At 57.8% G+C, this 48,272-nt stretch carries 36 protein-coding genes; 15 read left to right on the plus strand and 21 right to left on the minus strand.

Features of this window, described 5'->3' with window-relative positions; genetic code table 11:
* The first annotated feature begins 54 nt into the window (after positions 1–54).
* From AC1Q7H_RS34640 to AC1Q7H_RS34655, 4 genes are all read left to right on the plus strand, one after another.
* Entirely contained in the window at positions 55–1,491 is a 1,437-nt protein-coding gene (locus AC1Q7H_RS34640; RefSeq protein ID WP_492382245.1) for a glycosyltransferase family 39 protein, read from the plus strand.
* Positions 1,488–1,859: a GtrA family protein gene (locus AC1Q7H_RS34645; protein ID WP_025586280.1), complete on the plus strand. Its 372-nt coding sequence runs from the start codon at positions 1,488–1,490 to the stop codon at positions 1,857–1,859. The genes AC1Q7H_RS34640 and AC1Q7H_RS34645 overlap by 4 nt, the downstream gene beginning before the upstream one ends.
* Positions 1,856–2,980: a glycosyltransferase family 2 protein gene (locus AC1Q7H_RS34650; protein ID WP_492382246.1), complete on the plus strand. Its 1,125-nt coding sequence runs from the start codon at positions 1,856–1,858 to the stop codon at positions 2,978–2,980. Before AC1Q7H_RS34645 ends, AC1Q7H_RS34650 begins: the two co-directional genes overlap by 4 nt.
* 363 nt (positions 2,981–3,343) lie before the next feature.
* Positions 3,344–3,499, plus strand: a complete 156-nt coding sequence (locus tag AC1Q7H_RS34655) for a double zinc ribbon domain-containing protein (protein WP_277342456.1) — start codon at positions 3,344–3,346, stop codon at positions 3,497–3,499.
* Positions 3,500–3,986: 487 nt separating this feature from the next.
* Here the strand turns inward: AC1Q7H_RS34655 and flgB are convergent, their stop codons facing one another.
* Entirely contained in the window at positions 3,987–4,409 is a 423-nt protein-coding gene (flgB, locus tag AC1Q7H_RS34660) for a flagellar basal body rod protein FlgB (RefSeq protein ID WP_492382247.1), read from the minus strand.
* A 296-nt stretch (positions 4,410–4,705) separates the two neighbouring features.
* On the opposite strand from flgB, the gene AC1Q7H_RS34665 reads away from it, so the two are divergent.
* Positions 4,706–5,770 (plus strand): porin, encoded by a 1,065-nt coding sequence (locus AC1Q7H_RS34665; RefSeq protein ID WP_025586285.1) that lies wholly within the window; start codon positions 4,706–4,708, stop codon positions 5,768–5,770.
* Positions 5,771–5,959: 189 nt separating this feature from the next.
* Complete coding sequence (locus AC1Q7H_RS34670; RefSeq protein ID WP_492382248.1) at positions 5,960–6,250, plus strand: hypothetical protein; 291 nt, start codon at positions 5,960–5,962, stop codon at positions 6,248–6,250.
* A gap of 171 nt (positions 6,251–6,421) precedes the next feature.
* On the opposite strand, the gene AC1Q7H_RS34675 is transcribed toward AC1Q7H_RS34670, so the two are convergent.
* The 9 genes from AC1Q7H_RS34675 to czcI form a co-directional block, all read right to left on the minus strand.
* Positions 6,422–7,468: a bifunctional UDP-4-keto-pentose/UDP-xylose synthase gene (locus AC1Q7H_RS34675; RefSeq protein ID WP_492382249.1), complete on the minus strand. Its 1,047-nt coding sequence runs from the start codon at positions 7,466–7,468 to the stop codon at positions 6,422–6,424.
* Positions 7,469–7,671: 203 nt separating this feature from the next.
* Positions 7,672–8,064 (minus strand): CzcE family metal-binding protein, encoded by a 393-nt coding sequence (locus AC1Q7H_RS34680; RefSeq protein ID WP_492382250.1) that lies wholly within the window; start codon positions 8,062–8,064, stop codon positions 7,672–7,674.
* A gap of 117 nt (positions 8,065–8,181) precedes the next feature.
* Positions 8,182–9,555 (minus strand): heavy metal sensor histidine kinase, encoded by a 1,374-nt coding sequence (locus AC1Q7H_RS34685; RefSeq protein ID WP_492382251.1) that lies wholly within the window; start codon positions 9,553–9,555, stop codon positions 8,182–8,184.
* A 24-nt stretch (positions 9,556–9,579) separates the two neighbouring features.
* Entirely contained in the window at positions 9,580–10,257 is a 678-nt protein-coding gene (locus AC1Q7H_RS34690; RefSeq protein ID WP_025586292.1) for a heavy metal response regulator transcription factor, read from the minus strand.
* Between the two features lies 1 nt (position 10,258).
* Entirely contained in the window at positions 10,259–11,209 is a 951-nt protein-coding gene (locus AC1Q7H_RS34695) for a cation diffusion facilitator family transporter (RefSeq protein ID WP_492382252.1), read from the minus strand.
* 47 nt (positions 11,210–11,256) lie between these two features.
* A complete protein-coding gene (locus AC1Q7H_RS34700) occupies positions 11,257–14,454 on the minus strand; it encodes an efflux RND transporter permease subunit (RefSeq protein WP_492382253.1) in 3,198 nt (1,065 codons plus the stop codon).
* A gap of 13 nt (positions 14,455–14,467) precedes the next feature.
* On the minus strand, positions 14,468–16,024 hold the full coding sequence (locus AC1Q7H_RS34705; RefSeq protein ID WP_492382254.1) for an efflux RND transporter periplasmic adaptor subunit: 1,557 nt from the start codon (positions 16,022–16,024) through the stop codon (positions 14,468–14,470).
* Between the two features lie 16 nt (positions 16,025–16,040).
* Positions 16,041–17,297 carry a TolC family protein gene (locus AC1Q7H_RS34710; RefSeq protein ID WP_435384467.1) on the minus strand — a complete coding sequence of 419 codons (1,257 nt, stop codon included), beginning with the start codon at positions 17,295–17,297 and terminating at the stop codon, positions 16,041–16,043.
* A 69-nt stretch (positions 17,298–17,366) separates the two neighbouring features.
* Positions 17,367–17,714, minus strand: coding sequence for a cation efflux protein, CzcI family (gene czcI, locus AC1Q7H_RS34715; RefSeq protein WP_435384468.1), 348 nt, complete (start codon positions 17,712–17,714; stop codon positions 17,367–17,369).
* A 781-nt stretch (positions 17,715–18,495) separates the two neighbouring features.
* On the opposite strand from czcI, the gene AC1Q7H_RS34720 reads away from it, so the two are divergent.
* Together AC1Q7H_RS34720 and AC1Q7H_RS34725 are read left to right on the plus strand one after the other, a co-directional pair.
* The gene (locus AC1Q7H_RS34720) at positions 18,496–19,056 is read left to right on the plus strand and encodes a phasin family protein (RefSeq protein WP_492382255.1); all 561 of its coding nucleotides are present in this window, start codon (positions 18,496–18,498) and stop codon (positions 19,054–19,056) included.
* Positions 19,057–19,385: 329 nt separating this feature from the next.
* Entirely contained in the window at positions 19,386–19,871 is a 486-nt protein-coding gene (locus tag AC1Q7H_RS34725; RefSeq protein WP_081712755.1) for an MgtC/SapB family protein, read from the plus strand.
* Positions 19,872–19,972: 101 nt separating this feature from the next.
* On the opposite strand, the gene AC1Q7H_RS34730 is transcribed toward AC1Q7H_RS34725, so the two are convergent.
* From AC1Q7H_RS34730 to AC1Q7H_RS34760, 7 genes are all read right to left on the minus strand, one after another.
* Positions 19,973–20,179 (minus strand): hypothetical protein, encoded by a 207-nt coding sequence (locus tag AC1Q7H_RS34730; protein WP_492382256.1) that lies wholly within the window; start codon positions 20,177–20,179, stop codon positions 19,973–19,975.
* 377 nt (positions 20,180–20,556) lie between these two features.
* On the minus strand, positions 20,557–20,853 hold the full coding sequence (locus tag AC1Q7H_RS34735; protein ID WP_116345931.1) for a DUF4148 domain-containing protein: 297 nt from the start codon (positions 20,851–20,853) through the stop codon (positions 20,557–20,559).
* 307 nt (positions 20,854–21,160) lie between these two features.
* Entirely contained in the window at positions 21,161–23,641 is a 2,481-nt protein-coding gene (locus tag AC1Q7H_RS34740) for a heavy metal translocating P-type ATPase (RefSeq protein WP_492382257.1), read from the minus strand.
* Between the two features lie 388 nt (positions 23,642–24,029).
* A complete protein-coding gene (locus AC1Q7H_RS34745) occupies positions 24,030–25,163 on the minus strand; it encodes an acyltransferase family protein (RefSeq protein WP_492382258.1) in 1,134 nt (377 codons plus the stop codon).
* A gap of 2,401 nt (positions 25,164–27,564) precedes the next feature.
* The gene (locus AC1Q7H_RS34750; RefSeq protein WP_492382259.1) at positions 27,565–28,560 is read right to left on the minus strand and encodes an ATP-binding protein; all 996 of its coding nucleotides are present in this window, start codon (positions 28,558–28,560) and stop codon (positions 27,565–27,567) included.
* On the minus strand, positions 28,547–30,508 hold the full coding sequence (locus AC1Q7H_RS34755; protein ID WP_492382260.1) for a helix-turn-helix domain-containing protein: 1,962 nt from the start codon (positions 30,506–30,508) through the stop codon (positions 28,547–28,549). The genes AC1Q7H_RS34750 and AC1Q7H_RS34755 overlap by 14 nt, the downstream gene beginning before the upstream one ends.
* Positions 30,505–31,134, minus strand: a complete 630-nt coding sequence (locus AC1Q7H_RS34760; RefSeq protein WP_492382261.1) for a hypothetical protein — start codon at positions 31,132–31,134, stop codon at positions 30,505–30,507. The genes AC1Q7H_RS34755 and AC1Q7H_RS34760 overlap by 4 nt, the downstream gene beginning before the upstream one ends.
* A gap of 902 nt (positions 31,135–32,036) precedes the next feature.
* Here AC1Q7H_RS34760 and AC1Q7H_RS34765 point away from each other — a divergent pair.
* The 3 genes from AC1Q7H_RS34765 to AC1Q7H_RS34775 are packed head-to-tail and all read left to right on the plus strand — an operon-like array spanning position 32,037 to position 39,456.
* The gene (locus AC1Q7H_RS34765) at positions 32,037–33,248 is read left to right on the plus strand and encodes a restriction endonuclease-related protein (protein WP_492382262.1); all 1,212 of its coding nucleotides are present in this window, start codon (positions 32,037–32,039) and stop codon (positions 33,246–33,248) included.
* Positions 33,245–36,703, plus strand: coding sequence for an ATP-binding protein (locus AC1Q7H_RS34770; protein WP_492382263.1), 3,459 nt, complete (start codon positions 33,245–33,247; stop codon positions 36,701–36,703). Before AC1Q7H_RS34765 ends, AC1Q7H_RS34770 begins: the two co-directional genes overlap by 4 nt.
* Complete coding sequence (locus AC1Q7H_RS34775; protein WP_492382264.1) at positions 36,700–39,456, plus strand: RNaseH domain-containing protein; 2,757 nt, start codon at positions 36,700–36,702, stop codon at positions 39,454–39,456. Before AC1Q7H_RS34770 ends, AC1Q7H_RS34775 begins: the two co-directional genes overlap by 4 nt.
* Positions 39,457–39,991: 535 nt before the next feature.
* Here the strand turns inward: AC1Q7H_RS34775 and AC1Q7H_RS34780 are convergent.
* Positions 39,992–40,282, minus strand: a complete 291-nt coding sequence (locus tag AC1Q7H_RS34780) for a class I SAM-dependent methyltransferase (protein ID WP_492382265.1) — start codon at positions 40,280–40,282, stop codon at positions 39,992–39,994.
* An 89-nt stretch (positions 40,283–40,371) separates the two neighbouring features.
* Positions 40,372–41,007: a hypothetical protein gene (locus AC1Q7H_RS34785; protein ID WP_025586305.1), complete on the minus strand. Its 636-nt coding sequence runs from the start codon at positions 41,005–41,007 to the stop codon at positions 40,372–40,374.
* Between the two features lie 861 nt (positions 41,008–41,868).
* Here AC1Q7H_RS34785 and relB point away from each other — a divergent pair.
* Entirely contained in the window at positions 41,869–42,165 is a 297-nt protein-coding gene (relB, locus tag AC1Q7H_RS34790; protein ID WP_022540171.1) for a type II toxin-antitoxin system RelB family antitoxin, read from the plus strand.
* Positions 42,152–42,436 (plus strand): type II toxin-antitoxin system RelE/ParE family toxin, encoded by a 285-nt coding sequence (locus AC1Q7H_RS34795; RefSeq protein ID WP_135706445.1) that lies wholly within the window; start codon positions 42,152–42,154, stop codon positions 42,434–42,436. The genes relB and AC1Q7H_RS34795 overlap by 14 nt, the downstream gene beginning before the upstream one ends.
* A 230-nt stretch (positions 42,437–42,666) precedes the next feature.
* Here the strand turns inward: AC1Q7H_RS34795 and AC1Q7H_RS34800 are convergent, their stop codons facing one another.
* Together AC1Q7H_RS34800 and AC1Q7H_RS34805 are read right to left on the minus strand one after the other, a co-directional pair.
* Positions 42,667–44,670: a GSU2403 family nucleotidyltransferase fold protein gene (locus tag AC1Q7H_RS34800; RefSeq protein ID WP_492382266.1), complete on the minus strand. Its 2,004-nt coding sequence runs from the start codon at positions 44,668–44,670 to the stop codon at positions 42,667–42,669.
* An 883-nt stretch (positions 44,671–45,553) separates the two neighbouring features.
* Positions 45,554–46,234 (minus strand): metallophosphoesterase family protein, encoded by a 681-nt coding sequence (locus AC1Q7H_RS34805; protein WP_492382267.1) that lies wholly within the window; start codon positions 46,232–46,234, stop codon positions 45,554–45,556.
* 420 nt (positions 46,235–46,654) lie between these two features.
* On the opposite strand from AC1Q7H_RS34805, the gene AC1Q7H_RS34810 reads away from it, so the two are divergent.
* Both AC1Q7H_RS34810 and AC1Q7H_RS34815 read left to right on the plus strand, forming a co-directional pair.
* Positions 46,655–47,029: a PHA-granule associated protein 4 gene (locus AC1Q7H_RS34810; RefSeq protein ID WP_492382268.1), complete on the plus strand. Its 375-nt coding sequence runs from the start codon at positions 46,655–46,657 to the stop codon at positions 47,027–47,029.
* Positions 47,030–47,255: 226 nt separating this feature from the next.
* Positions 47,256–48,134, plus strand: coding sequence for a hypothetical protein (locus AC1Q7H_RS34815; protein ID WP_492382269.1), 879 nt, complete (start codon positions 47,256–47,258; stop codon positions 48,132–48,134).
* Positions 48,135–48,272 lie beyond the last annotated feature (138 nt).

The raw sequence follows: 48,272 nt of genomic DNA on the forward strand, positions 1-48,272 counted from the left end.
ACTTCCGAGCCCATTCAGTCATGATTTACAGCCTAAGAGCGCCGATCCGGCGCCTTGCTTTGCGAAAGTAGGGCTAGTGCATACGAACTCTTCGGGCCGTCCGAATGGACGGCACGCGCCTGGAGCGCTCTGGTAGGACTCTTTGGCGTGCTAGTCGCCTGGTGGGCGGCACGATCTCTCTATGGGAGCCAAATCGGGTTCGCTGCGGCACTGGCCCTGACCGGCGCGCCACTTTGGATTCTCGGCTCCAACCTTACGACCACGGACATCGGCGTGGGTGCACTTCTAGGAAGCGCCGTTCTGGTATTCGCTGTGGCGTTCCAGAAGAGTGACTCCCGACTGTATCCCGTGGTTTGGTTACTTGTTGGGTTGGCCTTCCTTGCCAAAGGACTAATCGCGGTCGTGTTGCCCGCTGCAACCCTACTGGCGTACGCCTGCCTGACTCGACAATATGCAAGTTTCTTGAGCGCCAAGTTCTGGCGCTGGAGTCTGCTCGCCCTGCTTGTCTCCACGCCATGGCTCGCCATAGTCTCCTTGCGCAACCCGGAGTTCCTGAACTACTTCTTCATTCATGAGCACTTCGCGAGATTTTCGTCCTCGATCCATGAGCGAGATAAGCCCTTCTGGTTCTTCATCGTCGTCACTTTAGTCGGAGTGCTTCCCTTTGCTGGACTACTACCTCGAACATTTGCGTTGAACCCTAAAAATGCGCGAATTTCCAGGTCATTCGACAGCCGGCTGTTTCTTTCGCTATGGGTACTGGTTGTCCTGGTGTTCTTCTCGCTCTCCAAGTCCAAGCTGCCGCTGTATATTCTCCCTGCGTTCCCACCGCTCGCTGTATTGATTGCCCAAGCTGCGATGTCGGCAGCGCCGTCGACATTGGGGATGAGTTTTTTGAGCATGCCTGTGTTGGGCGCTGCAATCGGGCTTCTCTTGTGGCACCCTACTCTGTCAGCCGTACTTCTGAAGCGGGAACTGAGCAACCCTAGTGTGCTTCACTATTGGGGAGGCATCACTATGCTCATTCTGGTGATCGGCGGACTCATATCCTTTGCGACTGCCACGCGTGGGCGCCCGCTGCGCGCGTATGCCATCGCATCCCTCGCAACACTAGCCAGCCTTCAGGCCGGACTGATGGCGTCCCGAGCCTTCGATTCCTTGTCCATCAAGCCAATTGGCCTGCAGGCCAAGGCCGCATCCCGCAGTGACACCGAACTCTTCAACGTCGGCCAAATAGACAGGGGGCTCGCATTCTACTCGGAAATGGCGCCAGTGATTGTCGGTGCCAGATCCGAGTTGGACATGGGATTTGACGTGGAGCCGAGCAAGTGGATTCCGAATGAGGACGCCTTCGTCAAACGGTGGCAATCGCCGGGTCACAAGCTCGCAGTGATGCGGACGGAGACGTTCCAGCGGCTGCAGTCCAGGTTAGGAAATGAGACAACTCAACTCAGTCGCAATGGCGCCAACGTCCTGGTTCAGCGGCAATGAGATTCGCCCGCTTCATCGTAGCCGGCGCCTCGGCAACCGCGGTGCACTATTTGACTTTGATAACGCTAGTGCACTATGGCGCGGCCGCGCTCTTGAGCTCCGCTCTAGGGAGCGTTGCGGGGATGATTACCCACTACGGGCTTAGCAGCCGGTGGGTGTTCGCACAAGGTGAGCGGCAAGGTTCTCGAGTCGGTAGATTTCTGACAGTAGCCTCCCTCGCCTTCGCTCTTAACTCGACGTTTGTGTGGCTTGGGCTTTCTCTTGGCCTCCACTACCTACTTGCCCAAATCTCGTCCACGCTACTAGTCATGGTGATCAACTATGGGCTGCATGCAAATTGGACGTTCACCAATGGAGAGGTGCGATGAGTACCCCTAGCCCGCTACCAGAGACAATGTCGGTGGTCGTGCCGATCTTTAATGAAGAGGCCGTCCTTCAACAGTTCCACGCTCGCCTTTGTCATGTGATGGCGAACGTGTCGTCCGACTACGAGATCATCTATATCGACGACGGCAGCCGAGATCGATCGCTTGCAATCCTGCAGCAGCTCAAGGCCGGCGATGAACGCGTGGGCGTGGTCGAACTTAGCCGCAACTTTGGCAAGGAAGCTGCGCTGACAGCGGGCCTCGATGTGTCGCGTGGCGACGCCGTGGTGGTTATCGATGCCGATCTGCAGGATCCGCCTGAGCTGATTCCGTCTCTTATTGAGAAATGGCGCGAGGGATTCGATGTTGTCTACGCAACTCGAACTTCACGTGATGGTGAAACATTCCTGAAGAAGTTCACAGCGCATTGGTTCTATCGAATGATGGGTCGGTTGAGCGAAACAGATATACCCGCTGACACCGGCGATTTCCGGCTAATGAGCCGACGAGCCGTATCTGCACTCTGCCAACTGAGGGAGCAACACCGATTCATGAAGGGGCTCTACTCATGGATCGGCTTTCGTCAGGCTGCAGTCTACTATCGACGGGATGCGAGGGCACTGGGCCAGACGAAGTTCAACTATCGCAAGCTACTTCGCTTTGCAATTGACGGCGTCACCTCGTTCTCCACAGTGCCGTTGAAGCTTGCGACCTCGATTGGGCTTTTAGTGGCAATTCCATCCTTCGCCATGGCGGTGTTCATCGTAGCAAAGACCTTATTGTTCGGGGATCCTGTCCGGGGGTATCCCTCGATGATGACCGCCATGCTGCTACTGGGTGGTCTGCAGCTTGTCTTTCTTGGGGTGCTGGGGGAATATGTTGGTCGTCTTTTCAACGAAACCAAGCGACGACCGGTGTATCTGATCGCAAGCTACATGGCACCGTCGACGCCGCAGTTTGAAATGGATGGCGATATAGCTCGAGCGGTCGTTCAAGCTCCATGCGACCGTCAATTCTTCCCATACGTGTACCAGGCCGAATGGCGCAGACCAGTTGAAGCCGCACCCCATGACGCAAATCCGACGCCGGCCCTGTCCAAATCCCGCCTGGTACCGTTGCAATAGACGGAACGCTCAACCGGGAACGCTTCGCCATTAGATGTCCACCAATTTTCGCACGGATTACATCTTGGCAATGAAGTGCGTCAATCCACCTTTAGTCACCCGCCTTCCGAAGCCTTCGCTTGACCCTGTAGCTACTACAGACTATCTACTGAAGCCATAGCCGCGCGGAAAGGAAGCAAATTGACGGAACTCGATTGGCAACCTCGTTAGCGCGTAAGGTTACTACGGGAGTCACAAATGAGTATTTTGGAAAAGCTTTTCGGGCACCATGGAAGCAGCAGCCACGGTAGGCACCACGGAACCGGCCACGGTAACGCCAACTACGGCTATGGGGCGCCTTCGCCGCTGCCTCAAAACGGTGGGATGAACTGCAGTGGCTGCGGTGCAGCAAACGCCGCCGGCGCCCGCTTCTGTCAGCAATGCGGGATGTCGTTGACCCCTAGTAGCTGCAGCCAATGCGGTGCCTCATTGCCGATCGGCGCAAAATTCTGTGCTGCTTGTGGCAAAGCGGCGAAATAATATGGTGCGAAGCGCCGTCATCCTCCATGGCGAAAAGGCGAAGGTGGCGGCGTACCGGCCATCTCGGGGTGAGGACCTCGTCCTAGTCGGGCATTGCGAGTCTGTAATCACCTTGTAATCCTTGCTTCATTCAACGCACGTATCGTTGAACTGCGTCCTTCTCCTGCTCTCGACAATGTTCCTCTCATGAATAGCGTCGTCGTCTACTCAGCCGCGTTTACTTGCGTCATGTCAACGCCTGCAATGGGAATCCGGTTGAGCAACGAGACTCTCGATGCCGACAGGGTTGGGGTTCTACTGGCGATGTGCGATGCCACTGCATCGCCTGAGCACCTGCTGGCTCTGGCCGTCAATCCGCGTCATCGCCTCGTCAAGCATCCTCCAAAGCAAAAAAATGCCGCAAGCGCCGGCGACTCGTCCTCCACTGGCGCTTCCTCGCCAGCGCCCTCCCCCAAGAAGCCCGCCAATTAGCGTGACGTGTGTTGCGCTAGGGACGCATATCCTGATAGAGCTTCAGCATGTCCCGGTACTCGTCAGCCGCCTTCTGAATCGAGAACTGCATCCGCGCGGCGTTCTCCGCGAAGGCTACACGCTCAACATCCATTTCCACACTATTCCCATCGATACTCGACTGCATTGGCACCCGGTACAGCAAGTCCTCGTTGATCTCCGGCCAGCTTGCCTCAATGTGTCGTGGTGAGGTCGTTGTCATGGTTGCCAATTTTTTCCCGCCTCCCATCGCCTTCTCTAGTTCCGCGCTGAAGTCGATGTCCCGTGCCTTGTACCCCGGCGTATCGGCGTTGGCAATGTTGGACGACAGCAACTCAAACCTTCGGAAGCGAAGGCGTAGCGCCTGCTCATGGATGCTTTCGCCACTCTGCGCGTACGTCGGAACGGGAGCTGTTTCCACCTGACACCTCCTAAAAGTCATAAAAAGCCAAAGATTAGATCGAGATCTTGGATCTCTTTCGCCCGAGCAACGCTCAATTTCTAGAAGTTTCTCATTACTGATTTGCAATCATTTCAGGGTACCTGACGCAAACAGATCATCCAGCCGACTTCCATCGACCATCACGACCGAAGACGCCGATTTTGTCGTATGAAAGCCACGATTCTTGCTGTGTAACGTCCTCGCAATCCATCAGTCATCTGCCGATTTCTATACTCGGCGCACGAATTTAGTCACTGACTTAATGAGGAGAGGCAATGAAGATTTGTCGCATAGCAGCCGCGGCGCTTGGCATGGTCGCCGGCACGGCGTTCGCTCAATCCAGCGTGACGCTCTACGGAGTCGCAGACGCAGGCATTGAGTATCTCAACAATGTACCGTCCGCCTCTGGCGGATCGAACCAGGTCCGCATGACATCCGGCAACATGTCCACATCCCGCTGGGGTCTTCGCGGGGTGGAAGACCTTGGCGGCGGACTACAGGCAGTCTTTGACCTCGAGAGCGGCATCTCTTTCGACACCGGGGCGCAGAACAACAGCACTAGACTCTTTGATCGCGGTGCCTACGTTGGTCTGCGCAGCAAGTATGGAACGCTCACCCTGGGTCGTCAAACGACGCCCATGTATGACACGGCCATTCAACTGGATCCAATGGGATTCGCTCCTCGCTACTCGCTCTTCAAGAGCGACGACGTCCTCGCAGGCCGTGCCGACAATGCCATCAAGTACCGTGGATCATTTGGCGGCCTGACCGCATCCGGTCTGTATAGCTTCAGTCGAACTGGCGGCGGCGAGATTCCGGGCAATTTCAAGGTTGACCGCAATCTTGGCGTCTCTCTGATGTATGAATCTGGCGCATTCGCCGTGGGCGCCGTGTATGACCAGTTTGAAGGCACCACAGTCGCGACTGCCAATCAACGAGACCGCCGCGCCCTGGTTGGCGCCAGCTACGCCATTGGTCCCGCGAAGGCATTCATCGGCTACCGCTGGTACAACGGTAACGTTGGCACGCTGCCGACCAACCGTTCGAATCTGTACTGGGCAGGCCTGCGCTATAGCCTGACGCCAGCGCTGACGCTTGTCGGTGCAGCGTACTACACGGATACGCGCGACTCGAATGCAGATCCAATCCTGTTCGTGGCGTCAGCAGACTATGCTCTTTCCAAGCGCACAGATGTCTACATGAACGTCGGCTATGCACTGAATCGCGGCAACTCCCAGTTGGGCGTGAACGGCTTCAACTCGGTCACGGGTGCACCCAACAATGTCGTTCCGGGCAAGGATCAGACCGGGGCGGTCATTGGCGTGCGTCACAGGTTCTGAGGTCCTGAAAGTATCGACACTCCCTTGTCAACGCAAGAGAGTTTTGGCCTCCGCATGGAGGCCATTTTTTCTTTCCCGCGTAAATGACGAAATCGTAATCAGTGAGTCATTTGTTCGTCGGTGGTCATTTTTTACACTTGAATCATGGCGAAACAAAAGGACTCGCCAACTCGACTAGGAGAAAAGACCATGAAAGCAATCCCCACCGCCATTATCGCTGCAGCAGCTTCCCTTCTGACGATCGGTTCTGTCCATGCGACAACCGCTTCGCTGGATGTCACCGCCACGCACGGTAACGGTCAAATCCACCGGCCCCGCGATCCCTTCACGGACGGTGCGCGTACCGCAACCAATGACGTGTATGCAGGCGGTGCGCGCATTGACAAGCGCGACGTGTTCAGCGATGGCGCCCGCATTGGCCCTCGCGATACCTTCACGGATGGCGCACGCATGCCGATGTCGGACATCAACTCACTGTGAGATTCGAGCCCACCGTGGCGCCCCAATAGCGCCACGGTGGGTTCAACGGATTTCACCACCGCATGGTGCCCTATCGCTGCAAATTGGCGAAGGCTTCGAGACCTGCACCAGAAGCAGGTCTTTTTTTGCCGAACTATAAGGCACTCGCGCCTGGATGACAGGGCTGATCTCTTACTGCCCCACCAGCGTGCGCGCGTCGGTCACGTGGCCCCGATAGGCTTCGAAGATGCGGCGCAGTGAGGCTTCCATGTTCACCTCGGGCTTCCAGCCCAGCTCTTCCATGGTGTTGTCGATCCTGGGCACGCGGTGCTGCACGTCCTGGTAGCCCTTGCCGTAGAAGTCGCCCGACGAGGTCTCGATGATCTGCGTCTTGCGCGCCTCGTCGGCGTATTCCGGGTAGTCGGCGGCCATCTTCAGCATCATCTCGGCCAGTTCGCGCACCGAGTGGATATTGCCCGGGTTGCCGATGTTGTAGATCTTGCCCGTGGCCACGCCGCCCGGGTTCTCGATGATGCGCATCAGCGCGCTGATGCCGTCGGCGATATCGGCAAAGGCACGCTGCTGGGCGCCGCCGTCGACCAGCTTGATCGGCTCGCCGCGCACGATATGCCCCAGGAACTGCGTCACCACGCGCGACGAGCCTTCCTTCGATTCGAAGATCGAATCCAGCCCGGCGCCGATCCAGTTGAACGGGCGGAACAGGGTGTAGTTCAGGCCTTGCTCCATGCCGTAGGCGTGGATCACGCGGTCCATCAGCTGCTTGGAGCAGGCGTAGATCCAGCGCGGCTTGTTGATCGGGCCATAGACCAGCGGCGAGGCTTCCGGATCGAATTCCTCGTCGCTGCACATGCCGTAGACCTCAGAGGTCGACGGGAACACCAGGTGCTTGCCGTACTTGACCGCGGCGCGCACGATCGGCAGGTTGGCCTCGAAGTCCAGCTCGAACACGCGCAGCGGCTGGCGCACGTAGGTGGCCGGCGTGGCGATGGCCACCAGCGGCAGCACCACGTCGCACTTGCGGATGTTGTACTCGATCCACTCCTTGTTGATAGTGATGTCACCTTCAAAGAAGTGCATGCGCGGATGGTCGACGAGGTCGCCCAGGCGGTCCGTGTTCATGTCCATGCCGTAGACCTCCCACGGCGTGGTTTCCAGGATGCGGCGCGTCAGGTGATGGCCGATGAAGCCGTTGACGCCGAGAATTAGGACCTTCTTCATATTGCTAGTGCTCCATAGAAATCCGTTAATGGATTACATACCCTTGTCTGATGCGCTGCGCGCAGCCGATGACAGATCTCGCCAGTGCAACCGCGTCGGGCTTGTCGATCCCGAGGCCGTAGCCCCGGCGCCGAAAACAAGTTGCCCCGCAACGCGGGGCAACGCTAATCACCTTGAGAACACCTAGCGTTCAACCAAGGCGCTCATCCACCAGTAAACAGCTTGCTGCGCTCGATATAGACGCGAACCCCGGCAGCACCTGGCATGTCTGGCATCAGCATGCCGAGATCCACACTCGTTCCCGAAATACTCTCTGTGAACGTCCACGCGGCCAGTTTTTCGCCGGAACGAAATGCCACGGTTTCGCCAGAGTCCACATTCACGTACCGCATGCCTGGCACCACAGCAACGGTGCGGGTGGCGTAGGATTGCTGCGCGGGCGAACCGAACAGCGCAGCGTGGCGGTTGACGGGGGACGGGCTTCGCATCTCAGCTTGGGCTACCAGTTGTTGTGCACCCATCCCTAGCCCATACGCACTCGAAAGACCGCCCAGTGCGACCGCGGCGAATACCACTGCCGTTCCTTTCACGTTCATGTCATGCTCCTTTCACATATACAGCTTTTATAGAAGCAGTGTATGAACGCGCGAAGGTCAGCATCCTTGCTGCGCCGTTACTTTTTGGCAATCTCGATCGTTAAAACCTCTATGTGTTCAGCCCAATGCCAGGTTGTTCGGTCGGGTGGTAGGGAACCATAGTCGGAATCGCGTCGCTCCATTGGGCTCACTCACCACCTCTGCTCGGCCCCCATGCAGGTCCATGATCGAGCGCACAATAGAAAGTCCTAGCCCTGTGGACTGAGAAGAATTTGATCTCGCCGCGTCACCCCGATAGAAACGTTCAAAGATGAACGCCAAATCCTCCTCGGGGATTGTGTCGCCCCAGTTCGCCACCTCGATGAGACAACCGGCCTCCTCTCTCACGACCGCAATCTTGATCGTCGTTCCCGAGCGCGCATGCCGAATGGCATTCGAAAGAAGATTGTGGATAGCGCGTTGGAACAGGATGCTATCCACTTCCAAGGTGGCATCGCCGTTCACCACTATGGCAATGCCGCGCTCTTCGGCAAGCATTTCAAAGTAGGCAGACAGCTTCTTCAACTCCCGATGTAAAGAAATCGTGGACACATCCAACGTAACCTTCGCACTATCTGCACGCGCCAAGAAGAGCATTGCATCAATCATTCTCGCAAGGCGCTGGTATTCCAGAAGACTTTCTTCGATTAAAGCAACATATTCCGCAGGTGTCCGGTCACGCGACAGCGCCACTTCGGCATGACCAATCAAATTATTCAACGGTGTGCGCAAGTCGTGAGCGAGATCGGCGGAGAATCTTGAGAGCTTGACGTAACCGTCTTCGAGTCGCTGCAGCATCGCGTTGAAGGCCCTCGCAATATCTTGTACTTCGGTTGGCTTGAACGGAATCTCAACGCGGTAACTGAGTCGCTCGACGCTGATCCGGTTAATCTGCTTGATCAGTGCGTGCGCTGGCCGTAATTCGCGGCGCGTGATAGCGGCACCGGCCATCGCCGTCAGCACAACGCCAATCGTCGTGCCGAGCAGCAGCGTGGTCCGAAAACGCCCAGTGACCTCTCGCCTGTCTTCGCCAGTCGCGCCAATGATCACAGTAACTCGGGTGCCATCCTTACCAAGCACCGCGTCGGCTGACCGTATCAATCCCAAAAAGGGGTCTCCGCCGTCGCGCCCCGGCCGGCCGAAATCTCGCGGCGCTCCATCTGCAGTGCTGAAGAGCAGCCGGCCGTCACGCGCGGAGACGCGAACGATCAGATCAGCATAGCCCCTGACCATGTCGTCAAACCTATGTTGGGCAGCGGGCACATCTTCAATGCCATCGACCTCCCGTAGGAAGTGCTCGACTTGCTCGAGCTTGCCCCGAATCACCTCGTCATCACGGGATTGGAGCTGCACGGCGAGTGAATAGTATGCGAAGGCCCCCATACTCGCTAGCGCAACCGACACCACGAGAGCAAAAAACAGTGCAAGACGCCCCGTCAGGGAGAGGGGCATCACCGATTTACCTCGCAACATGTCTTATCGCTTGCGATCGGGGTCCAGCACGTACCCCATGCCGCGCACTGTATGAATGAGCTTCTCATCGAACGGATCATCGACCTTGGCACGCAATCGCCGAATTGCGACATCCACCACGTTGGTATCGGTGTCGAAGTTCACATCCCATACTTGTGATGCGATTGTCGTACGCGAAAGGACCTCTCCCCGCCTGCGCATCAGCAAATGCAGCAAGGTGAACTCTTGGTTCGTTAGTTCAATCCGCTCCGAACCTCGGTAGACGCGACGCCCCAACACATCGATTTCCAAATCTGCGATGCGCAGACGCTCCGACTCCTTCGCCGTGCTCTGCCGCAGACAACGGCGAATACGAGCTAGCAGCTCAGCGAACGCGAAAGGCTTGACTAGGTAGTCGTCCGCGCCCATCTCGAATCCTTTTACACGATCAGCCACGTCATCGAGCGCAGTAAGAAACAGAACCGGTGTATCTCCCTTGGCCCGAATTGCCTTAATCACCGTCCACCCGTCGGCGCCCGGCAGCATGACATCGAGAATGATCACATCATAGTTTGTCATTTCGCTCATGTGGATGCCATCGCCACCAGTCGTCGCGATGTCAACCACGAAGCCGGACTCCGTCAGCCCCTTCTGCAAATACTCGGCCGTACGTGCCTCATCTTCCACCACCAGCACCCGCACGCTAGTTATCTCCTTGAAGGTTTGAACTTGTACCGTGGACGCCTCGCCAAAAGGCAACGTGCTCCTGCGATGCCGCCTGAGCACATGGCGACAGCTCGAACTGGATAGTCACGTGGTGAATGTCAAAGTCTTCCGCCAACAGGGATCGTATGGCCGGTAACATGTCTACTTCCGGATTGACTGCTGGGTCATTGACGATATGCACGCTCAGACTCGCCTTGCCAGTTGTCAACGCCCAAACGTGCAGATCATGGAAGCTTTTGACTCCCTTGACTTGCGTGAGGCTTACCTCCAGGCGTGCCAAATCTATGCCTTCCGGTACGCCCTCTAGAAGAATATTGAGACTTGATTTAAGCAGAATCCAGGTCCGCGGCAATACCCACAGCCCGATTAATACGGCGATGGCTGAATCGACCCATCCCCATCCCGTGAATCGGATGATGATGGCACCCACGATGACGCCGATCGAACCCAGCAGATCGCTCCATACCTCCAGGTAGGCCCCCCGTATGTTTAGGCTCGCTCCCTGCCTTGCGGACAGCATTCGCATGCTGACAAGGTTTACAATCAGTCCCAGAATCGCCACCCACAGCATGCCCATCGATTCGATGGACGGCGGTGACTTTAGCCGGACATACGCCTCATACAAGATGTAGATCGCGACACCAAAAAGCAACAGCGCATTGAAGGCTGCTGCCAAGATTTCGAATCGGTAGTACCCGAAGGTGCGCTTTTTGTCTGCGGGACGCTTGCCAATAGCGATGGCGGCTAAGGCAATCGCCAGTGCCACAACATCGGTGAACATGTGCGCCGCATCGGAAATCAGTGCCAGGCTATTGGTCAGCACGCCACCAACGATCTCGGCAATCAGAAATGTTCCGGTCAAGGCAAGGGCAATTTTCAACGATCGCTCATTGCCGCCGGCTTGGTCATGCGAATGTCCTGCACCCATCGTGGCTCCTTAGATGAGTGGGCGGCACAAGCCGCCCACTTCATGCCTTAAGCTGGCTGTTGACGTTCCTGCCCCTGAAGCTTCTCCCCTGCGGATACCGGCGATTCCTCGGCGTCCTCGTCTTTCCTGTGCGCCAGGCGGTAGAGCACCGGCAAGACGAGCAGCGTGAGCGCGGTTGACGATAGGATCCCGCCAATCACCACCGTGGCCAGCGGCCGCTGTACTTCCGCGCCGGTCCCCGTTGCGATCGCCATCGGCACAAAGCCAAGCGAAGCGACTAATGCCGTCATCAGCACCGGACGCAGTCGCGTCAAGGCTCCCAGACGGACCGCGCTGTCTAACGAGTGTCCTTCTTCACGCAAGGATCGGATGAACGACAGCATCACCAGGCCGTTCAGCACCGCCACGCCACTTAGCGCAATGAACCCCACTGCAGCGGTAATGGATAGCGGAATGCCACGGAGCCACAGTGCCAGAATGCCTCCCGTCAATGCGAATGGGATACCCGTAAATACAAGCAAGCCATCCTTCACATTGTTGAACATCGCGAAGAGCAGGACAAAGACGAGCATCAACGCGACAGGTACCACTATCTGAAGGCGCGTCGTGGCCGACTGCAGTTGCTCAAAGGTTCCGCCCCACGTCATCCAGTATCCGGTGGGAATCTTTACCTGACTCTGGATGGCGGCTTCCGCTTCTGGGACAAACGAGCCGATATCCCGTCCGCGCACATTTGCGCTGACGACAATACGACGCTTCCCGTTCTCACGCGAAATCTGATTAGGACCCGGTGCCAACTCAAGCGTTGCGACTTCGCTTAACGGAATGAAGGTAGTTCTCGCATCCGCGGCCGCAGCCTTTGGCAACGGAATCGGCAGCCGCCTGAGCGCCTCGACCTCACCGCGCACGGTTTCCGGTAGCCTGACGATAATGTCAAAGCGTCGATCCCCCTGGAAGAAGGTTCCTGACTCTCGACCGCCCACCCCCGTCGCTACTGCGTCCTGCACGTCGCTCATATTGAGACCATAGCGGGCTGCCTTCTCGCGATCAATGTTCACGGTCAGCATCGGAAGGCCGGTCGTCTGCTCTACTTTGACTTCCTGTGCCCCTTGGATCCCCTGCAGCACCGCCGCCATCTTCTTTGCGGTTTCGTTCAACACATTGTTGTCGTCACCAAAGATCTTGATGGCGACGTCCGAACGCACGCCAGAAATGAGTTCGTTGAACCGCAGTTGAATAGGTTGGGAGAACTCATAGTTGTTGCCCGGGATCTTGCCGGCCTCTTCCTGGATCGCAGCCAGCAGTTCGGCATGCGTCTTCTTTGGGGCCGGCCAATCCTTTTCCGGCTTGAGCATGATGTACCCGTCCGAAATGTTCGGCGGCATCGGGTCGGAGGCGATCTCCGCGGTACCGGTACGCGCGAACACCCGGTCAATCTCGGGGAACTTAGCCTTTAGCGCGACTTCGATCTCCTTCTGCATCTCGACCGATTGCGACAGACTCGTGCCTGGAATGCGCAGCGCCTGAATTGCCATATCCCCTTCATTGAGGTTGGGGATGAACTCGCTACCAAGTCGTGCAGCGACCGCGACACAGAGCACGATGGATACGACCGCAAACGTCAGCACCACGGGAGTGTTCGCCAGCGACTTTTCGAGCACCGGCTCATATCGCTGCTTGGCCCATTGCATGAGGCGGTTCTCCTTCTCGGCGACACGCTCTCCAATGAAGAGCGCCACGGCTGCCGGTACAAAGGTCACGGATAGGATCATCGCGCCGAGGAGAGCCAGCACCACCGTGAAAGCCATCGGGTGGAACATCTTTCCCTCAACACCGGTCAGCGCAAAGATTGGCAGATACACAATCATGATGATGAGCTGACCGAAGATCAGCGGTCGCCGCGCTTCCTTCGCCGCCGCGAAGACCTCATGGAACCGTTCGGTACGTGTCAGCGGCCGGCGATGGTGTTCTTGGGCGTGCGCAAGACGACGGACGCAGTTCTCCACGATCACCACCGCCCCGTCGATGATGATCCCGAAGTCGAGTGCCCCGAGACTCATCAGGTTCGCACTGATCTTGTAGTTCACCATGCCGGTGAACGTGAAGAGCATTGCAAGTGGGATGATAAGCGCCGTAATCAGTGCCGCCCGAATGTTGCCAAGGAACAGGAACAGGATAACGATGACCAGCACGGCGCCCTCAAGAAGGTTCTTCTTGACGGTGGCGATGGCCTTGTCCACCAGACGCGTCCGATCATAGACCGTCACGATCTTGACGCCTTCGGGCATCGTACGATTGACAGCGGCGACCTTCTCGTCGACGGCCTGAGACACCGCACGACTGTTTTCGCCAATCAGCATGAACACCGTGCCAAGGACGACTTCCTTGCCGTTCTCGGTGGCGGCCCCGGTGCGCAACTCCTTGCCGATTTCCACATCCCCGATGTCGCGGACGCGAATGGGTTGGCCCTGTGCCGTTCCGACAATGATATTTCGGATGTCGTCTTCAGATGTGACTTGGCCGGGCGCACGAACCAGATATTGCTCGCCGCGGCGCTCGATATAGCCGGCGCCGACGTTGTCGTTGTTCTTGTTCAGTGCATTAACCACGTCCGTTAGCGTGAGCCCATACGACGCAAGCCGTTCAAGACTGGGCGCAACTTGGTACTGCTTGTCGAAGCCACCAATGGTGTTGATCTCAGTGACACCGGGGACATTCCGCAACTGCGGTCGAACGACCCAATCCTGAATTTCGCGCAGGTCCGTCGGCGTATATTCCTTGCCGTCCGGTTTGCGTGCACCTTCCTCAGCCTCAACGGTCCAAAGGTAAATCTCACCAAGACCCGTTGAAATCGGCCCCATCGCGGGAACCACGCCTTCAGGCAGGCTTTCTTTGGCTTCCTGAATGCGCTGATTCACCAGTTGCCGCGCAAAATAGATATCCGTGCCATCCTTGAAGATGACGGTCACCTGGGACAAGCCATAGCGGGACAGCGAGCGTGTTTGCTCCAGGCCGGGCAGACCGGCCATCACGACCTCGATCGGATACGTGACGCGCTGCTCGGTTTCCAGGGGAGAGTAGCCTGGTGCCGACGTATTGATCTGAACTTGGACGTTCGTGATGTCCGGCACTGCATCGATAGGCAGACGCGTGTAGTTGTAGACGCCGAGCGCAGCCATCCCGAAGACGGCGAGCAGTACCAGCCATCGCTGCTCGATGGCAAATCGAATGATACGTTCAAACATTGCTGTCTCCGTATCAATGGCTGTGCTCGGCACTGGACTTGCCGAGCTCTGCCTTGAGAACAAAGCTGTTCTTCGCCGCATAGCGAGTACCGGCCTTCAAGCCCTCCACGATCTCGACGGCCTTTCCATTCGAGCGGCCCGTTTTCACTGGTTGCACGACAAAGCCCCCCTGCACCGGCACAAACACGACGCTCTGACCGTCGACGTCTTGGATTGCCTCCGACTGAATGGCGACCGGAACGTCTGCCTCGGCACCAAAGACGCTCACCGTGACGAACAGGCCTGGCCGCCAGGCCATCTGTGGGTTCGTCAGCGTTACGCGAGCCTTTGCGGTTCGCGTTTGCTCGCCGAGTAAGGATCCAACATAGGACACCGTGCCTTCGGCTTTGCCGTCGGATGCCGCTGAACTGATCGTAGCCTTCTCGCCGACCCGCACCTTCTCGACATCCTTGGCTGACACCACAAACTCCGCCCAGACCGAGGAGAGGTCCGACAAGGTAAACACGTTCGCGTTATCCGCCACAGCTTCCCCCAGCGAGATGTGTTTCTCGACGATGATTCCATCAAACGGCGCGCGCAGTTCATAGCGATTGAGTGCCGTGGAACTATTGCTGGCACCGATTGCCGTGAGCTTCTGCTGGGCATTCTGCACGCTGATCTGCGCCTCCTGCAGCGCATTGCGTGCTGCAAGATAATCCTGTTCTGCCGAGATTTTCTGCTCCCAAAGCTTCTTCTCCCGGTCGTAGGTAAGACGGGCCAGGTCGAGTCGCTTCTGGGCCCCAAGCAGTTCGCTGCGCTGGTCAGACAGGGTCGTGCTGGCGATCACAGCGAGCACCTGCCCCTTCTTGACTTGCTGACCAATATTGGCAGGCACGCTCTCTACCACACCGGCCAGGCGCGGAACTACGTGGGCCGTTTTGTCCTCGTTGAATCGGATTTCCCCCGGAAACCGAACGCCAGCCTGGACCTTGGCCGGACCCGCTGTCTGCATCACGACGCCGGTCTTTGCCACCTGTTCCGCTGTCAATTCGATCTTGCCTTCTTCCTTCGAGAAGCTGACAGCAAGCGGAGCCGATTGCCCTGGCAATACGACGTTCGCGCTCACGTCAAAAACGTGCGGTTCCTCAATGGTTTCCTGGCTTTCCAGCGCATCACGCGAGGCAGCGAACTTCAGCGCCTGGGTCTCGCCGGTTGCGTGGACCAGCTTCCCACTGGCACTCACTCCGTCGGAGACGGCTTTGCCCTTCTTTGTCACCCACAGGCGAATGCGCGCCTCACCTTTCGCTTCGGCCGTACCAATCTCAACATCGTACCCATCGCGCGAGAACAACGCGCCGCCGTTCGGCCCCTTCTTGGCTTCATGGTGCTCACCATCAGCGTGCGCCTTGTCGTCTTTGTGGTCCGCCTCGCTCGACCCATGGTGCTCACCGTCTGAGTGACCCTTGGCCTCGGAGTGGCCGCTGTGCTCGTCCGGCGCCGAGCGTCCAGTCAACAGGACCGCGCCGGTAGCCACGCTACCGATTAATACAATGGCTGCGATTGCAGCCTTCTGCTTGTTAGTAATGGCCATAGTATTGAATCCCGTCTTAGCGTCCCAGAATGCGATCTATCGTTGTCGCTGACTGATAGGTTTGCCCCAGTACACCCAGGTAACGAATTCGCGCTTGAAACAGCGTGCGCTGTGCATCCAGCACATCAAGGTAGTTGAACTTGCCGGCATCGAAACCAATGGTTGCCGCGTTGTACGCCTGCTCCGCAGCCGGAAGAACCGTATCCTTCAACGTCTGCGCTGAGGCGCGCGACACCGACAGCTGATTTGAGGCCTGCAGCAGCCCCCGGGTCAGATTGATTCGGTTTGCCAGGTAGTCATCCTGCGCCTTGTCTGCCAGACGAATGGCCTGATACAGGTTGCCCTGATTGCGGTCGAAGATCGGCAGGGGAATGGCGACACCTATTACGGCCATGTTCCGGTTCGCCTCGTTGTCACGCTTTGCGCCAAGGCTGACCGTGAGATCCGGGTATTGACGACTACGCTCCACGTTAATGACCGCTTGGCGACGATCCATTTCCGCACGACTGGCTGCCACCAACGGGGAACTGTCCAGTTGCTGCTGGAGAGCCTCTGGACCGGGCCTAGAGGGCAACGCATCCAAATTCCCCTGCGCCTCCGCAAACTGCGGAGCGGCATTTCCCCAAAGGGCCGTTAGTGCCTGCCGGGCAGACTGCAGACTTGCCGTCGCCTCGGCCAACTCCAACTCGGCATTCGCTTGCTCCACGCGTGCCTTCGTCTCGTCGACGGGCGAGATCTTTCCGGCGGCAACCCGCCGTGCAGCGGCCTGAGCGCCACGGGCGGCAATGTCCGCGGAACCGGTTGCCAATTTGACGCGCTCTTGGGCAATCAGTACGGAAAAAAAGCTCTCGATGACTTGCGCCCGTATGTCACCTCGGACGCTGGCTAGCGTTGCCTGCGCTAACTCACGGGTTCGCTCCGCGGCGTCAATGCGGGCCGAGCGCTTGCCGCCCAGTTCAATAGGAATATTGACTTGCCCCGTGGTTGTCCGGGTGGAGCGGCGCGTATCTTCTACAAGGGTGGCAAGCTCCGGATTGGGTATCGTCCGGGCCTGCATAATGCCGCCTTCAGTGGCGTCAAGTTCTTTGGCGGCCGCTGACAAACTGAAATTACTTGCGGCCGCAAGCGACAGCGCGGCGTCAAGTGTCAATGGTCCGGTGGTCTCTCTTGGGAGAGCCGGAATCATCGACGTTGCAACCTGCGGTTGCGCTACTGCAAAGGTTGGGCTGAGGAATGCCGCCGCCAGCCCGAGCGGCAGAAATAGTCTTCGCATCGAATTGCACCAAGGTTTTTGCCCGGGAGAACTCGACGAGACGCAGGAGCACTGAAGTCGTCTCGCCGATTACGCGAGACGGCGCCACTGAGGGCGGTCTGGTGCTCTAGGATTCAGCGAGGTAAAGGTCGAAGTGTGGTGACTATTAGCGTGTTCCACGCGCTGCGCGTTCGTCAAGTCCAAGACTTGTCCGAACATGAACGGTGCCGACACAATGTGGCACACACCGCAGTCGGTATCAAGCACCGACTTCTTTTCGAAATCAGGCTTGCTTTCCGAGGCTTGGTGACGGTGCTCGTGGTGACCAGGATGCCAAGGTGCAGACGCCGTCTCATGCTGACAATAGCGCGCCGCTGCCGCCCAAGAAAACTGGACTGGCAGGATAAGCAGCACAAGTATCAGAAAGTAGCGTCGCATGCTCTGGAGGCTTCAATCCCGCGAGGGGGCTAGCTTGCTAAAGGTCCAACGGTCACGGGTGCAGGAGGATGCAGTTTACCTCAAACACCGCAGGACCTCATCAAAACCGAGGCGCGATCATCGCTTGCGCTTGGATGTCGGTTGCCGCTTTGTTCGCTCCAACTGCCTTTTCTTCGGCGGCCCATACTTTTTGCGCAAATAGATTGCGAACCCTACGTAGAGAACGACTAGTCCAGCCAGCATAGCAAGCAAGCTGACTATGACGGACTCCGAAACATGACCGTAGTGCATTGGTGACTCCGGAGCCACAAAACCTTGAGGGAGTGGCGTTACCGTGACGGCTTGGCGAAGTGAGACATACCGCCATCTCAGAGGACAAGCCGTCAAGAAGACACTCGACTGCACCGGTGGTCAGGCGTTCGGCGCGAAGTTTAGTTTCCGCCCATGCCCTTCCGGCCATTATTGCCAAAATGTAATCATTCGTTAATTTTCATCCGTCCAGGGGCGCGGGTCTCGCCGTCACCTCCCAGCAAGCCACCGTCATGACAGCGCAATCTACCGGTCATGTTCGGAGACCTAGAATCGAATGTCCGCGTCGTTCTAACGAACGCAAACGGGGAAAGAGTGGTCGACCCAGCAACTGCCTGTGGGCATGGCATCGCTGCCGATACTGCATAGCGATACCTCGCTTGCCTCAGCCCAACACCAAGGCCAACTCGGATCGCAAGCCTGCCAACCTCGCTGACGCGACAAGCATGGGGACAAGCTCAAGGAGCGCACGATGCCGGAACTGAACCTACAAGCCCTGTACGCAACGCAGGCCGCCGCGGTCGATGTCGTCTTTGGCTTGACGGCAAAAACCTTGGATGCCTACCAGAAGCTCACCGCCTTGGGCGTTCAGACAATGAAGGAGTCCATCACTGACAGCCAGGAGACCGTGCGCAAAGTCTTGGCGACCAAAGATCGGATCGAATTCCATGCCGTGCAGGCCAGCTCGATCGAGCAAGCAGCGGAGCGAGGGAGTGCTTCTGTGGCGCAGGCAAATGCGATCATGGCCGCCCTGCGCGACGACTTCCAACAGGTCGCAGACGCCCACTACGAAGCAAGCAAGCGCAGCCTGCAAGACGTCATCGACAGGCTTTCACAGCAGACCACTCCTGGAGACGCACTAAGCGCCTGGTTGGCGGCCTTGGCATCGGCTAACACGTTCTGCGAATCCGTGCATCAAGCCTCGAAGGAAGCCGTAGAGCTGACCGGAAGCCAGTTAGCCAACACCGCTGCCAACGTTGGGGCGATGCAAAGAGCCAAAGCCCAGTCCGCGCGCGCTGGGGCTAAGCTCTAACCGCCATCGTCGTGGCAGAAGTGGGGGTAATCCCCGCTTCCACGGCGATCCTCCGCATTTGATGCCGCCGGCAACCCTGGAAGTAGTGCTCAAGGAGTTATAGCAGGAAATAATTCGCTTGCGAGCCGTCGCAGCGACCTGAAGGCTTCCTCGGCGACTTCACCGCGCTAGCTTCGGAGCGTCCTGCTCGACAGCAGTATCGCTATCCTAACGGCGGGCCGCCCGGCACGCCGCGGAAGAGTGGCTGACGACCGTCATCACTAGGCAATCTGCCTGTCATTCCCGTGGCACTAGAATCAAATTTCATGCACCGGATAGAAAGCACGCGAATGGACCAAAGCGGAACTAGCGAATTAATTCGTGCTCTTCGACTCGAATTCTCCGATCTCGCCAACCTATCGGAGGCACTTCGTGCCGGCGTGAGACTGACAGTGTCAATGGTCCTTGGCGGGATCCTCGGATATGAGCGCGAGCACGCTGGGAAGATCGCCGGTGTTCGAACTCACATGCTAGTGGCACTGGGTGCATGTGTATTCGTTATTGTCCCCATTCAGGCCGGCATTCAATTGCCTGACATCAGCCGTGTGCTTCAAGGCCTTACCTCAGGCATCGGCTTTCTCTGCGCCGGGGCAATCTTGAAGGCTGATGACGCCAGCCATGTAAGGGGACTAACCACCGCAGCGAGCATATGGATGGCCGCAGCGATTGGTGTATCGGCTGGAATGGGTCATGCAATGACAGCAGTGCTCGCAACAGCATACTCGCTTGTGGTGTTGGGACTACTGCGAAAGTGGAAGCCAGATCGGAGCGAATAACGTCGCCTGGAAATTTGTGAAGGGGGCGACCACATCCATAGATGAGTCATTAGTGACGCCTCTGTCGTACAGCGGCTACTAGCGCCAGCTAACTGCATTCATTATTCGACGGAATTTCTAGAAATGACGCCGAGCATCAAACAACCCTCAGCAGTGATACGTGGGTAACTTTTCCCAGTATCCGCAGCATCTATGCGTACGAGCCTTTTTTCGATAAGCGTGTCGATGACCGTGCGATCTAACTGACCGAGGTTAGGGGCTGATTCCCGGATCAAAATGAGGGTGGCCACTTCATGCGGTGTCAGCATGGTCTTCGCCCACGTGTGTCGGCGTCGCGCCGTTGCGCCAACGTCGCACTTGACTCCCCCCCGGCAGGTCTCTAAGGAAAGAATCAGCCATCCTAGCGTGCATCCACCCAAGGCAGAAGAACAAGCGAAGCACCTTGTTGCGAACTTCACCCTTCCGAGGCCATTGCGGTTAACGAGCAATCGAAAAAACTAGTCGGCTGGCGACTCAAGCATCTGGGATACGTGACGGAATGACCAGCTCACCTACCGCGCTCCTATCGGTAGCCGCAGGGAAAATAAATTTAATCATCAATCCAGCACGGGAGACTGGAACTCCCGCGCTGACTGCCACTGGCCATAGCGACTTTAGGAAAAGCGAGATGAAGCGGACGAGTCTGTCACCTTCCTCCCTGCCCCTTCGGTTTTCCCGCCTTGTCGTGCTCGTCGAACTCAGGCTTTGTCCCCTCGTTAGGGTGTTTCTGCGCCGCATGCTCACTTTGTGCCCGTTTGACGGTCTGCTCGCCAGGGGGATATTCGCTGTTCTTTATCGTCTGGGTACCTTCGTGCTTAGATTTTGCCAGCTCCTCCTTGACTTCGGCACGCGTGCGCCCTTGCGTGCCATCCTTGGAGCTTTGCGCAAATACCGGTCCGCAAACAAATACCGTCATCAAGGTGCTGATAAGAAGTTTTTTCATAACCGTTACCTCTTAATATCCAACGTTGTATCTCTGCCATTCTAATATCGAATCTCGTTGATTCCTTTGCACCCACATTGACGAAGCATGACAAATTTGACACGTAGATTGAAGAATTCTTGCAGAAGCATACCGTAGAGACTATCCCTGCAACCAAAGGTGACCTTAGAGACAGATCACAACCTCCGCGTAACAAACTTCGCGCGCACTGGAAAGTCAAGCGACCGAATTGCCCACAGCATGGGGAAGGAGACATCCACGATGCGACTGAGTTGGGTGCACGCTGGCAAAAACCTCCAGCTCGCGATCAGCGTTCTTTGTCTCGGTAGGCGAGCAGCCGCAGCGCATTGATGACTACCAATAGCGTCGAGCCCTCGTGCATCGCCACTGCCGGTCCAATGCCCAGGCCAAGAATTGTCGCAGGCACGAGGAAGGCGACCACGCCGAGACTAATGAATACGTTCTGCAAAATGATTGAGCGCGTGTGCCGGCTCAGCGCAACCGCGAACGGTAAGTGCCGCAGGTCGTCAGCCATGAGTGCCACATCCGCTGTTTCCAGTGCCACGTCGGATCCGGCTGCACCCATTGCAATGCCTACCGTGGCATTTGCCATGGCAGGGGCGTCGTTCACGCCGTCACCTACCATGGCGACCTTTGCTTCCCGGCGTAGCTTCCTGATCGCCTCGACCTTGTCTTCAGGCATCAGGTCACCCCAGGCTTCGTCAAGTCCGACGTCCTTAGCAATGGCGTCCGCGACCTTCTGATTGTCCCCTGAAATCATAATCATGCGCTTGATGCCCAGGGCATGCAGCCGTTCGAGCGTGATGCGCGCGGCCGACCGTGGCGTATCCATGAGGCCAATGGCACCGACATCCTGCTGACCGCGGCGGACGACCATCGTGGTGCGGCCGCGATTGCGTAGCACTTCAATTGCCGATGTCATGGCTTCACTCAGCGGCGCAATGCCTTCGACACCGAACATTTCCGCCTTGCCAATCCATACGGTCTCGCCGTCGAGGCGTGCGGTCACACCGCGCCCCGTCAAGCTCCTCAGGTCGCTGGCCGAGGGAACGCCTTCCTCCCCTACCCGCTCGCGCCCGTCGCGGGCAATGGCCGCGGCAAGCGGGTGATCGCTTAGCGATTCCACCGCAATGGCAATCCTTAGCAATTCATCTTCGGTACAACCTTCCGCCGGCACAATGTCGGTGATATGAGGGCGCCCCTCAGTCAGGGTTCCGGTTTTGTCGAACGCTATTGCTTTGAGCGAGCCGAGATTCTCGAGTGGCGCACCGCCTTTGACCAAAACACCACCGCGCGCCGCGCGTGCCACGCCAGAAAGGACCGCGCTGGGTGTTGCGATGGCTAGCGCGCACGGGCTGGCCGCCACCAACACTGCCATGGCTCGGTAAAAGCTCGCACTGAACGGTTCGTCGATCACCAACCCGGCGAACAGCAAAATACCGGCAAGACCCAGCACCGCTGGCACAAATAAGCGCTCGAACCTTTCGGTAAAGCGCTGGGTCGGAGACTTTTGAGTTTGGGCCTCGCTGACCATCTTGACAACCTTCGCCAGCGCAGTCTCGCCGGACAGGCGTGTCACTTCCACCTCGATGGCCCCGACACCGTTAATGGTTCCGGCAAACACGCGCGACTCGGCGCCGACCGCGCCAGGCTTGGCCCGCGCAGCTGCGGCGTCTTTCACCGCGTGCTTATCGACTGGAATGCTTTCTCCAGTGACTGGTGCCTGGTTTACTGCCGAGGCACCCTTGACAAGAAATCCATCCGCCGGCAGGCGTTCATTGGGGCGGACCACAACTACATCGGCAATCTTCAATTGCTCGACAGGGACTTCCCGAGTCTTCCCATCCTGCAGCACTGTAGCCGTGGAAGGCGCAAGTTCAGCCAGCGCCTCTATCGCCTGCTTGGCACGGCCCATGGCAAAGTGCTCGAGCGAGTGACCAAGACTGAAAAGAAAGAGAAGCAACGCGCCTTCAGCCCAGGCGCCCAATGATGCCGCGCCTGCCGCAGCGACCAACATCAGCGTGTCGATCTCAAATTTCTTGAGGCGTAAGTTGTCGATTGCCTCGCGGACCGTGTAAAAACCACCGCAAAAGTACGCCGCTACATAGCAGGCAATCGGTAGCCAGCCAGCGGCACCAGCGGCCAGTTTCTCGATGGCGAAGCCAACCCCCAACAATGCACCGCAGGTGAGCGAAAAGATCAGTTCGGAGTTGTCCCCGAAGAGGCCACCGTGGGCATGCTCATGCTCCTTTGCGCCCCAATCTTCGACGTGCTCCGCAGTGCCATGTGCATGACCAGCATGCTCGTCCTTAGCCGAGGGGATGGCGACCTTCTCTGACGCCCCCAACTCCGCAAGCGTTTCCCGGATCCTTGCCTCCGTGACTTGATCAGCGTCAAACTCGGCGCGCACCAACCCCGTGGAGCTAACCTCTGCCTCCAACACACCCGGAAGCACCCGCAGCCGTTCGGCGACGGCGCGCGCGCGGCGCTCATGCGTGACACCCTCAACTTGCCACAGTACATGTCCAAACCTTGCCGTGATCCTCGCCCCTGCGCTTAGCGCGAGTTCACGAATCCGCGCAAGGGGGACAACGGCGGGATCATAGTGAACACAGAGCTGTGCCGGCTCCCGCGCAGCGGCGGGTCTGACATGCACCGCCTCAACGCCATCTCGGCCATCCAATTCGCCCATCAACCGGGCCACGCACGCGGCATCGACTATGTCCGGCAACAGGATTGGGATATCCATGCGTAGCTTCTCGGTCATCGTTCACGTCCTTTGTTCGAGGCATTTCTTGCGTCAATGATCGGCAATCCTGGCAGAGCGAACACACGCGATTTCCAAGTATGGCGACGTTGGTCGCCTGAGAGATCGTTACACGGTCCAGGTTGACCCTTGCGCGGAGCGAACTCGAAAATGGCCGGCATTGACGCACCAAGCCACCCAGCGTGGTTACATTCAAACGGTACCTTGTGGCTACCCGCAAGAAGCGGGCCCGCAGGTGGAGAGGCGACGCCCGTCCCCGTCCTCAGGAAAATGGGCGCCAAGGTACGACTCCGTGATGAGCGTCGCATTCGGGGGCCTCCTCTCCTCGACGAGCCACGCGTTAGACGTGTCATTCACGCGTCAGCGATGGCGCCCGAAAGAAGTCCTCTCAGAGTTCGCGAGGGATTGGTTTGGATGCCTTCAGCTGTCCATCCGCGGGACCACACGAGGTTTTCAGTTGCGTCCGTCGATGAGCTGCCCCAAATTGACGATTGATCCACGACCGCATTGGCTTCTCGACCGTGAAATGGAGCAAGATGGCCGCAGCAATCGTGATTGATAGGAGCAATAGTGCTTGCATCGCGCCAGGCATATCGGCCACGTAGGGAAGCCGTGATCGACCGAAGCTAAAGAAATACTGAGGAATACGCTGTACGATGTAGATGCAATAGGAAATCTCCCCGAGAAATACCAGCAATCGGAACGAGAGAATTTTGGCGAGCGCGTCCTTCCCGTATGACAAAGACAGGATCATTCCAGCCGCGCCCAAGACGAACAGCGTATCCACGTGCAGAGCAATTCCAACAGCGCAGACTACTGTTGAAAGGAGTGCCGCCCATCGGTATCCGTGGTAGTCGATCCATACTCTGCGGAGACGGCAAAGTAGCACACCCAGCATGAACTCTGGCACCAGTCGCGCCAAGCCTCCGCTGAGCGCAAGGTGGTCCGGTGAGGTCACTTCAATGATGGCCAGCACGGCGAACATACAACCCGCTGCCAGGAGGATACGTCTGGGATTAAATCTTGGCGCTGCGAAAAGGAAGATCGGAAAGCAGACGTATGCAAACCATTCGGCACTGACGGACCAGCCAACATCGTTCCACCCACCTGAGCCGGCATAGCGCCATGCACTGAGCATGAACAGCTCAAGAAACAACCGAGACGCAGAATAGTTCACGCTGCCGAGCATATCGGACCGCGTCACCCAATCGTAGCCGACAACGGCCACTGCCATAGCGCAGAGACAGACAATGTAAGCGGGATAGATGCGCGCGATACGTGCAACGATAAACTCGCTCCAATCCCGCCTCATGCCTGAAGATGAGTCGTAGTTGTAAGTGAGTATGAACCCGCTCAAGACAAAGAATCCATCTACTCCAAGATAACCGCGATCAAAAAATACGCTGGAAATTCCGATGTCAAATAGTGCGCCAGATCCCTCGTAGCTGTAAAGCCAATGCCTGCATAACACCCACAAAGCAAAGAACAGCCGCAGACTGGTGAGCGGCAAGAATTGAGGCATTTTATTCTCCCCCTTCGACCGGCACGACGAGTCGCTGCCCATTCTGGGACGATCTGCGTCGTCGTCGTGCGCGGTACTGTTGTCTTGGCGCTAGCCTCCAGCTTGGACGAACAAGCGTCGGCCTCAACCGATCAGGTCAAGAGCGAATGGAAGTGCGCGTATACGGCAATACGGCGGGAGGGCGGTCAACGTCACAACCGCTATTGACAATCAGATTGATTGCGCCCCGCCAGTCAGGGGAGCCTTGCGAGGAGGAGGATGGGGGGGACGGACGAAGGGACTAGGAATAGCGAAGGCGAAGAATCCTGGCGCCACCTGACTTTGCCGCAAAGCTGCCGGCTCCGAGAGCGTCGACGGTATTGCACTAAGGCTGGTGCCGTAGTCAAAGTCCAACAAATGAGCCACCGATTCTTTGCCAGCGTCGTGATGCACGGTGCCATCCGCATCGTGATGATGGGGAACATGCCTGACATGCTCAAGCATGTGCTTTACGACCTGGTTGCGCGTATGCATGAGATGCCGCTGCCCTGCAGAAAGTACCTGCAATGGGAAGATCAGCACGAGGAGGCAAACCACAATACGCGACATGAGACCATTTTACGTAGGCTCGGCTGCCGGCTGACACGCGCATTGAGCGCTACCGCACCGAGACCTGCGCACCGGGAAGCTTTTACTCATTGGGGTGCAAGTGAATGTGGCCCTACATCGTAGGTGTGTCACCCACGGCGCTACTACTGTCCCCGCGAGTAACCAAGACCGACTAGAGCGAGGAGCAATGAAGCTACTGGCCAAGCCCTTCCCACGCCCGCCTCCGGCTGTATCCCGTTTCCTGAGGCTTACCGAGCGCTTCCTAAACCGTATAGAAGCCGCCGCAGAAATATCCCACCACATTGCAGGCAGTCGACAGCCAACCAGAACCGCTGGCTGCCAACGTCTTGATGGCCGCCCCCAAGGCCCAACTGCCTACAGCAGACGAGCGGAATGATCATCTCGGAGCCAGCCCCGGAGATGCCACCACCAATATGACCGTGGCCAAACCGTCCAAATGGGTGCGTTGATTACTTCCTTGCTAGGACAGCCTTCGCTGGAACGGACGTAACGGCATACCCGCAACGCTCTCGAATGCGATGAAGCCCCGGCAACAGCCTTCATTCCCAAAATTGACCATGGTTGAACTTTCAATGAGTTCAACCAGAACACTTTGCCAATTCAATGGCTTTCCGCGTCCAAGGATTTTGACGGTGGTCGCATAGAGGCAGAGCGTCACGGCGCGCACGGACAAGCGGGTTAGGCAGCGGCCGTACAAAGATTGCACCTCCCTTCCCGCGTAGACATGTCGAAGATCGTCTGTCAATGCGTACCGGCACGAAGCCGCCCCGCCGTCAAAAAAATACCGGAGAATGTGAAGGGCTGCAACGTGACGATCTAGCGATCGTAGTCTCAATCGAACACCGTCGGTCCACACTATCGAACATTGTCGCTCCGGGAACAGTAGCAATCTTGATAACAGCCATTTCGCCAGCATGCGTAGCGTAGCGCGATACACGAGATCGACGTAATGTCGCTCCTCCGTCCGACGTCTACCGTAAAACAATTGCGTTCCATCTCGACGCAAACACCAACTGAGTATCGTTACAGCGTGCTTCGAATTCTCCAGGCTTGGTGGTAGGACTGGGGCAAGGCGCACGCATAACGCGTAGGCAAGTGTTTCACGCCATTGCCAGTACCGACTTACCGCAGCATCGGCAGACCCAACCTCAGCATGAGCCATATGCAGACGGTTTGTCCAAGCCATTAGGTTGTCAAACCGTCGGTGAAGTTCTCGTCCGTGATCTCGAAATTCGTGATGCATTGCGGGGACAAACTCCGCGCCTGAAATCCACGATAGGCATTCGTTGCACTGATAAGGTTTCCACGAGCTGCAGGCGTCAACTACGGGAGGTAAGGGGTGCCCGCAGGTCTGACAAAGGGAAGTTAGCGGTACCGCATGGACAGGGCACAATGGAAGCGCAACGCATTGGAACCAAAAGCTGTGGTATCCCGACTCCAAACACAGCGGACATATCCTCAGCGTCGACGAGAACATTGCATTTAAGAGGCAGGCCGCGCGCCCACTCATGGTATTCGCTTCCTCAGCCGGGCGCTGCAGTATGACCGCAGCGGTCTCCAAGGTTCCGGCTAAAGCACCAGACACTTCGAAGTAAGATTCATGCCTAGTACCCCAGTAACGTTTGACATGCAGCCTTCTTAGCTCGCCCTCTCCTAGGTCATTCAATTGAACCCATCGCATCAACACAGACAGGGTCGACTCATAGGGAAGCGGGCCCCACTCGACACCTGTCCAACCCAGCAGTCGCTTGCCTTTGTCGGTCGCTACCGTAACCATGCGAACCACCAGTTTCTAATCGTCTAACTTACCGACAGCATGCGCTGCCGCCGCAGTCCAAAATTTCCTTTTCAAGCCCCCTTGGTCAAAATCGTCGTCCGCCACACGAACAGCCAAATATGGCAGCGCTTCGAAAATTCGACGGCTTAGCAGGCATTCCTCCTCTCTATGGCCCTTTTCGTCTTCTATTTCCTTCTTTCTAATTTGACCAAACTCCGTGAATGCTGCCCAGAGGTCGTCTACGTGATCTTCGAACCGAAATCCGTTTAAAAACGCTTTGGGGAAAAAATATTGAGTCCACGTGCATCCGGAGCCCGGCGGCCAGATCTTAGAATCGACAGCGCGAAGCACCTCTCGCAGGGAATCCTTGCCGTAGCCGCGCAGTCGCACTCTATGAAGACCGAACCTATCGGCACACGCACCGGCAGGTCCTTTCTCTATCATGGTTGTCAGCATATTCTTCATAAGGGGTTCCTCGCCACAGGTCACCACGGTCAACGATATCCCCTTTTTTTCCAGTTCATTTTGTATATCTTTTAGAAATCCAAAGTCCTCGGGTAGAAATGCCTGAGCTTCATCGAGAAGCAAGACCACCATTTTCCACAGCGTCATGCTAGCCAACACCTCCAACTTATCGACGACTCGCGCTTTGAGCCTAGCAGTCTCTCCGGTGAGAGTAGGATGATCTATCGATCGCAGGAATTCGATGAAATATGCACGAATCGAATTTGCGTGTCTGTTTGCTGCTGCATAGAATATGATTGCAAAGCAATCTTCAAAGTCGTTTGGCAACTGTTCACGCAAAGCCCGCAGAAATGACGTTTTCCCTTCCCCCTTATCCTCGGAGATGTAGAAGCTTCGACGCTGCAATATGCATAGCTTGCATGCGGCATACGCGTGTCTTATCGGCGGCGTCCACAAGGGACTATTGGTCTCGTGCGCGAGAAGCGGATGTGTACCGGTTTGCAGACGGCTACGGAGACTATCGACATTCTTTTCAGACATCATCATCTCTCCTTGTGTTGCGGAATCCCGTGAACACTCCCCGGAGGTCCCTGCTGCGATGCTCAGCAGATGACGTGGTTGGCTTCTCCGCTGGGTCGTACGCGATCTGCCGCTGTAGTTTGGCGATTTCCAAAGCTTCGCGTTTGCTTCGCTTTTTTGGCTTCTGGTCGATGAGTGCTTGACGCCTCGCCCTAATAGTTTCATGCACAGTCTGAGGGTCTCGTTCGGCCGGACTCGCTAAGGCTTTACGATTCATGAGTCGGCGAGCCAGAATCGAGTACTTCCAGTCAGCCCAGCGGGCGTCCGGATTTAATTGCCCGAGGTCCTGCCCAGTACTGAGAACGACGGCCCATGCTTTGCGAATGTCCATCCGCTGGACTTGAAGCTCCACTTTCTGTCCAATCAACGTGAAGTCAGAGGAAAGTCGCTCATTTGTATAGCGGCATCGATCAAATTGAACGTAGGGCCGCATGCCCTTCTTCACTGAACCACGGACACTGGCCACCACCTTATGCATCAGTAGTCGTAATTCTGGCTCGCTCGCGTTTGGCAAAGGCTGTGGTACCCAATCGAGTTCCGGCCGCATCGCAAAGCCTTCCAAGGTGTCGCGAATCGTGCTTCGGAAGAGTTTTTCCGGCGTAAATACCGTGTTATGTTCTGCGATGACGGCATCGAGGATTGCCGTAAGATCCCTGTCACGCAGCGTGTACCGTGCTGCCTCCTTCTCTGGCTCGCGGCGCCGCGGGTCATGCGGCCCACTGCCATAGGTACACCGAAGTCGATGGAGGCCCCGTTCAGCGAGCTTTCCATTGAGTCGTTCAATGAAGGGGCGAAGCCACCAGGCACGTGGGACGCCGAACTCGACAGCGCAACCCAGTACATCGATGACATTGTTCACAAAGTCATTGGCAACGTTCGCCCACCCATTGTCGACTTTAAGTAAGCAACACCCCTGGCGGGCGCATAGGGGAATCAGATTCGACAGGAGCGAAGCCTGTTCAGGTACAACATCGCGCATCAGTGGTGCGTCGTCGTCCTGTGCTGCCGGCATCAACGAACTAAGGACAGTCTGGAGGGCCGTATCGGACGACGGCTCGGCCTCATAAGCGACGTGATAGCCGCCTATGCCCCCACTGCACTCGTCGGCCAACAACCCGACATACCAACGAGCGACAAGCAATCTATGTAGGTGGCCATAGCGGTCCTCGAACTCGATGTACCCGGGCGCATCCTGCCGGACATAATCTAATTCCAAGATCGAAAATGGCATCCACGCTTGGATCAAGCGTGGATGCCCTCTCCCGATCCTCAAGCGCCACGCGGCGTCCTCCCCACTGCGCTCCCGGATGTATGCGGTAGGACTGGTTTTCAACAGCGAGTGCAAATATTTCTGCAGCGCAGAGTATCCGTGATTCTCCGTATTCAACGGCCACTCACCCGGCTTGAGCTGTCCTTTCAATTCCTCAAAGAACTCCTTGTGAATGTTGGCAATTGACTTCCTGGCCTCGACATACTCGCCATCATCATTCTGACCCAGAAACTGTTTCTCGACTCGCTTACGTAGCCAGGGAAACCGGAGAAACAGCTGCCCGAGTGCACCAGCGAATCCGCTTGAGCAACTTGTGCCCAATACGAAATTACTCACCACCGGTTTAGTGCGCGTGTATGCCACCACGTGAAGCCCGGGATGAAGCGCACGAAAACCAAAGATCCGCCTATCCGGAGCGACGACGAGGCAACGTTTGATGATGCGACGTAAATTATCATCTGAGATCAGCGTTTGTGCTGCAATGTCTCGGAAACTGTATCCTGCCATGTAGAGGGCGATTGCCTCTTTTTTGCGCGCTACTCCACGACGCCCATTTTCATCGAGTTGAGACACATCGATATCTGGCCAAGCTTCAATATCCTGCAATGCGGCAGGAACCAAGGAACGTCTCGCACCTGTTTTCATTTTTCGATCCTCGAGATCAAGGAACGACGTGAAAACAATTGCTTCTTGAGTTCGGTTCGCAAAGCTCCTGCCGCCAGTTGATGTGCAACGGCAGCGAGCATAATGGCAACATCTATGCCTGGTTGAGCAAGAACTTCGCTCAGCGCTACGGTATGGCGATTCTCAAAGAGTCCCCTGAGCACTAACAGTTCTTTGCCTGCGTACTTGCCATAGGCACGGGTGCGTGCTGCACAGAGGAATCGCCAATTTTGCGGGAGAAGCCCGGCAGCACGAATTTGTGCTTCGGTCTTAACAATGATGGGATAGGGGCACTGATCTTCCTTTGGCAAGCCACGCCGGCTGAAGTACCAGCGCTCAGCAGTTTCATCCATAAAATGGACGTCCACGGCGTCGGACGCGGAAGCGTCAGCAACAAGATCCGAGCACAAGAGATATCGGCAAATCTCGGGATTCCCCTCCGCCAACATGAGGTGCCAGAAGCAAACTTGCCCAAATACCGCCAGCCGTTTGTCGTTTTTGGGAGACTCAAAGACGTACAGATTGCGCAAGCCTCGCCCAGGCAAGTCAACATAATGCCGCGCAGTGATCGTACGCGGCGTAACTACCGCATGTGCCTCGTGTTTCATCGCTACTCCTCAGATTTGAGGAATGAGACCAGGCTTAACGCGGCGGCAAACAAAGATCTCCCTTGACTTCCTGGCAAAAATGAACCAGAGTCAATCCAGACTTGGAGAAATTTCGGGCAAGCGCGTGAAAAGCACTGGCCAGGATTTTTTCAGGCGATAATGCTCCCTTTCATCGGGTCGGATGATTTGAAATTCGGCGCGAGATCAGCCGCTACTGATCTCGCGCCTTGTTGCGTCTTGACCACGAGCGCTTCGTGATCATATTTGTCATAGCTGCCTCCCCGAAAATACGCAAGCACTATCGGATTTGCCAGAAGCCAGCCGAGGTGATTATTGGTTACTTAACGGGAAGGTGTTGACTGATTCTCCATCCCGCCGCGCAAATAAATCATTTTTTTATTATTCGATAATCATAACAAAGCGCTAATTCGTGCCTACACACCCCGTTTTTTGGGGTTTTGCTGGGGCTATGCACATCGAAATGCGTTGAATAAGGCATACTTTCTGTCGAAGTGCCGTTCGTTGCGCATGCCCCCAGACTTCCGGGATCCCCCTGGCATTTGTGCTGAAAGCAAGGCTCGACTAGGATATTAGAACGTCGATTCTGACGACCTCCGGGAGACGTTCTGATGTCGGCATTGCTATTGCGGCTGGGAAGTCACAAAGCCTGGGAGGGATCCCTGGATGAGTTGACGTCCACCGCTTCAGGGCTGATCGGCACTCTCCCCTGGCAAGGTCAGACGCTGCGTCCGCCATCACGCTCCGTTGTCGTGGACTATCGCTCCGCAGGGCTAATAGCTCCGGCCATCCGCAAACGGTATCGGTGGGCACACCTGGTGCAGTTGGTTGTCGCCTGCGTGCTGGTGCAGTCGGGCCATAGCAGGAAGTCCGCAGCAAAGCGCATGCAGTCGCTGGACCCCGCTGAGCTGATTGGACTGCTGATGGAACACAACGGGCCTGGTTCAGCCGACACCGTTGAACCAGGCATTTCCACCGTGGATCACGCCCGCGCCTTGGGACTTGCCCACGAAGCCGTATGCTTGCTGGCGGTCGGCCTTGTCGACCATTTCCAGCGAGCGCGCTCTGGTCGCTTGCTCGTTCATGATCCAGCGCTCTCGCCGGCCCTGCGGGGAGCGATGTTGCGGCTGGCTAGCTTGCACGTTATGTTCGGCATGCTGGTTCGATCTGATGGCGCCCACACCCTAGTTGCACAGTGTCGCCACGCTTTGCGCGCCCGCGAGTGGGGGATACCGATCTTTGACAGCCCGGACTGTCGATTTCACGGAATTCGCTTGCTCGATGGGCGGACTTGCCTTCCGACGATCGAGTGCATTGACTTGGCACGGCAGTCAGGTTCCGAGATCGACCTGAATGAGCAGCAGGCGTTTGCACAACTGAATTCGGCTTGCGACCAGTTCGGGATGCGTGGAAGCGACGTCTACTCCAAGCTACGAGAATTCATCACGCGACATCCCATCTCGTCGCCCACAGAGATACGTCGATTTGTGAGTTCATGGAGCATGCAACTGGCGGCGCCATTTATGGCGTCCTGCTACGAATCGGTTCAGCCCCACCACCTCGTAAATGGCGCCCTGCTACGGTGCGCAACTTGCGGCGCGCCGATGGCCAACTCAGTGATCGAAGGTCATGCGTGTTGCGCGGTACGTCAGTGCGGCGCGTTCGACGCACCGGTACCCTGTCGATCGGCTCGACAGGTGCCAGTACAAGATGTCCTTATCGCGAAGTCGCATATTCTCGTTTACTGGTGTGGCCCAGGCCAAGACGAGATTGCTCTGTACGACACCGCCACCGCAAATCCGCCGGGACTCGTGGCGACACTGTATCCCGGTCGGGATAAATGCGACGTCAGCCTGGACAACGACACCGTCGGGATCGATGTCAAGAGCCATGCCAATCCCTTCCTTCTTGCGGACACCCTGAACCGAAACGTCGGTGGCTTGGAATTATTTCCCAAGAAATTTATAGCCATCAACGATCAGGCCCTGTCGCGCTTCCCCGGCTATTTGGATATCCTACGCCGGGAGTGCAATAGAGGAGACATCGAATTCATAGCAGTTAGTGCTCTTCGCCGAAAGCTGAGGACTCGTTCGTGATCGTCAAACGTCTACAATCCCTCGGACTACATCGGCTGGACCTATTGTGCGCCTACTTCGTCCACGAGCTTGATTTGCATACGCTCCAGCACGCACCGGCGCTGCTCATGGGCTTCCGTAGTGTGGCTCGTGCACCCTTGTTGCGTGATCGGGAGATTGAACTCGACAATCTCCGTCGAGCATGCAACGGACTCTCGACGGTTGCCGCACTGAAGGCCGCTGCGGTGCGGTACAACGATTCCGCCCTAGCCTCGACGCATCGCCGTCTATTTCGCATCGATGAGCGCTCTCTGGCCATCAAGCCGAGATTCGACATCGTCGCGCCGGAGCTCAGCGAGGCACTGGCTGCACTAAAGACGCCTCACACGCCCGATGCACATGATCAGACGTTGGCCGAATCCGGCAAGCCGATCGCCATTCACGTCCAATTTGGCGGTGAATCGCGCCGCTATCCGGTTCATGCATTGCCCGCGAACTTGCCGTTACCTCGCGCTCACGAAACCAGCCGACCACCGCAGCGGCGCCATTTGATTCCGTGGACTGACTTGCTGGCGGAAGCAAGTGAAATGGACGCCATTGACGAACGACTCCAATCACCGAGGCGTGGCAACTGGCAGCAACGTCTGCAGTCCGTTGCGCTGCATAGCATCGACAACAACGGCGACTTCAACGTCGAATCGACGTTGAACCTAGAAGGTCTGAAGCACCTGATAGGGCTGCCAGGGGCAGGAAAAACAACGCTTCTCATGTGTTTGCTGCGCTATCTTGGCAGCCGGGGACTCAAGGTTGCAGTGTTCTTTCCATCCATCGAGGTATGCCGCCAGTATCTCGATGACTTGCGTCGCTACGATGTCCGTGCTGGCCTGCTAGTCGGGCAGTCACGCGAAACGCGACTTCGACATGCTCACAAACTTGCTGAATCGCTGGCAACAGGCGATCCCCTCCGTGGTTTCGGAACGTCCTGCGACAGTGCTCATCTATTTGAAGGCGTCTGCGCTCTGCCGTCCCTCACCGAAGCACCAAATTCTGCCTTTGGCATCGCCGACTCCTTTTGCACCAGGGTTCTGCAGAATCCCGTCAACGATAACACTGGCAAAGCGACCAGCGATGGCACACTGAAGCGCAGGCTGTGCCCTGTTTGGTCTCTGTGCGGGTATACACGCGCCGCCGCAGACTTGCCAAACGCAAATATTTGGGTAGGACACATCTTGTCCGCGGATACCCGCGTCCCAGCTCATACGACACTTCTCGATGAGCGCTACTTCGAGCTGATTGCCCGATCCTTTGACCTCGTGATCTTCGATGAGGCAGACCGAGCGCAACAGGATCTCGATCGAGGTGGTATTGCGGAACTTAGTCTTTCAGGCCACGACCGTTCATTTCATCGACAAGTTCAACGAAGCACTCTACAGCCCATCGCATCGGGACAAAACGCGGTCTTACATGGCGTCGAGTATGCCCAACTGGCAATCGAGATCGCAGAGTTCGAGAAACTGAACGTCGCGTTGACACATGCCATCCTGCGCCTAACGGAAGATCTGCGCAAGGCGTTCGACGGATTGCTGATGTCCCCTTTGCGAATTATTGGCGACTGGCTCTCTCCTAAGCGAGTCAGTTCGTTGAGCGACGACTTTGGAGCGGATCCGCAGGCGCAGTCAAAGGATGCGCTGTGTGAGTTGTGGGAGAGTGCCGCGATTCAAGCATTCCAACTGCGAGGTACGAGATCCGTCAGCGTCGCGATTCCCGCTGATGTGACAATGCGCTTGGTTAGCGCCTTTCACATGTCCGCGGAAGAGGCATCAAGCCTGCACAGCGATCTCTGCCAGTTGATGACCAACTGGCTCGCCGAGTCAAGCCTGCAGGAACTATCCAACCTCGTCAAACAAATTGCTCGACGCTTACGTGATGTTCGGCGAGTGTCGAGTGAGGCAGAGGCGCAGCAATTGGTTGGGCTGCTGCTGCCAGTCACGTTCACGATCCTGAGCTATCGTCGCCTTTCCCCAAAACTCAGCGACATGACAGCACAGGGCTTGCTTGATCCTGTCCGCATCGACGAACTCGCATCGCGATCCTTGCTGCTGGCAACCCCCGACAATATCTTGGGCAGTTTGAGTGGGGTTCGCTTCTTCTCGACGCCCTCTCAACGCGACCCTTTGGCGCATGCCACAGACGTACAACTACAGTATGTCGTGTTCGCTGGCACACCTCGACTGCTAATGTACCGGCTACATGAGTGGATTCGGCGACAGGATGGCATGTTCGATGGTCCCGCGGTACTGCTTACCAGCGCGACGAGTTACCTACCGCCCAGTCCCGCTCACCATATCGCTGTGCCCCCGCACTACGTCCTGCAGCGCGTTTCCCCTGAGCGTGAGGACGTCGCCCCGTCAATCTACGAGTTTCGTCCCATCGCGGATGGACATGTCTCAGATTCGCCCACCTTCCTGCGCTTCAGCGGCGAAAGATCGGACAGCGTGCGCATGGCGAACCTTGAGAAAATGGCCTTCGCATTGTTGGACGGGGGACTAACGGACTCTCAACTCGCCCGCGATTGCGACCACTTTGACGTGCGCCATGGCATCGCACGGCGCGCCGCATTCGTTGTCAACAGCTATGATCAAGCTCGCCGATTGAAGCAGTTTATTGATCAGCGGCTACCCGCATGGCGCGGCCGCGTTGTTGCGGTTGTGGATGACTTACCTGACGTTGGACCAACCGAAGGGTATGTGACGTCGTCTCGCGTCGAAAGTTTGGGCGATGATGATGCATGGAGGTTGCTCATATTTCCCTCCGGGGCACTGGGTCGCGGCACAAATATTGTCTTCACGTCCGGTCCGCGTCTGCGCGATGCGGCTCTCGGATCGCTATACTTTTTGACGCGTCCACATCCGGCGCCCAATGACATGAGCCTGCCCGTAAGCATGGCGGCGCGCGCCACGCTCGACTTCGATCTTTGCGACGATGACTCCGTGTCGGTGGAAGAGATCGGTAAGCGCTTGCTGGCTGCACGCCGTCAAGCCTATCAAAAGGTTGGCAGGCTGCTGCGGCGCCCCCTATACGCACGTGCACTAGGCGACCTGTTTGAGCCTTTCACAGCAAATATCGCTGTCTCACTGTTACAGACGATTGGCCGTGCGATGCGCAATGGCTGCCCTGTTCAGTGCTTCTTCATTGATCGCGCATGGGCGGAGCGCTCGGCCAAGGGTGAAGCGGATACGGAGACCAGCAGCATGCTCGTTCAACTTCGCCGGCTGCTCGAGCGTGGTGCGGCGTCTGAGGACCCCAAGGAAGTTGCGCTATACCGAGCTCTCTACGGCGCCTTCCTTGATCCGTTATCGAAGACCAAGGGCCTGAAAGTTGCCTTCGCGCGAGACGACGCCCACCAGGATGAGCCTTGGACGGATAACCCCCTGTGGGTTGCAGACTCTCCCATTCAACAAGAGGCAGGAACATGACGACCGTTGTCCGAGATGTGGCATTCGCGCTCGAGTTTGCCGAAGACGCTCCACCGTTGGTCCATAACGTTTTGGCCATCCGCTGGACCACAGACGTCCTTCGTATTCTGAAGCAAATTCGTGACGAGGCAACGAATCGCGCGAGAGACAAGGATGAAGAAGCATTTGTTCACCTGCCCTTCGCCAGTCTACGCGCACAGCTTCAATTGGAGATTGAAGATTGGACCGCGCTGAAGGATGACATTGGACTGCGCTCTTTCCCCGACCTCAGCAAGGAGCCCGGGCCATGGGGTTTCCTGCCCTGCCAGAAAGCACAGGACTATAGCGAATGCGTGCGTGATGCATTTGCTCGGTGGTCGGAAGGCGCATTGTCCCATTTTAGCCAAGGTCGAGACGCGTATACGCTCGGCATCGCCGCACTGCGCAAGCTCAATGAATGCAATCAGGTGATTCAATTCGCCCAGTCGCAGGTACAAGTGTTTCCATGGGATACGGCTGGAAAGTCTGGGACGTTCTCGCCGTTCAATATCACAGCAGGCTGGCTCGCATCGCAGCTTGCCGGTAAGGAACTGTTTCCAGAATTGGGCCCGGTGGTGCGGGTCGTCGGGAGCCCAGATGGAAACAAGGCGGAAGTCATGACACGCCCTCACCATGCGGCTGGCGGGTACTTCAGTTTGGTCTGCGAAATCTCACTAGAGACGCTTCCTGGAGCGACTAAGCCGATCGTCTATCTGAAGTTTAAGCGGCGCCGGTGGGCCGATAGTTTGAATAGTCGGTATCCTGCCAGTCCTACCATCGGGGGATACGTGTTTCCCCATCATGCTCGGCCGAACAGTGCTTATCGCTTTAGCGTGATGCGACGCAAAGACGCCTGGGTCACCGATCTTGGCTATCCCGTATACGAGCATGCATTCGACCTGGCGATGGGCTATCAGGATGAAGATGTGCTTCGCTACCCTTGCGACGAGCGCGCCAGCGTGGTCGTAATGGTGAAGGCTGAAGTTGCCGAGGCAAGTCGATCCAACCTTCAAGCTGGCGTCCCGCTCGTCGATCAAGCCGATGCGTTTGCATCCGCCGCCAACGCGCTCGAAGGATTCGGTCTACGGCCCTTCTCGGGATTCAGTACGAGGAAGCCAATCCGGCATAAAGCGCCTCCACTGAGCGTTCTGAAGGCCGAAGTCGCCGTGGCGAGACTGCTCGCCCGTCATGGCATTGACGAGGCCGACACCGAGAGCGCTATTGAGACTGCAACCTTGGCGCCTTCGAATCGCTGGTTCAGAATGCAGCCTCCCACCCCGGATCCTGCGCACGACCGAGTTGTTGAGGCCATTCAAACGCTAGTCAAAGACACAGCGTATGCGACTGATGCGGGAAGACAGAGAATTTACTTCCTAAGTTATACCGCCGACGATATCGAGTGGGTCAAGACGACTGCCAACGCAATCCTTGGACACAGCACCGAAGTGATCAGTGCGCCATTGCCACTGAACACGCACGGACCTAGGAGCCTATTGCCAGTCGACACGGGATCAAAGAAGCAGCGATTCGATGCGCGAGTGCGTGAATGGCAAAAATTTGTCGATCAAATTGGCGTGCCTGAACGCGCGATGATCCTCATCCAAGCGCCTCTGTTCTATGAGACCCGGGACGGGCAGAGGAAGCCCGATGATAATGTCAACAAATTGGCCGCGCGAAAGGCGCTGAGCAGCAGGGGTTGCACGGTACAGTACCTATTGCCCAGCGAGCCCGGCAGAATGGATCGATTCCTTCCCCGTTTACAGGCGTCTGTCCTGGACCTGGCGTTTGGGCACGCCGGCTTTGTCTGGGGCTTGAGACAGGCGCGGGAAGCCTGCTTCGGCTCCCAACCGGAGGCACCACGGTGGGCATGCGCGATGAGCTCGCTTCAGGTACACACCGAGTGGGACCGTCAACAGTCGGTGTTCGTTGCCACGCGCTTGGAGTGCGCCACGGGTGAATCTTGGGTGCGTTTTGCCCATGCTGAGGCAGAGCACGTCATGTCGCCTTGGATGCGGTTTGACCAAGGTGCAAAGTACCTCGCCTCTCGCCGCGTCGAACTACCGCGAACGAATGCTGATCAGCGCATGCTGCTGGCCAATTTTTTCGCGGACACGTTCGATGACATTACGTCGCTCGATCCCAGCGCAGTCGTGTTTATTGACTCTACGCGTACGGCTCGTCTGGCCTCTTGGCTCGGCGACGTCGGCGTGCGTACACCGCAACGCCAAATAGCCGCTGGCATCGTGCTGTCACAACGTTGGCCGATGCTACGGGTGCTGAGGGTGCGAGAGCAAGCGCCATCTATCGGGCAAGAAAAATTTCACGGGCATAGCACCGAACACGGGATGCACATCCGCTCCTGGACATCCACACAGAGATTGTTTGAGGTGGAAGGTACATCGGCGCCGACGTTTTGGTCATTGGCCAAGCCTTCGACACACCACAAACGTGGCGCAAGCTGCTACCGCTCAGTTCTGCTGCCCGCTTCATCAAAAGCAAGCGAAGCGAGTGAAGCGTATGCGATGTTTCCCGCGCAACCCGACAAGCAGCATTTGACCTCGCGCGCGGTGGAGATCGTGATCCTCCAGAAGCAGCCACAGGACTCGAACCTACAACTCGCATCCTTTGCCCAGCATTTGCGTGCCGGGATGTTGACGGCGAGGAATGAGCCCTGGGTCACGACCCCGACTCCGTTGCGAATTATCGAAAAGCTCTCCGAGTACATGCGCGCATAGAAATCCGCTGTTCAGAACCGCTTCCTTACAACTGGGGCGTCCGAAACGACTCAGCAACTAGCGCCGCCGCATCGCTAACTGGGGGACTGGGGGCGCCTGGCTATCTCACGATGCATCATCACGTGCGGCGAAGCTCGGACGACGCAGAGGATCCCGCTCGGCACCTGACCAGTGCTCGGCCTCAATGCGCCTAATTATCTACATTGCCAGTGATTGGAAGGAATTCTGAGTAGTTGATTGCGACAACAAAGTCATATTTTAGATGTTGGCCGTTGTCATCTTTCTGGCTTGCACAGGACCATCGACAACAAGACCTTCATCCCGCGCAGGCCTCGTTGTCGTCTGTCCCGGCGGCTCGGTCTCCAGTCCACGGCTACACAAAAGGCGCCCTCCCATGATTTGCGACTTATGAGTTGCCGATGACAATGCCGACATCAGACACGGCATCATGGACGAGCTAGCGACCAGAGCGCGCTGTCTGGGCTTCGCCAAGCGCGACAAAGACAGGCGCTATTTGATCGTCCGCGGCCTGGCTTCAATGAAATCGGAAAGTGTGGCTGAGCCGGTCGCGCAGGCGAGGCAGATTGGTCACCCAGCCCTTGGCAACCACCACTTGCGCAGGCAGTCGTTCGGTGGGATGCGCAGCAAAGTAGCGCTCGCTGGCCTGCATCAGGTGCGAGGCTTCGCTCGGGAAGCTCGATTGCACAACCATAGCGGCCAGCCGGAACACGTTGGCCTCGCGCTGGTCAAGCGCGGACGCCGCAGGCTCGCGTGCGACCGCCGCGCAGCGGATCATAAGCGCAGCTTCCACGTCCCGGGCGTGCATGGCGGATTTTTCCGATGGGTGTCCTCGACAGATGGCTGTCAATGTACTCCGAATTGTGGCCGACGTGGTCCGCGAGCCCCGCGATCTAGTTACAGTCCAATTTCAATTTGATCCAGTCGGTGGTGTAAGGCATCGGTTAGCCAGAGCACGAATGCACACCATCCGCCGTGCGAGAGCGCCAGCCCGCCGCTGCCCTGGATCAACCAAGTGGACGATCTCTCCGGCTCATTATCGAGTTGCCAGCGTAGCCATCGCATGATCACAGTTTCCAACTCGAATGGGACATCGGTCAGATAGATATACCGCTCGCCCTGCGCTATGGTGGGTAGTCCGGCCGGCAGCCAGTGGGACAAGGCGCGCCTGGTTTGTGCGGCCGTCGGGATGCACTCGACCGGAACGGGCGGATCTTCATAGCGGTTGGCGACCGCCCGGGCGACGTCGTCGAGAGTTGAAGTCGCCCGAGTCTCGACACGCTCGACGTTGCGCAGGATCTCCTGCGTGCGAAGAAACTGGCGCTCGGAAATTTCCCGGTTCGCTCGGAGTCGACGATTCGTCTCATACAACGTTTCCAGCGGGTAGCGACGGGCGAGTCGGACCACATCGAACAGGGTCGGACGTCCGAGAATGATGGGAATCTCCGCCGGGGTACCGCGCAGTTTTGGGTTGGACCACAGGTGCGCGCCCGCGCGAAACTCCATGTCTCTGAACACAAATTTTTCAGCCATGGCACCACTCCAAGCAAACTCGAAACCCTCTTAGATGGATTCGCGCGTTAGCACGGTGCTGCGGTTCTTCCTGCGAGCGCTGCATAGTGCGCGTGACCGGCGCAACGACGCTGAGCGCCATGCCGACCAACTGCATGGGACTAACGAGGTCCCGTTCCACATTGTAAAGCGACGCCATTGTTCGAAAACGCTGCGTGTGGCCCCGGGGCGCCGCGATCGGATTATTGTCTCGCGCGTGAGGAATGAGAGTGGAGTATCTTATAGATCACTTCGTCACGAGCGAAAACTTAGCTAATGAGAAAAATTGCGCCGTTGTTCTGCGTGGCGGCCAATGACCACCAGGGGTAGCGCGCCGATCCGGCAAACCGAACAGACGCGATATCCGGTGCAGCGTTGGTCCGTCTCCAACTGACCGGACCTACCAAACAACGAAGTACTTTTCGTACCTCAATTATCAAACACAGCCTCCGCATGGGAGGCTTCGTTCATTTGGGTGACGAGAGCGCGTACTTGCATTCTTCCAGCAGGATTGGAGCAGTTGGGGTCGTCGGAGGCAACGAATCGCCTAGCAATTGACCTCCGCTGCCTCACCAGTGATCCTCCGCACAGTTGCTATTCCTACTTTTAACCGCAGTTTTGCGCTACGCCTTTCTTGTCATATCTTTTTTCCGCTGATAGAGCGTGGGAGGAAAGTTGACGTGCATTGCGAAGGACCGTGTGTGAGGCAGCAAGAGAGCCAAATCCGTTCCGACAACTTTGCGTTAGAGGACTCGACTCGCTTAACGTGGCGTGGCGCATACGGCCCCCTTGGTTGTATCTCAATTGAGATGCATAATGCAGGTCAAAGCATAGGAGATTTCCATGGCGCATACCTCAATGCTGCACATCCGCGTGGACGACGACCTCAAAGCCCGGGCCACGCAAAACCTCGCCAGCGTCGGGCTAACCGTGTCCGACGCAGTTCGCATCCTGTTGACACGGATCGCCAAGGAGGGCGGGCTGCCGCCCGGTCTGACGACGGATCCCGAGACCTATGATGCTTGGTTCCGCGCCAAGGTCCAGCAAGCGCTGACCGACCCGGCCCCGCCGCTCCCGCATGACCAGGTCATGGACGACGTTCAGGCGCTGATCGACCGGAAACGCCGTGCGCGCGGTTGAATGGACGCGGTGGGCCAGGGCCGATCTTCTCGCCATCGTTGACTACATCTCGGATGATAATCCGGATGCGGCCCAGAGCCTGAAGGACGACCTCGAAGCGAAAGCGGCACGGCTGCCGGAACACCCCGAGCTCTACCGAGCCGGCCGCGTCGCGGGCACGCGCGAGATGGTCGTGGCGGCCAACTACCTGGTCGTGTACGCCGTGGATGCCACCTCCATCCGGATCCTGCGGGTACTCCATGCCGCGCAGCAATGGCCGTCGCCCGGTTGAGCCAGGCGAGGACTGACCAAAAAATGGGTGCGCCGCCCTGCCGCGACGCGCCTTCGGCGATCAACCAGCCTTGCGTGACAGACCGCCTGAGACCTCCAAGCACTAGCGCTGCCTGGCGTCGTCGTCCTGGACGCGCAAACACGGCGCGCCGGCTTCGACGCTGGTCGTCGCGGCAGCTCGTCGACTGCCTTTTTGAGATTGTTGCCGTGCGTTGTATGTGACTGCCGAACTCAGGGGCTAAGCACGAGTCCGTCGCCGAGCTTGGCCGCCAGCGCCGTCAAGTTCTGGCAGAATTTTCGCTTCTCCTCTGGCACCCCCCGCTGGGCGGCGATCCATCCCTTGAACGCGTAGAAGGACTCGGGGGAGATCGCTGTCAGGCGCTCCATGACGCCCGTTTTGGTAAAGACAATCGTGCTTACCCGACCGCCACGCAGGAGCTTGGTAATCCCATAGGACATGGCCGCCCCACTGTCATCCGCAATCGTGGTCGACAGCGTCGCTTCCGGCGTGCTCGCTTTCACGGCGCCAATGATGTCGACCACGAATCCGACTTCGTTTCGCCCGCGCACGCAGGCCCCCATCCTGGGGGCGAGGATGAAGGTCGGATCCACTGCCTGGAGTGCGGGCAGGATGACTGACTCTGCGATGGGCTTCGCCGTGACGAACTGAACGCGCTTGTTGTACAGCCCGAGTCTGACGGCATCTTCGATGCGGCAGCCCGCGGCGGACGCATAGGCAAGCATCGCGTAGTTCCCAATCACCGAGATCGTCTCCGCGAAGCCCGCGCGGCGAAACGCCTCCAACAACTGAACCAGAATCTGTGGGGCATTGCCAGGCGCGTAGGCGGAAATCTCGGCTTCGGTTCGCGTCAGTTCCAGCCGCTTGGCCGCGGCGCGGCCTGGGCGGGTCTCCCCCAGCTCCTCCGCGCGCACGGCGGCCTCCCATTCCGCAAAGCGCTGACGTGCGACGCCCTGCTGGTCCAACTCAAGGCGCTCGAGATGGCGGACTTCGAAGCCGCCGCATTGGAACTTGCGACGCCCAGACGAGCAGGTCGCTGGCTCTGGGGCCTTCTTGGCACTCGCAAAGTCGTGAGCCGCTTCGCGGGTCCGTTCCGGTGAGGGAGCGGGCCTCGCCTGACGCTCTTGCGTTGCCGCCTTCTTCGCCGGCGCGGCCGGCCGCGGTTTGATGACCGGTTCGCGCCCGGCAAACCGGCGCAGGTGATCGAGTTGCTCCTCCGCAAACGGCCCCTTCGGCAGGGTCAAGACCACCTTCGCGATGGCGTCTCCCGTCCGGCCACTCTTGGCGTCACGCAGGCCCTTGCCGGCAAAGCGCAACGACTTGCCGCTGCCCGTATCCGGCGGGACGTCTACCTCGAAGGTTCGCCCCACGATCTCGATGGTGGTCTTGCCTCCGAGCCACGCCGTGATGCAATCGATCTGAATCTCGCAATGGACGTCGAAACCCTTCAGATAGGTAGACCCGGACTTCACCACCCGGATTTCGCAGAGGAGATCCCCGGCCGCGCCACCGAACTCACCTGGCATGCCGCCCCCGACTGCACGGAGAACACGACCTGCCGGGGTATTCGCCGGCACTTGGATGTTGAAGCGCTTGGTCTGTTTGAATGCACCCTTCCCTTTGCACTCTCTGCATCGCCAATCGACTCCCGATCCCTTGCATCTGCTACAAGTGCGCTGCCCCCAGCCATCCGCAGACGGATACCACCCGTGGCCGTCGCACTTTTCACACGCTACGGGAGAGCTCGCTTCCCCTGAGCCCATGCAATACGGGCATGTGTCTTCAACTTTGACCTCGACGGTTGCCTGGCCACCGCGGACCGCCGTGTCAGCGTCGATTGACGCCTTGCAGCGGATGTCCTCGCCTCGTACTGGTGGTGGTCTGGATTGACGGCGTCTCCGCTGGCTCTGGTGAAACTGCTGGCGAAAGAGGTCTTCGGAATTAGCGTCGTCTTCGCCCGGCCCGGCCCACCCGGGATTCCCGCTACGGGTCGCGCCATGGCCCAGGTCGTACTCCGCGCGCTTCTGAGCGTCGCCAAGGATGCGGTTAGCCCTCTCGATTTCCTTGAATTTCTCCTCGGCCTGCTTCTTTTCCAGGGCAGACTTGCCGTGCTGTCGGTCGGGATGAAATTTCATCGCGAGCCGCCTGTAGGCCGCTCGGATCTCCGCCTCGGTCGCGCGAGGCGAAACGCCGAGAGTGTTGTAGTAATCGATCATCACCGGCTATTCCGATTCACCTCGCTCATGGTCTGCGGGCCGGGACTGTGCTTCGGCAATCGAGACGGCGGACTGGCACAAAAAGATACCACTACCGATCCATCACGGCGGAAGCACGAAATGTACCGATTGCGCCACTTAGCCGATCGCGGGTTCAACTCCGTGGGCGTGCGTGATTAGATCGCCTCTTGTGTCCCGCTTTCAACGCCCTACCCCGCGTTTAACGTCCGCAGCGCTTTTGTGAGTTCTCCGGCGACCAGTGATCCGACTCAAGGCGCAACGCCGAGCGCTCAAACAGCCTCGAATTGTGGCGGCCCTGCAAGGTCGAGGATGCTCCATCGATCGTTCAATGGTCTGCTCGCTGCGTGGCAATTTTTTCGCTGGCAAAAGAACTGCCGGGAAAAATGGCTCTTAATCCTGTGTTGCATGATGTTTATATCGCCGTATCCTGCTCCGGTAGGTCCTGCTACCACCCGCGCCCCATCCCCTGATGAGCGCGGGTTCTTTTTTCGGAACAGATGAACTGCGCGGCGCACGCTGGATTGCCGTCAACAGCAACCTGGCGGATACTGAACGTGGGTGGCGCCGCAAGGTGTTACCCGATTTCTTCTTGGACGTTCTGCGGCTCTCCTCCATCGGATCGAGGGCTGTTTATTTGGTCGTGCTTACTATCTGGCAAGCGGCGCGTCCAAGTTGCCGACGGCAGCCGCCGCATGCGCGATCGAGCACCGGATCTGGCGGTGTCATGTCGACCTGCGGGCGGTCTGACCTGGTTGCACAATCCGAAAGATCGCCAGTCGTTTGCCCTGCCCGCTGGCGCCCAATAGCGTTGCCAGTGAACCTCAACCGCCGATCTAGCCTCCTTCGTCTTGATCCGGACAAGTCAGGATGCTGGCAAGAACTCTCCCTCGATCGTGGCTACCGCGCACGCACCGAGACCGAAGATGCGGCACGGTCCTGTGGTCGGATAAGCCGTGGATTCGTGGTGATGGCCGTGGAAAGCGCGTTGCACGCCCATTGCTTCGATGAGCGTGTCAATCGCCTCGAACCCGTGTGGGTGACAAGCCGGAGCCTCGTGGCTGACCAGGACATCCGCATGCTGACTCAGTAGCGCGTTGTAGGTCTGCGGGAAGATCGTGCTGCGATGGCGCCGCGGCAGACCACCCCGCCAGTAATTCCCCTTCCCACATTTGGCCAGATAGTCAGTGGCGCTCTCTACGCGCGATGGTTCGGGCGGCATCCAGACCTGGCCGCGAAAAATCCCTCCCAACCCGGCAAGCCGAAGGCCTGCAATCGTGACCACCCGCCCATCCAGGTTCCGGTCGGCCAGGCCCGAGCCGAACAGGTTGTCGTAGTCGGCATCGCTGTCGGTGTCGTGATTGCCAGGAATCCACCAAACTTGCGTCAGGGGAAGGATGCTGGCGAGCTCTTCATCCAGTGGGCGCCTGGCCTGGATGTCGCCAGCGAGCACCACTGCCTCGGGGCGGTGACGGTGGACGCTTTCAATCAGCGGGCCGAACTCGCCATGGGGGTCGCCGCAAATGAATACGTGGCCTTCAGACATCGGTCTCGGATAGGTGACTTGGTTCGATGGAATCGACGGCGGTGAACCTGAACGGCCGGCGGGTGTAGGCCCGCCATGCGTCTCGGCCACGGTCTGGGTAAACGCGCCCCGTATGACCTCGTGCACCTGTGCATGGCCTATCGGGCGCGCTCCGTTTGCAAAGTGGCAGTCCGCTGTCACCCGATTATCTCTGAATGATCACCAATCTACCTGATCACCAGTCTGTCGAATGCGTAACCGCGACTGCGCCCGCGCAAGGTTACTCCATCCACCAGCACAGGTTCTCAAGTGAACGCCGCACGCTGGACGACAAGACCTGACGAAGTAGCTCCTTCCCCGTTTACAATGTTGCTATGCAATATAAATCTGGGCCGTAGAAGCGCGCGAATCGCCACGGGTCCTACTAGCAGGGAGGCGGCAATGGCGACAGCTCTGGCTGCGACCAAAGGCGAAGCACTCAAGCTCCTGGAAACAGAGGGCGTCAAGGTCGTGGATTTGGACTACGAATCAGGATGGCAGGATGCGATTGAGCTGGGCAGGCTGGGCGAAAAGCTTGGCATACGTGTCCAGTATCGCGGCCATGAGAGTATTGCCGTCAGTTCGCCCGCTGCACTCGTTGCCGGACTGAATCGTCCAAAGCTCACGTTCCGTCAGCGCAATCTTTACTGCCAATTTGACCTCAGCATGCTATCAGCGGCTGACTTGGAGCGCCTGGAGGGAAAAGCGGAGAAGCTCGGCGACTACATCCTCGCTGGACATCTCACGAGGGATGTCGATGCTGTATGGACGGAATAACCCATTGCCATGCAGCCATCCTGAAGTCCAAAACGGAATTAGCGCAGCGCGTCGCGCATTGATTTGCCTGGCCGCCCTGGGGTAGCGCTTATCTCGTAGAGATATGGTTGGCCGGTTGCGGATTGCCCGTCGTCGCGGCAGCAGCTACCATCCCTGAAGACTTGTTGTGCCCGGCGATGTCGGGCCGGTCCTGCAGGGGCGCAATCTGACTACCAACGGGAACGCCGTGACGAATCAGCTCGATCTTTTTGAAGATGGCCGCGATGTCATGCTTCGCAACGACGTGCTCACAGCGCTTGAGCAACGCACTGCCGCCGCCGGGCGTGAAGCACTGCAGCGCCTGGTCGCGGAGTATCCAGACGACGCGCTTGTGCCGACCCTGGAGACACTTGTCTGTGTGCTGGAGGCTCCCGTCCACGAACACTTCGCGACTCACACGGCACTGCGCGACACCTGCGAAGCGTGGTGTTTGCCGAGCATGCTGGCAGCGCGCCGAGCGTTCGGCGACGTAGCGGGCATGGCTTGGTGCCTACCGCTGTGGCGTGCTGTCGCCCGGGCCGCCTCTCAATTGCCGTTTCACCGGGAGATGCCCGAATGGCATTCGGCACCCCTATGGATGCGCGCTGCGGAGTGGACCGCGGCATGTGACAGCATCAAGCGAATCGGGTCATGGCGACGAATTCCAGCTCCCCTCGCCTGGATGGCCGAGACGGTCTACCGGCTCCAGGGGCTTGACCCGGCATGGCCACTCTTGGCCGAGCTTGCCTGGCTATCCCCGAAGAAGCTCGGCGCGCTCATACAAACGCTCGGGGATTCGTCATTGCTGGCGCTGCGCCGGCGGTTCGATGCGAATTTCGACGGTGACGGCACACCCGAGGATCTTTGCTGGTTTCCCGCCTGGTCCTTGGCCGAAAAACCCGGACTTGCTGCCCTCTTACGCGCGTCCGAGCCCTCGACGGGCACATCACCCGAAAAGGGATTGCGGATCATGCTGGATCTGTTGACCCTTGAGCGCCAGGGTCGCCAGCATGACTTGCTGGAACGGCGAAAGGACTTACGCGGCCTGCACGCGGGCCTCTTCGAGGCCTACATCCGTACGCGGTAACGTTTCGGGTTTTTCGCGTTTGCACGCACTCGCAGGGCACAAAAAAAAAGGTTCTTCGCCTATCTGCGTGATCGTTTAGAAACAAAAAGGGCCAACCGCCCACCGCTGGTATCTTGGAGTTGCGACACAACAAGAATC

This window comes from Cupriavidus sp. GW823-FHT06D04, from assembly GCF_058795055.1.

What these genes read in the sequence shown, in the direction of transcription:
- AC1Q7H_RS34665 (WP_025586285.1), top strand. Translation starts at nt 4,706, where the DNA reads ATGAAGATTTGTCGCATAGCAGCCGCGGCGCTTGGCATGGTCGCCGGC.
- AC1Q7H_RS34670 (WP_492382248.1), top strand. Translation starts at nt 5,960, where the DNA reads ATGAAAGCAATCCCCACCGCCATTATCGCTGCAGCAGCTTCCCTTCTG.
- AC1Q7H_RS34655 (WP_277342456.1), top strand. Translation starts at nt 3,344, where the DNA reads ATGAACTGCAGTGGCTGCGGTGCAGCAAACGCCGCCGGCGCCCGCTTC.
- AC1Q7H_RS34700 (WP_492382253.1), bottom strand. Translation starts at nt 14,454, where the DNA reads ATGTTTGAACGTATCATTCGATTTGCCATCGAGCAGCGATGGCTGGTA.
- AC1Q7H_RS34685 (WP_492382251.1), bottom strand. Translation starts at nt 9,555, where the DNA reads ATGCCCCTCTCCCTGACGGGGCGTCTTGCACTGTTTTTTGCTCTCGTG.
- relB (WP_022540171.1), top strand. Translation starts at nt 41,869, where the DNA reads ATGGCGCATACCTCAATGCTGCACATCCGCGTGGACGACGACCTCAAA.
- czcI (WP_435384468.1), bottom strand. Translation starts at nt 17,714, where the DNA reads ATGCGACGCTACTTTCTGATACTTGTGCTGCTTATCCTGCCAGTCCAG.
- AC1Q7H_RS34725 (WP_081712755.1), top strand. Translation starts at nt 19,386, where the DNA reads ATGGACCAAAGCGGAACTAGCGAATTAATTCGTGCTCTTCGACTCGAA.
- AC1Q7H_RS34765 (WP_492382262.1), top strand. Translation starts at nt 32,037, where the DNA reads ATGCAGTCGCTGGACCCCGCTGAGCTGATTGGACTGCTGATGGAACAC.
- AC1Q7H_RS34805 (WP_492382267.1), bottom strand. Translation starts at nt 46,234, where the DNA reads ATGTCTGAAGGCCACGTATTCATTTGCGGCGACCCCCATGGCGAGTTC.
- AC1Q7H_RS34785 (WP_025586305.1), bottom strand. Translation starts at nt 41,007, where the DNA reads ATGGCTGAAAAATTTGTGTTCAGAGACATGGAGTTTCGCGCGGGCGCG.
- AC1Q7H_RS34680 (WP_492382250.1), bottom strand. Translation starts at nt 8,064, where the DNA reads ATGAACGTGAAAGGAACGGCAGTGGTATTCGCCGCGGTCGCACTGGGC.
- AC1Q7H_RS34645 (WP_025586280.1), top strand. Translation starts at nt 1,488, where the DNA reads ATGAGATTCGCCCGCTTCATCGTAGCCGGCGCCTCGGCAACCGCGGTG.
- AC1Q7H_RS34705 (WP_492382254.1), bottom strand. Translation starts at nt 16,024, where the DNA reads ATGGCCATTACTAACAAGCAGAAGGCTGCAATCGCAGCCATTGTATTA.
- AC1Q7H_RS34735 (WP_116345931.1), bottom strand. Translation starts at nt 20,853, where the DNA reads ATGAAAAAACTTCTTATCAGCACCTTGATGACGGTATTTGTTTGCGGA.
- AC1Q7H_RS34800 (WP_492382266.1), bottom strand. Translation starts at nt 44,670, where the DNA reads ATGATCGATTACTACAACACTCTCGGCGTTTCGCCTCGCGCGACCGAG.
- AC1Q7H_RS34745 (WP_492382258.1), bottom strand. Translation starts at nt 25,163, where the DNA reads ATGCCTCAATTCTTGCCGCTCACCAGTCTGCGGCTGTTCTTTGCTTTG.
- AC1Q7H_RS34810 (WP_492382268.1), top strand. Translation starts at nt 46,655, where the DNA reads ATGGCGACAGCTCTGGCTGCGACCAAAGGCGAAGCACTCAAGCTCCTG.
- AC1Q7H_RS34750 (WP_492382259.1), bottom strand. Translation starts at nt 28,560, where the DNA reads ATGATGATGTCTGAAAAGAATGTCGATAGTCTCCGTAGCCGTCTGCAA.
- AC1Q7H_RS34775 (WP_492382264.1), top strand. Translation starts at nt 36,700, where the DNA reads ATGACGACCGTTGTCCGAGATGTGGCATTCGCGCTCGAGTTTGCCGAA.
- AC1Q7H_RS34780 (WP_492382265.1), bottom strand. Translation starts at nt 40,282, where the DNA reads ATGCACGCCCGGGACGTGGAAGCTGCGCTTATGATCCGCTGCGCGGCG.
- AC1Q7H_RS34760 (WP_492382261.1), bottom strand. Translation starts at nt 31,134, where the DNA reads ATGAAACACGAGGCACATGCGGTAGTTACGCCGCGTACGATCACTGCG.
- AC1Q7H_RS34710 (WP_435384467.1), bottom strand. Translation starts at nt 17,297, where the DNA reads ATGCGAAGACTATTTCTGCCGCTCGGGCTGGCGGCGGCATTCCTCAGC.
- AC1Q7H_RS34695 (WP_492382252.1), bottom strand. Translation starts at nt 11,209, where the DNA reads ATGGGTGCAGGACATTCGCATGACCAAGCCGGCGGCAATGAGCGATCG.
- AC1Q7H_RS34755 (WP_492382260.1), bottom strand. Translation starts at nt 30,508, where the DNA reads ATGAAAACAGGTGCGAGACGTTCCTTGGTTCCTGCCGCATTGCAGGAT.
- AC1Q7H_RS34675 (WP_492382249.1), bottom strand. Translation starts at nt 7,468, where the DNA reads ATGAAGAAGGTCCTAATTCTCGGCGTCAACGGCTTCATCGGCCATCAC.
- AC1Q7H_RS34720 (WP_492382255.1), top strand. Translation starts at nt 18,496, where the DNA reads ATGCCGGAACTGAACCTACAAGCCCTGTACGCAACGCAGGCCGCCGCG.
- AC1Q7H_RS34730 (WP_492382256.1), bottom strand. Translation starts at nt 20,179, where the DNA reads ATGCTGACACCGCATGAAGTGGCCACCCTCATTTTGATCCGGGAATCA.
- AC1Q7H_RS34740 (WP_492382257.1), bottom strand. Translation starts at nt 23,641, where the DNA reads ATGACCGAGAAGCTACGCATGGATATCCCAATCCTGTTGCCGGACATA.
- AC1Q7H_RS34650 (WP_492382246.1), top strand. Translation starts at nt 1,856, where the DNA reads ATGAGTACCCCTAGCCCGCTACCAGAGACAATGTCGGTGGTCGTGCCG.